52 protein-coding genes (1 of these 52 only partly in view) are annotated in these 57,141 nt (G+C 61.2%); 22 read left to right on the top strand and 30 right to left on the bottom strand.

Annotated elements, in window-relative coordinates; translation table 11 throughout:
- The 3 genes in view from egtB to B597_RS44225 are tightly spaced (at most 3 nt apart) and all read left to right on the top strand, a layout consistent with a single transcriptional unit that may run on beyond the window.
- Positions 1-45, top strand: the 3' end of a protein-coding gene (gene egtB, locus B597_RS44235; protein WP_003295705.1) for an ergothioneine biosynthesis protein EgtB. 1,251 nt of this gene lie to the left of the window's left edge; 45 of the gene's 1,296 nt are visible here — the last part of the coding sequence; its start codon lies off the left edge, out of view; it ends in the stop codon at positions 43-45.
- Positions 46-47: 2 nt separating this feature from the next.
- Positions 48-1,010, top strand: a complete 963-nt coding sequence (gene egtD / locus B597_RS44230; protein ID WP_003295707.1) for an L-histidine N(alpha)-methyltransferase — start codon at positions 48-50, stop codon at positions 1,008-1,010.
- Between the two features lie 3 nt (positions 1,011-1,013).
- Complete coding sequence (locus B597_RS44225) at positions 1,014-2,777, top strand: S8/S53 family peptidase (RefSeq protein ID WP_003295708.1); 1,764 nt, start codon at positions 1,014-1,016, stop codon at positions 2,775-2,777.
- Positions 2,778-2,781: 4 nt separating this feature from the next.
- Here the strand turns inward: B597_RS44225 and B597_RS44220 are convergent, their stop codons facing one another.
- Complete coding sequence (locus B597_RS44220; protein ID WP_003295709.1) at positions 2,782-3,255, bottom strand: MarR family winged helix-turn-helix transcriptional regulator; 474 nt, start codon at positions 3,253-3,255, stop codon at positions 2,782-2,784.
- Positions 3,256-3,414: 159 nt separating this feature from the next.
- Here B597_RS44220 and B597_RS44215 point away from each other — a divergent pair, with 159 nt between their 5' ends.
- The 5 genes from B597_RS44215 to B597_RS44195 all read left to right on the top strand — a co-directional run bounded on the left by B597_RS44215 (position 3,415) and on the right by B597_RS44195 (position 11,745).
- Positions 3,415-5,187, top strand: coding sequence for an N-acetylglutaminylglutamine amidotransferase (locus B597_RS44215; RefSeq protein ID WP_003295711.1), 1,773 nt, complete (start codon positions 3,415-3,417; stop codon positions 5,185-5,187).
- Positions 5,188-5,323: 136 nt separating this feature from the next.
- Positions 5,324-7,063 carry an N-acetylglutaminylglutamine synthetase gene (gene ngg, locus B597_RS44210; protein WP_003295712.1) on the top strand — a complete coding sequence of 580 codons (1,740 nt, stop codon included), beginning with the start codon at positions 5,324-5,326 and terminating at the stop codon, positions 7,061-7,063.
- 131 nt (positions 7,064-7,194) lie between these two features.
- Entirely contained in the window at positions 7,195-8,394 is a 1,200-nt protein-coding gene (locus tag B597_RS44205) for an osmoprotectant NAGGN system M42 family peptidase (protein ID WP_003295714.1), read from the top strand.
- A gap of 198 nt (positions 8,395-8,592) precedes the next feature.
- The gene (locus tag B597_RS44200; protein ID WP_024162500.1) at positions 8,593-11,337 is read left to right on the top strand and encodes a hybrid sensor histidine kinase/response regulator; all 2,745 of its coding nucleotides are present in this window, start codon (positions 8,593-8,595) and stop codon (positions 11,335-11,337) included.
- Between the two features lie 180 nt (positions 11,338-11,517).
- Positions 11,518-11,745: a YheU family protein gene (locus tag B597_RS44195; protein ID WP_003295716.1), complete on the top strand. Its 228-nt coding sequence runs from the start codon at positions 11,518-11,520 to the stop codon at positions 11,743-11,745.
- 15 nt (positions 11,746-11,760) lie between these two features.
- Here B597_RS44195 and B597_RS44190 read toward each other — a convergent pair whose 3' ends face one another.
- The 5 genes from B597_RS44190 to B597_RS44170 all read right to left on the bottom strand — a co-directional run bounded on the left by B597_RS44190 (position 11,761) and on the right by B597_RS44170 (position 16,647).
- Positions 11,761-12,189, bottom strand: coding sequence for a hypothetical protein (locus B597_RS44190; protein ID WP_003295717.1), 429 nt, complete (start codon positions 12,187-12,189; stop codon positions 11,761-11,763).
- A gap of 112 nt (positions 12,190-12,301) precedes the next feature.
- Positions 12,302-13,426 (bottom strand): MFS transporter, encoded by a 1,125-nt coding sequence (locus B597_RS44185; RefSeq protein WP_003295718.1) that lies wholly within the window; start codon positions 13,424-13,426, stop codon positions 12,302-12,304.
- Between the two features lie 154 nt (positions 13,427-13,580).
- A complete protein-coding gene (locus tag B597_RS44180) occupies positions 13,581-14,390 on the bottom strand; it encodes an SDR family oxidoreductase (RefSeq protein WP_003295719.1) in 810 nt (269 codons plus the stop codon).
- A gap of 260 nt (positions 14,391-14,650) precedes the next feature.
- Positions 14,651-16,333, bottom strand: coding sequence for a cation acetate symporter (locus B597_RS44175; protein ID WP_003295721.1), 1,683 nt, complete (start codon positions 16,331-16,333; stop codon positions 14,651-14,653).
- Complete coding sequence (locus tag B597_RS44170) at positions 16,333-16,647, bottom strand: DUF485 domain-containing protein (RefSeq protein ID WP_003295722.1); 315 nt, start codon at positions 16,645-16,647, stop codon at positions 16,333-16,335. Before B597_RS44170 ends, B597_RS44175 begins: the two co-directional genes overlap by 1 nt.
- A gap of 399 nt (positions 16,648-17,046) precedes the next feature.
- Between B597_RS44170 and B597_RS44165 the strand changes: the two genes are divergently transcribed.
- The 3 genes from B597_RS44165 to B597_RS44155 all read left to right on the top strand — a co-directional run bounded on the left by B597_RS44165 (position 17,047) and on the right by B597_RS44155 (position 20,045).
- Complete coding sequence (locus B597_RS44165) at positions 17,047-18,348, top strand: alpha/beta fold hydrolase (RefSeq protein ID WP_003295723.1); 1,302 nt, start codon at positions 17,047-17,049, stop codon at positions 18,346-18,348.
- Between the two features lie 4 nt (positions 18,349-18,352).
- Positions 18,353-19,108, top strand: coding sequence for an MlaA family lipoprotein (locus B597_RS44160; protein WP_003295724.1), 756 nt, complete (start codon positions 18,353-18,355; stop codon positions 19,106-19,108).
- Between the two features lie 94 nt (positions 19,109-19,202).
- Entirely contained in the window at positions 19,203-20,045 is an 843-nt protein-coding gene (locus tag B597_RS44155; protein ID WP_024162498.1) for a pirin family protein, read from the top strand.
- Between the two features lie 85 nt (positions 20,046-20,130).
- On the opposite strand, the gene B597_RS44150 is transcribed toward B597_RS44155, so the two are convergent.
- Positions 20,131-21,078, bottom strand: a complete 948-nt coding sequence (locus B597_RS44150; RefSeq protein WP_003295726.1) for a lipid A biosynthesis lauroyl acyltransferase — start codon at positions 21,076-21,078, stop codon at positions 20,131-20,133.
- A 157-nt stretch (positions 21,079-21,235) separates the two neighbouring features.
- Between B597_RS44150 and minC the strand changes: the two genes are divergently transcribed.
- The 5 genes from minC to B597_RS44125 all read left to right on the top strand — a co-directional run bounded on the left by minC (position 21,236) and on the right by B597_RS44125 (position 25,229).
- Positions 21,236-21,961 carry a septum site-determining protein MinC gene (minC, locus tag B597_RS44145; protein WP_024162497.1) on the top strand — a complete coding sequence of 242 codons (726 nt, stop codon included), beginning with the start codon at positions 21,236-21,238 and terminating at the stop codon, positions 21,959-21,961.
- A gap of 95 nt (positions 21,962-22,056) precedes the next feature.
- On the top strand, positions 22,057-22,872 hold the full coding sequence (gene minD / locus B597_RS44140; RefSeq protein ID WP_003295728.1) for a septum site-determining protein MinD: 816 nt from the start codon (positions 22,057-22,059) through the stop codon (positions 22,870-22,872).
- Positions 22,869-23,126 (top strand): cell division topological specificity factor MinE, encoded by a 258-nt coding sequence (minE, locus tag B597_RS44135; RefSeq protein WP_003295729.1) that lies wholly within the window; start codon positions 22,869-22,871, stop codon positions 23,124-23,126. The genes minD and minE overlap by 4 nt, the downstream gene beginning before the upstream one ends.
- 61 nt (positions 23,127-23,187) lie before the next feature.
- Positions 23,188-23,823 carry an RluA family pseudouridine synthase gene (locus tag B597_RS44130; protein ID WP_003295730.1) on the top strand — a complete coding sequence of 212 codons (636 nt, stop codon included), beginning with the start codon at positions 23,188-23,190 and terminating at the stop codon, positions 23,821-23,823.
- Positions 23,824-23,939: 116 nt separating this feature from the next.
- Complete coding sequence (locus B597_RS44125; RefSeq protein ID WP_024162496.1) at positions 23,940-25,229, top strand: M18 family aminopeptidase; 1,290 nt, start codon at positions 23,940-23,942, stop codon at positions 25,227-25,229.
- 392 nt (positions 25,230-25,621) lie between these two features.
- Here the strand turns inward: B597_RS44125 and B597_RS44120 are convergent, their stop codons facing one another.
- On the bottom strand, positions 25,622-26,584 hold the full coding sequence (locus tag B597_RS44120; RefSeq protein ID WP_003295734.1) for an NAD(P)H-quinone oxidoreductase: 963 nt from the start codon (positions 26,582-26,584) through the stop codon (positions 25,622-25,624).
- A gap of 174 nt (positions 26,585-26,758) precedes the next feature.
- Here B597_RS44120 and B597_RS44115 point away from each other — a divergent pair, with 174 nt between their 5' ends.
- Positions 26,759-28,843 carry a carboxy terminal-processing peptidase gene (locus B597_RS44115; RefSeq protein WP_003295735.1) on the top strand — a complete coding sequence of 695 codons (2,085 nt, stop codon included), beginning with the start codon at positions 26,759-26,761 and terminating at the stop codon, positions 28,841-28,843.
- A 95-nt stretch (positions 28,844-28,938) separates the two neighbouring features.
- Positions 28,939-30,732 (top strand): bifunctional diguanylate cyclase/phosphodiesterase, encoded by a 1,794-nt coding sequence (locus tag B597_RS44110; protein ID WP_003295736.1) that lies wholly within the window; start codon positions 28,939-28,941, stop codon positions 30,730-30,732.
- Here the strand turns inward: B597_RS44110 and B597_RS44105 are convergent.
- From B597_RS44105 to B597_RS44020, 18 genes are all read right to left on the bottom strand, one after another.
- Positions 30,699-31,166 carry an SEL1-like repeat protein gene (locus tag B597_RS44105; RefSeq protein ID WP_003295737.1) on the bottom strand — a complete coding sequence of 156 codons (468 nt, stop codon included), beginning with the start codon at positions 31,164-31,166 and terminating at the stop codon, positions 30,699-30,701. The genes B597_RS44110 and B597_RS44105 overlap by 34 nt on opposite strands.
- On the bottom strand, positions 31,166-31,546 hold the full coding sequence (locus B597_RS44100) for a hypothetical protein (RefSeq protein ID WP_003295738.1): 381 nt from the start codon (positions 31,544-31,546) through the stop codon (positions 31,166-31,168). Before B597_RS44100 ends, B597_RS44105 begins: the two co-directional genes overlap by 1 nt.
- Entirely contained in the window at positions 31,543-31,869 is a 327-nt protein-coding gene (locus tag B597_RS44095) for a helix-turn-helix domain-containing protein (RefSeq protein WP_003295739.1), read from the bottom strand. The genes B597_RS44100 and B597_RS44095 overlap by 4 nt, the downstream gene beginning before the upstream one ends.
- A 156-nt stretch (positions 31,870-32,025) precedes the next feature.
- Positions 32,026-32,475: a YkvA family protein gene (locus tag B597_RS44090; protein WP_003295740.1), complete on the bottom strand. Its 450-nt coding sequence runs from the start codon at positions 32,473-32,475 to the stop codon at positions 32,026-32,028.
- Between the two features lie 398 nt (positions 32,476-32,873).
- The gene (locus B597_RS44085; protein WP_003295741.1) at positions 32,874-33,185 is read right to left on the bottom strand and encodes a ComEA family DNA-binding protein; all 312 of its coding nucleotides are present in this window, start codon (positions 33,183-33,185) and stop codon (positions 32,874-32,876) included.
- 123 nt (positions 33,186-33,308) lie between these two features.
- Positions 33,309-34,583, bottom strand: a complete 1,275-nt coding sequence (gene flgL, locus B597_RS44080) for a flagellar hook-associated protein FlgL (RefSeq protein WP_003295742.1) — start codon at positions 34,581-34,583, stop codon at positions 33,309-33,311.
- 11 nt (positions 34,584-34,594) lie between these two features.
- Positions 34,595-36,631, bottom strand: coding sequence for a flagellar hook-associated protein FlgK (gene flgK, locus B597_RS44075; RefSeq protein WP_024162494.1), 2,037 nt, complete (start codon positions 36,629-36,631; stop codon positions 34,595-34,597).
- A gap of 3 nt (positions 36,632-36,634) precedes the next feature.
- Positions 36,635-37,807: a flagellar assembly peptidoglycan hydrolase FlgJ gene (flgJ, locus tag B597_RS44070; RefSeq protein WP_003295745.1), complete on the bottom strand. Its 1,173-nt coding sequence runs from the start codon at positions 37,805-37,807 to the stop codon at positions 36,635-36,637.
- Positions 37,808-37,817: 10 nt separating this feature from the next.
- The gene (locus B597_RS44065; RefSeq protein ID WP_003295746.1) at positions 37,818-38,918 is read right to left on the bottom strand and encodes a flagellar basal body P-ring protein FlgI; all 1,101 of its coding nucleotides are present in this window, start codon (positions 38,916-38,918) and stop codon (positions 37,818-37,820) included.
- Between the two features lie 14 nt (positions 38,919-38,932).
- Positions 38,933-39,628 (bottom strand): flagellar basal body L-ring protein FlgH, encoded by a 696-nt coding sequence (flgH, locus tag B597_RS44060; protein WP_003295748.1) that lies wholly within the window; start codon positions 39,626-39,628, stop codon positions 38,933-38,935.
- A gap of 84 nt (positions 39,629-39,712) precedes the next feature.
- Positions 39,713-40,498 carry a flagellar basal-body rod protein FlgG gene (gene flgG, locus B597_RS44055; protein ID WP_003295750.1) on the bottom strand — a complete coding sequence of 262 codons (786 nt, stop codon included), beginning with the start codon at positions 40,496-40,498 and terminating at the stop codon, positions 39,713-39,715.
- 35 nt (positions 40,499-40,533) lie between these two features.
- Positions 40,534-41,274, bottom strand: coding sequence for a flagellar basal-body rod protein FlgF (flgF, locus tag B597_RS44050; protein WP_003295751.1), 741 nt, complete (start codon positions 41,272-41,274; stop codon positions 40,534-40,536).
- Between the two features lie 198 nt (positions 41,275-41,472).
- Positions 41,473-43,143 (bottom strand): flagellar hook protein FlgE, encoded by a 1,671-nt coding sequence (locus B597_RS44045; RefSeq protein ID WP_003295753.1) that lies wholly within the window; start codon positions 43,141-43,143, stop codon positions 41,473-41,475.
- 30 nt (positions 43,144-43,173) lie between these two features.
- Positions 43,174-43,857 (bottom strand): flagellar hook assembly protein FlgD, encoded by a 684-nt coding sequence (gene flgD / locus B597_RS44040; protein ID WP_003295754.1) that lies wholly within the window; start codon positions 43,855-43,857, stop codon positions 43,174-43,176.
- Between the two features lie 18 nt (positions 43,858-43,875).
- Positions 43,876-44,319, bottom strand: a complete 444-nt coding sequence (gene flgC, locus B597_RS44035) for a flagellar basal body rod protein FlgC (protein WP_003295755.1) — start codon at positions 44,317-44,319, stop codon at positions 43,876-43,878.
- Between the two features lie 10 nt (positions 44,320-44,329).
- Positions 44,330-44,734 (bottom strand): flagellar basal body rod protein FlgB, encoded by a 405-nt coding sequence (gene flgB / locus B597_RS44030; protein WP_003295756.1) that lies wholly within the window; start codon positions 44,732-44,734, stop codon positions 44,330-44,332.
- 196 nt (positions 44,735-44,930) lie between these two features.
- Positions 44,931-45,800 carry a protein-glutamate O-methyltransferase CheR gene (cheR, locus tag B597_RS44025; protein WP_419184910.1) on the bottom strand — a complete coding sequence of 290 codons (870 nt, stop codon included), beginning with the start codon at positions 45,798-45,800 and terminating at the stop codon, positions 44,931-44,933.
- The gene (locus B597_RS44020) at positions 45,790-46,722 is read right to left on the bottom strand and encodes a chemotaxis protein CheV (protein ID WP_003295759.1); all 933 of its coding nucleotides are present in this window, start codon (positions 46,720-46,722) and stop codon (positions 45,790-45,792) included. The genes cheR and B597_RS44020 overlap by 11 nt, the downstream gene beginning before the upstream one ends.
- 87 nt (positions 46,723-46,809) lie before the next feature.
- Between B597_RS44020 and flgA the strand changes: the two genes are divergently transcribed.
- From flgA to B597_RS44000, 4 genes are all read left to right on the top strand, one after another.
- Positions 46,810-47,556: a flagellar basal body P-ring formation chaperone FlgA gene (flgA, locus tag B597_RS44015; protein ID WP_031323792.1), complete on the top strand. Its 747-nt coding sequence runs from the start codon at positions 46,810-46,812 to the stop codon at positions 47,554-47,556.
- Between the two features lie 111 nt (positions 47,557-47,667).
- On the top strand, positions 47,668-47,997 hold the full coding sequence (gene flgM, locus B597_RS44010) for a flagellar biosynthesis anti-sigma factor FlgM (RefSeq protein ID WP_003295762.1): 330 nt from the start codon (positions 47,668-47,670) through the stop codon (positions 47,995-47,997).
- Between the two features lie 40 nt (positions 47,998-48,037).
- Positions 48,038-48,508, top strand: a complete 471-nt coding sequence (locus tag B597_RS44005; protein WP_003295764.1) for a flagella synthesis protein FlgN — start codon at positions 48,038-48,040, stop codon at positions 48,506-48,508.
- A gap of 62 nt (positions 48,509-48,570) precedes the next feature.
- On the top strand, positions 48,571-49,317 hold the full coding sequence (locus B597_RS44000) for a flagellar brake protein (protein ID WP_024162492.1): 747 nt from the start codon (positions 48,571-48,573) through the stop codon (positions 49,315-49,317).
- A gap of 407 nt (positions 49,318-49,724) precedes the next feature.
- Here the strand turns inward: B597_RS44000 and B597_RS43995 are convergent, their stop codons facing one another.
- The 4 genes from B597_RS43995 to B597_RS43985 form a co-directional block, all read right to left on the bottom strand.
- On the bottom strand, positions 49,725-51,086 hold the full coding sequence (locus B597_RS43995) for a TolC family outer membrane protein (protein WP_043290075.1): 1,362 nt from the start codon (positions 51,084-51,086) through the stop codon (positions 49,725-49,727).
- 4 nt (positions 51,087-51,090) lie between these two features.
- Positions 51,091-52,413, bottom strand: a complete 1,323-nt coding sequence (locus tag B597_RS43990) for an HlyD family type I secretion periplasmic adaptor subunit (protein ID WP_024162490.1) — start codon at positions 52,411-52,413, stop codon at positions 51,091-51,093.
- A 13-nt stretch (positions 52,414-52,426) separates the two neighbouring features.
- Positions 52,427-54,133 carry a type I secretion system permease/ATPase gene (locus B597_RS0223825; RefSeq protein WP_031323788.1) on the bottom strand — a complete coding sequence of 569 codons (1,707 nt, stop codon included), beginning with the start codon at positions 54,131-54,133 and terminating at the stop codon, positions 52,427-52,429.
- A gap of 347 nt (positions 54,134-54,480) precedes the next feature.
- Positions 54,481-57,141: beta strand repeat-containing protein (locus tag B597_RS43985; RefSeq protein WP_226925012.1), on the bottom strand; the 2,661-nt coding region annotated here is incomplete at its 5' end.

Raw genomic sequence — 57,141 nt, 5'->3', positions numbered from 1 at the left:
ATGCGCTGGCAGTTCGCCGGGCTGCGCCTGGCCAGAGGACTTTGAACATGGCGCTGGCCATCCACTTCCACGATCAGCTGCAACGGCCGCACGACGCCTCGCTGCGCGACGAAACCCTGGCCGGGTTCGCCGCGCAGCCCAAGTGGGCATCACCGAAGTTCTTCTACGATCGCCGCGGCTCCGAGCTGTTCGAGCAGATCTGCCGGCAACCGGAGTACTACATCACCCGCACCGAGGAGCAGATCCTCGCCGATGCGGCCAACGACATCCTCGACATCGCCGGCCCCAACAGTGACCTGATCGAACTGGGCAGCGGCGCCAGCCGCAAGGTCCGCCTGCTGCTGGAGGCGCTGCACCCGGCCAGCTATCTGGGCATCGACATCTCCGAGGATTTCCTGCTCAGCAGCACCCAGCGCCTGGCCGCCGACTATCCCTGGCTGGAGGTACACGCCGCCTGTACCGACTTCTCCCATGGGCTGAACCTGCCGGACGACTTCGCCAGCGAGCATCCGCTGGTGTTCTTCCCCGGCTCCAGCATCGGCAACTTCACCCCTGTCGAAGCGACCGCCTTCCTGCGGCGCCTGCACGATGTGCTGCCGGCAGGCGGCGGCCTGCTGATCGGCGTCGATCTGGTCAAGGAGCGCGCCGTGCTGGAGGCGGCCTACAACGACCGTGCCCACGTCACCGCTGCGTTCAACCTGAACCTGCTGCAGCGCATCCGCAACGAACTGGACAGTGATATCGATCCGTCGCGCTTCGTCCACCAGGCCTTCTTCAACGCAGGCGAGTCGCGCATCGAGATGCACCTGGTCAGCCCCGCTGCCCAGGATGTGACCATCGAAGGCCAGTGTTTTCACTTCGCTGCCGGGGAAAGCCTGCATACGGAGAATTCCTACAAGTACACGCTCGAATCCTTCGCCAGACTGGCCGATGCCGCCGGCTTCGACTGCCGCGGCCAGTGGACCGATCGGCGCGAACTGTTCAGCGTGAACTACCTGCAGCGACGCTGAGCAATGAGCGCATATCGCTCCGCCGCACTGGCCGTCGGCCTGCTGGGCGCGCTCGCCAGCCTTCCCGCGGGCGCCGATCCGGGCATGCGGATCGTGCAATTGCAGCGCTGCGGCGATCTGTTCGCCGAAGCCAGATTGACCTGGTGTCTGCGCACCAGTGGCGTTCCCGAAAGCGACGTACAGCTGAAGCTGGCTGGCCAGTCGCTGGGCGCCGAACAGGTCCGCCGCGATGGCAACCATGTGCAGCTGAGCCTTGCGCCGGAGCAGGTCCGTAGCGGGCCGCTGTGGCTGGAGCATGCCGGCCAGCGCAGCAACCCGGTCTGGCTGTCGAGCGGACGCAGTCACGTGGTCGCCGCGAATGCCGACGAGGTGGCGCACAACATGGACGGGCTGACGACCTACGTCGACCTGGTCAGCCTGATCATCGAAGAGGATCACGACGGCCTGGCCAAGGCTAAGCGGCTGGCCGAGAAATACCGGGCGAAGCTGGTCGGCTCGATCGCCCCGCTCAATACCTACCAGCTCCGCCTGCCGGTGGACAACCTCACCGAACGCGATGCCATGGTGCTGCGCCTGGGCAGCGAGGAAGGTGTCGATGCGGTGGTGATCGAGGAATCAGCCGCCGAGAGCGCCGAGCAAGAACCCTACGAGCGGGAGCGGCCGCACAACCGTGAATGGGCCGCCAACCGCTTTCTCGACGCGGTGGACTACTACCGCGAGCGCAGTCCCGCCGTTCGTAGCACGGAGGACACGCAGCCACTGCGCATCGGCATCATCGAACGGTCAGTCGATTTCGATGCGCCACACTTCGCCGAATATCTGCGGCCCTGCGACCCAAACGAACGCCGCACCTGCCTCTACGCCCGCGATGCCGATAAACCGGACAACCATGGCAGCAGTGTCGCCGGGATCCTCACCGCGCATGCCGCCGACGCCCGCGACCAGGGTTTTCTCAGCGCACTGGATGGGACCGGCCCCGGCTTCGAGGTGATCGTCGAACGCAACTCGGATGCCGGCATCACCGCCAATGTCGCGGCCTCGGTGAACCTGGTCGAGGACGGTGCGCGAATACTGAACTGGAGCTGGGGCATTCACCGCATCGGCACACTGGATGTCGACGGCGAGCCGGTCGACTCGCTGCTGCGTTCGGGCATCGCCATGAGTGGCTACGAAGAGCTGCTCGAGGAATTCTTCCTCTGGCTGCGCCGCGAGCATCCGGACGTGCTGGTCATCAACTCCGCGGGCAACGGCTCGGCACGTTCCGGCCGCGACGACTATCGCCTGCCGTCCTCATTCATCACCGGACAACTGCTGGTGGTCGGTGGCCACGAGCGCGACGAGCGGCGCAAGGTCGCGGTGGATCATCCCGACTACGTGCGCAAGCGCAAGTCATCCAACGTCGATATGCGCGTGGATATCACCGCCGCCGCCTGCACCCGTGCCGCGACCCTTAACCCCGAGCGGCGGGGCGAGGTGCATTGCGGCACCTCCTACGCCACACCGCTGGTTGCCGGTGCAGTGGCTGCGATGCTCTCGATCAATCCTGAACTTGCGCCCGATCAGGTGCGCGAGCTATTGCGCCGCAGCGCCATGACCATCGGCCGGGATTCGGATTTCGAACCCGCCGAGGCGGACGATCTCACCGCGCCGATCCTGCCCTCGGAACGCGGCGATCGCCTGGACGACCGCGATGTCGGCCGCTCGGCGCGGCTGGACATGCGCAAGGCCCTGGAACTGACGGCGGAGAGCCTGCAGAACAGGCGCTGAAGATTCACTCCATGTCGCCACACAACTCGGCGGCGCGCAGCAGTGCGGCGGCCAGGCCGTGGCGCTCCCACTGCGGCAAGGCGGCGAAACGTGCCCGGAACTCCGGCGGAAGCAAGGCCGGCGCCTGTTGCAGCAGAGCCCGCCCGCTGTCGCTGAGCAACAGCCACTGCCGGCGCCGATCCTGATTGTCGCGCTGGCGCTGCAGCAGTCCGCGCTCCTCGAGTCGGTCGAGCTGTCCGGACAGCGTTGCGGCAGTAAGACTGACACGCCTGCTCAGATCGCTTGCCGTCAGTTGCCCTTCGCTGGCAAGGACTTGCAGTATCATCAGTTGCACCGGGCTCAGGCCGCCATAGCGAGCCAGGCGCTTGGCATGCACCTCGGCGTCCTGCTGCAATCTGCGCAACGCCTGGAACAGAGGCATTTCGAAGGCTGCAAGCGCGGCAATATTAATTTCATCTAGAACTGTTTCTTCGCTCATAAATGTTATTTCTGCGGACAATAAACTTTGACATCAAAGCATTTTTTTGTTTTGGTGTAAAAAGATGACTGACCGGCGGCGCGCTGCGCTTTCCGCAAGCTGAACTTCGACCGCGACGGGTCAGTCACACTCCCCAACGGCAAAACCGGTAAGGATCTTATGTGTGGCATAGCTGGAGAACTTCGTTTCGATAACCGCCCCGCCGACCTGGCTGCGGTTGAACGCATCACCCAACACCTGACTGCGCGCGGCCCCGACGCGTGCGGCTTCCACAGCCAGGGGCCGCTTGCCCTGGGCCATCGTCGCCTGAAGATCATGGACCTGTGCGAGGCCTCCGGCCAGCCGATGATCGACTCGGCCCTCGGCCTGTCGATGGTCTTCAACGGCGCCATCTACAACTACCCCGAACTGCGCGCAGAGCTGGAAGGACTGGGCTATCGCTTTTTTTCCGAAGGCGATACCGAGGTGCTGCTCAAGGGCTTCCACGCCTGGGGCGAAGCGCTGTTGCCGCGCCTGAACGGCATGTTCGCCTTCGCCATCTGGGAGCGCGACAGCCAGCAGCTGTTCATCGCCCGCGACCGCCTCGGCGTCAAGCCGCTGTATCTGTCGCGCACCGACCAGCGCCTGCGCTTCGCCTCGTCGCTGCCGGCCCTGCTCAAGGGTGGCGACATCGCCGGTGTGCTGAATCCGGTGGCGCTGAACCACTACATGAGCTTCCACGCCGTGGTGCCGGCACCTGACACCCTGATCGCCGGTATCGAGAAATTGCCGCCGGCCAGCTGGATGCGCGTCGATGCCAATGGCACGACCACCACCCAGCGCTGGTGGGAACTGGAATTCGGTGCCCGCGAGGACGAGCGCAACTACAGCTTCGAAGACTGGAAGCAGCGCACCCTGGACACCATGCGCGAGGCAGTGGCGATCCGTCAGCGCGCGGCGGTGGATGTCGGCGTACTGCTTTCCGGCGGGGTCGACTCCAGCCTGCTGGTCGGCCTGCTGCGCGAAGCAGGGGTTGCCGACAACCTGCTGACCTTCTCCATCGGCTTCGAAGATGCCGGCGGCGAGCGCGGTGACGAATTCAAGTACTCGGACCTGATCGCCAAGCACTACAACACACGCCACCACCAGCTGCGCATCCAGGAAAAGGAAATCCTCGAGCAGTTGCCGGCAGCCTTCCAGGCGATGAGCGAGCCGATGGTCAGCCATGACTGCATCGCCTTCTACCTGCTCTCGCGGGAAGTGGCCAAGCACTGCAAGGTGGTGCAGAGCGGCCAGGGTGCCGACGAGCTGTTCGCCGGCTATCACTGGTACCCGCTGGTGGATGGCGCCGAAGACCCGGTGGCGGCCTACCTTGCGGCATTCCGTGATCGCACCTACGAGGAATACGCCGAAACCATGCAGCAGCAGTGGGTCAAGGGCGATTTCTCCGGCGACTTCGTCCGCCAGCACTTCGCCCAGCCCGGCGCCGACGCCGCGGTGGACAAGGCGCTGCGCATCGACAGCACGGTGATGCTGGTCGATGACCCGGTCAAGCGCGTGGACAACATGACCATGGCCTGGGGCCTGGAGGCGCGCACGCCGTTCCTCGACTACCGCGTGGCCGAACTGTCGGCACGCATTCCGGCCAGGTTCAAGCTGCCCGACGGCGGCAAGTACGTCCTCAAGGAAGCCGCGCGCCAGGTGATCCCGGCCGAGGTGATCGACCGGCCCAAGGGCTACTTCCCGGTGCCGGGCCTCAAGCATCTGCAGGGTGCGACGCTGAACTGGGTGCGCGAGCTGCTGCTCGATCCCAGCCAGGAGCGTGGCCTCTACAATCCGCAGGCGCTGGAGAAGCTGCTCGCCGACCCGGATGGCCAGCTCACTCCGCTGCGCGGTTCAAAACTCTGGCAGTTGGCGGCGGTCAATCTATGGTTGAGCGAACAAGGCCTTTAAAGGTGGTCGATGCCGTCGCCCGACCACCAAGGCCCCGATAACCCGCTCACGAACGGCTGCAGTTGGCTCGCACCACGGGGGCGAAGGCCTCGCCCCGCCGCTCGCCGGTTCGTGACTTAGCATCAAGGAACGTACCATGCAGAAGTCTCAAGCCTACGGCCAACGCCTGTTGCGCGGGCAGGCTCCGACCTACCAGCGGTTGCAGGCACGCTTCGCGGAGGACGGCCAGGAGGAACCTAGCGGGCCGGTGATCCTGCACTGCGGTTGGGGCCGCATTCTGGTCGGCCATACCTATTCCGACCCTGCACAGCTGGCCGCCGAACTGCTCAACGAGCAGGCCGGCGAGCGCGACATCGCACTGTATGTCGCCGCTCCGCACCAGGTGCTGTCCTACGCGCCTCAACAGCTGTTCCTCGACCCCTCCGATACGCTGCGCATCTGGTTCAGCGACTACCGCGCCGCGCAGAAGCGCTTTCGCGGCTTCTGTGTGCGCCGCGCGCAGAACGAGGCGGACTGGCAGGCAATCAACGGCCTGTACCAGTCACGCGGGATGATGCCGGTCGATCCGGAGCGCTGCACGCCGCGTGAAAAAGGCGGCCCGGTGTACTGGCTGGCCGAGGACGAAACCTCCGGGCAGATCATCGGCAGCGTCATGGGCATCGATCACCATCGCGCCTTCAACGACCCGGAGAACGGCTCGAGCCTCTGGTGCCTGGCCGTCTCGCCCAGCTGCCCGCGGCCGGGGGTCGGCGAAGCCCTGGTTCGTCACCTGATCGAACACTACATGGGTCGCGGCCTGGCCTATCTGGACCTGTCGGTGCTGCACGACAACCAGCAGGCCAAGGCGCTGTACGCCAAGCTCGGCTTCCGCGACCTGCAGACCTTTACCGTCAAGCGCAAGAACAGCTTCAACCAGCCGCTGTTCCTCGGCCCGGGGCCGGAAGCGAAGCTCAATCCCTACGCCAGGATCATCGTCGACGAGGCCCGCCGGCGCGGCATCGAGATCGAAGTCAACGATGCCGAAGCCGGCCTCTTCACCCTGACCCAGGGTGGCCGCCGCGTGCGCTGTCGCGAATCGCTGTCGGACCTGACTTCGGCCGTGAGCATGACGCTCTGTCAGGACAAGCGCCTGACCCACCGTACGCTCTCTCATGCGGGCATCTGCCTGCCGGCCCAGCAACTGGCCGCCAGCCCCGGCGAAAACGCCGCTTTCCTGGCTGCACATGGCAGCGTCGTGGTCAAACCGGTCGATGGCGAACAGGGCATGGGCGTTGCCGTGGATTTGCGCGACGCCAGCGAGATGGAGGCGGCGATCCAGCGCGCCAGGCAGTATGACAGCCGCGTCCTGCTGGAGAGTTTCCATCCCGGCCTCGACCTGCGCATCGTGGTGATCGGCTTCGATGTGGTCGCCGCCGCGGTACGCCGCCCGGCGGAGGTCATCGGCGATGGTCGTACCAGCATCGGCGCGCTGATCGAGAAACAGAGCCGGCGGCGCCAGGCTGCGACCAGCGGCGAAAGCCACATTCCGCTGGACGATGAGACCCAGCGTTGTCTGCGCGACGCCGGGTTCGACTTCGACAGCGTGCTGCCCGAAGGCCAGCGCCTGGCTGTGCGCCGCACCGCCAACCTGCACACCGGCGGCACGCTGGAGGATGTCACCGCGCAATTGCACCCCGAACTGATCGAAGCCGCCGTGCGCGCCGCCCGCGCGCTGGATATCCCGGTCGTCGGTCTCGACCTGCTGGTGCCGGCACCGGACCAGCCGGAATACGTCTTCATCGAAGCCAACGAGCGCGTCGGCCTGGCCAACCACCAGCCGCAACCGACCGCGGAGCGCTTCATCGACCTGCTCTTCCCGCTCAGCACCGCTGGCTGAGCCGCCAGGCGGTCCGGCACAACGCGCCGGGCCGCGGCAGGTCGTTCACTGGCGACCGGCGGCAGCGCCTCCGGCCACGCCCGAAACCCACTCCACAAGGCGGACGCGAGCCGCCGTCCCAGGGAGCCCTCATGACCGCGAAACTACCCGAGCCGGACCTCAACTACATGCAGCGCGTGCTGCTGGAAATGCTGGCCATACCCAGCCCTACCGGCTTCACCGACACCATCGTGCGCTATGTCGCCGAACGGCTGACGGAGCTGGGAATCCCGTTCGAACTGACCCGTCGCGGCACCATCCGCGCGACGCTCAAGGGCCGTCGCTACAGTCCGGACCGGGCCGTCGCCGCGCACCTGGACACCATCGGCGCCATCGTGCGCGAGATCCAAGACTCCGGCCGCCTGGGCCTGGCCCCCGTCGGCTGCTGGTCGAGCCGTTTCGCCGAGGGCAGCCGGGTCAGCGTCTTCACCGATACCGGCGTGATCCGCGGCAGCGTCCTGCCGCTGCTCGCTTCGGGGCATGCCTTCAACACCGCAGTGGACGAAGCGCCAGTCAGCTGGGACCACGTCGAGCTGCGCCTGGACGCCTACACCTACAGCCGCAACGAGACCTGCGCACTGGGGGTGAACGTCGGCGATTTCGTGGCCTTCGACCCGATGCCCGAATTCACCGAAAGCGGTTACATCAGTGCCCGCCACCTCGATGACAAGGCCGGTGTCGCCGCACTGCTGGCGGCCCTCAAGGCCATCGTCGAAAGTGGCCGCGAGCCACCCATCGACGTGCATCCGCTGTTCACCATCACCGAGGAGACCGGCTCTGGCGCAGCGGGCGCCCTGCCCTGGGACGTCAGCGAATTCGTCGGCATCGACATCGCGCCGGCAGCCAAGGGCCAGGCGTCCAGCGAACATGCCGTGACGGTCGCGATGCAGGACTCCGGTGGTCCCTACGACTTTCATCTTTCGCGTCACCTGCTCAAGCTCGCCGACGAACATGAAATCCCGGTACGTCGCGACCTGTTCCGCTACTACCACAGCGACGCCCAGTCGGCGATCGAGGCCGGTCACGACATCCGTACGGCGCTGCTGGCCTTCGGCTGCGACGCTACCCATGGTTACGAGCGTACCCACATCGACAGTCTGGCGGCGATGAGCCGGCTGCTTTGTGGCTACATGCTGAGCCCGCCGGTATTCGCCAGTGATGCGCACCACACCCAGGACTCCCTAGAGCGCTTCAGCCATCAACTGGAACACGATGCGCAGATGGAGAACGACACCCGGGTACCTCCCGTGGACACCCTGGTCGGTCGTCAGCCCAACGATCGAGACGGCTGAGCCAAAGGCTTACGTGACAAGCCGCTTTCTTCCGGCAGGCAAGGCTTGCCGCTCGACGCGCAACTCGGCAAAGTTAGCCGGACAAGGACGTGCGGCACTCTGAAGGCGCCATGTAGAGCCCCTAGGAATCGGTACCGTCACACCGCTCTACCAATATGTGTTGCCTGCCCAAGCGGCTGCACCCCTTCGGATCAGACCATGATGGCGCGCTCATGCCTGGCTCTGCTGCTGTTTTGCCTGTCTGTACAGGCATGGGCGCTCACGCCTGTCGTTCTCGACTCGCCCGAAATTCGCCTGTCGCTCGGCGGCAGCATCGGCTACCTGGAAGATCCGAGCGGCGCGCTGCGTGCCGAGGACGTCCTGGCGCTGCCGGATGAGCGCTTCCGGGCAGTCAGGGGCGGGCATGTCAACAAGGGCAAGAACGCGTCCACCTGGTGGCTGAGCACGACACTGGAAAACCGACTGAGCCAGCCCCTCGGCGGCTTCATCGAAGTCAACTATCCGCTGCTCGACCATATCGAGCTGTTCCTTTTGTACCCCGACGGCAGCCTCAGCCAGCAGCTCACGGGGGATCGCCAGCCCTTCTCGGAACGGCCGGTGAAGGTCAGCGATTTCTGGTTTCCGGTGGAGTTGCCCCCCGGCGACACCCGGCTGCTGCTGCGCATCAACACCAGCAGTACACTCTATGTGCCGCTGTACTTCAGCACCTACACCGCCAGCGCCGCGCAGCAACAGGAGCTGAGCGGGCTGAATGGCGCCTTCTATGGCGTACTTTTCGCGATGTTCTGCTACAACCTGTTCCTGTTCGCCGCGCTGCGCGAGCCGGCGTACTTCTGGTATCTGGTCTACACCCTCAACGTCGGCCTGTTCGCCCTGTCCTTCGATGGTTTTCTGGTGAAGTGGCTGGCTGACGATAGCGGGCTGGTGGCACTGGCCATCTATGCGCTGATGTTCAGCCACTGCCTGATCTCGATTCAATTCAGCCGGCACTTCCTGCACACCCGCGAGCTGCTCCCGCGGCTCGATCTGATGCTGCGCTACGCCTTGCTGGTGGCACTCGGCAGCATGCTTTCGGGCCTGCTGCTGGATGTGCAGGCCTGGAGCATCCTGGCCAGCGTCACGGTGATCGCCACCTCGGCGGGCCTGTTGTTCAGCGGCGCCTTCGTCTGGCGCCGCGGCGTGCGCTACGGGGTCTACTACACCCTGGCCTGGGGCGTGCTGCTGGTCTCGTTCATCATGGTCACCGCCGGCTCCCTGGGCTTCGAGGTGTTCGGGCTGTACGGCGCAGCGGTGGTCAAGGCCAGCGTGACGTTCGAGCTGATCACCCTCTCCATCGGCCTGGCCGACCGAATCAACATGCTCAAGGAAGACGGCTACCGTTCCCGTGAGGCAGCCGAACGGGCCGCCAGAGAGAACGAAGCGAAGAGCCGTTTCCTGGCCAAGATGAGCCACGAGATCCGCACGCCACTCAACGGTGTGCTCGGCATGCTGCAATTGCTGCGCGAAACGCCGCTGGATCGCAGCCAGCAGTTCTACTTGGACACGATCTCCAGTTCCGGCAACTCGCTGATGGCGGTGATCAACGACATTCTCGACTATGCGCGGATCGGCTCCGGCAAGCTCAGCCTAGAGGACATCGACTTCGACCTGGAAATACTGATTTCCGAAACCATCAGGCTGTTCACCGCCCAGGCGCTGGAGAAGCAGCTGAGCCTGCATGTCGGCCTGGAGCGCGGTGTCCCGCGCCGCATTCGCGGCGACCCGACACGCCTCAAGCAAATCCTCATGAACCTGCTCAGCAACGCGCTGAAATTTACCGAACAGGGCCACGTGCTGCTGGAAGTGTCCTTCCGCCAGGGCCAGCAAGGCGACCCGCGCCTGGTGTTCTGCGTCAGCGACAGCGGTATCGGCATGCGCCCGGAAGTGCTCGCGCAGCTGTTCGAGTCCTTTTCACAGGGCGACTCCAGCACCACCCGGCGCTACGGCGGCAGCGGCCTCGGGCTGGCGATCAGCAAGGAGCTGGTGGAGATGATGAACGGCCATATCGAGGTGCAGAGCACTCCGGGCCGTGGCAGCCGCTTCTGCTTCGAGATCCCGCTACATGCCGCCCCCGACGTGGAAGACCCGCTTGTGCCGTTGCTTTCCGGACGTCCTGCACTGCTCGCCTCGCAGGATGCCCAGGGGCTCGAAGCCTTGAGCCATCTGCTGCGGCGCTGGGGCATGCGCACCGAGCGTTGTCAGGACCCGGAGCGACTGCCGGACTATCTGTGCGACTTCACCGCGCCGCCGTTGCTGGTCCTGCTGGCGCCTTGGCCCGGCAGCCCGACCGAGTGGCTGGCGAGTCTGCATGCGCAGCTGGAGCCCAAGCAGCGTGTGCTCATGCTCTACTCGGCGATTCACGAGCCGCCGCCACCTTCGCCGGGGATACGCCTGATCAGCCTCGCCCTGCCCCTGCAGAGCGCCCCGCTTCGTGAGGCCCTGCAGACGCTGTACGATCATGAGCCGTCGCCGACGAGCGACCTCGCCACGAAAGCAGGCGCGCAGCCGTACAGCGAACCCTGCATCCTGGTCGCCGAGGACAACCCGGTGAACCAGATGGTAGTAAGCGGGCTGCTCAGAAAGCGCGGCTATGCCGTGCAGCTCGCCGATAACGGCCGCCAGGCCGTTGACCTCTACCGTCGCGATCCGGCTGCCGTGCAACTGATCCTGATGGATTGCGAGATGCCTGAACTCGACGGCTTCGAGGCCAGCCGCCAGATACGCGAGCTGGAGGCGGAGCAGCAGCTGCAGGCGGTACCGATCATCGCGGTGACCGCCCATGTGCTGGCCGAACACCGCCAGCGGGGCCTCGACTCGGGAATGGATGAATTCATCGGCAAGCCACTGGAAAGCCGACAGCTGTATGCTTGCCTGGACGGCTACCTGCACGGCGGCGCGTCGTAATTCCGCCGAGGCCGTAATGCCGTTAAGGCCACAAGCTGGATGCAGGATCACATGTAGGAGCGGGCCATGCCCGCGATTCGCGCGCATGGCGCGCTCCTACGAAGTATTCTCTGTGCTTGCCTGAACGACATTGCACCTGGGCCGGCTTCGATGTAACCCCAACCATCCGAAAGACACGCCATGCTCATTCCCCACGACCAGCTCGAACCGGACACCCTGACCCGCCTCATCGAAGACTTCGTCACCCGCGACGGGACCGACAATGGCGATGAAACGCCCCTGCAGACCCGTGTCGAGCGCGTACGGCGGGCGCTGCACAAGGGCGAGGCGGTGATCGTTTTCGATGTCGACAGCCAGCAGTGCCAACTGGCGCTAAAGCGCGACGTACCAAGCGAATGGCTCGACTGACAGTGGCCGGCAGGCTCAGCCGAACAGGCCGCCCTCGCGCTCCCAGGCGCAGCGCATTCGCATGTCGCTCTGGCGCGGGTTGTGACTGCCCGCATCGGTTTCCCAGCGAAAGGTATGGGTGCCGTTGAGCTCGGTTTCCAGATGCACCACGGCGCTGGTCCAGTACAGCTGCTTGAGCAACGCCTCGAAGCGCTCGACCCAGAGCGTCCACTCGTATTCGATGGCGCGGTAGCTCGCGCCGAAATGGATCACCTGGGTCTGGTACAGGCCCAATTCCTCGTCACGGCAGCAGGAAAACATTTCACGACCGATGAACGGCCAGGCCTGACCCTGGGGCAACGCTTGCACAGCCGCCAGATTGCTCGCCCTGCGCTGGCGACACTGCTCCGGGTCGGAGGATGGCCAATCGCGGATGCAGCCATAAACGATGGATTCGGACTCCACGCAGAACTCCGGGCGCAGGGAAGACGACGACGGCGAGCTTTCTAGCACAGCACAGCGAGCGGGTCATCCGCGGCGTGGCAAGAGGTGACACGGGCCACAGCGCTCAACGGTTTCAGCTACCAGTGGGCCGCAACCGTAACGCCAGTAGCGCCATGCCTGCCGCCATGCCCGTCAGCACCAGGAACGGCACACGATAGTCGCCGGCCAGGTCGCGACCGAGCCCGGCCAGCACCGGAGTCAGGCAGGCCAGGCAGTAACCGGTGCAGAGCATCATCGCGGTCAGCCGGCTGACCGCCAGCGGTGTGCTCGCCTCGTACATCGGCAAGACCAGCGACAACGAAAACGTGCCGTTCAAGGCGACACCGAGCAGCATGCATACCAGCAATGGTTGCCAGCCCGGCCGCAGGGCGATCAGCGCCAGGCACAGCGTGGCCAGCACGCCGCAAGCGCTCATCAGCAGATGGCGCCTGCCCAGGCGCTGGGCAAGCCAGGGCATGGCGAACGCGCTCGGCAGGCCGATGAGCATGAAGCCGCTGAAGAAGGTATTGCTACGCAGCAGGCTGTAGCCGGCCTCGTGATAACGCGCCACCAACCAGGTGGCCAGGGCATAGAACAGCCCGGCCTGCAGCGCGAAATAAAAGCTGATCAGCCAGGCGCGCGGCTCCTTCCAGGGCAGGCCAGCACGACCGTCACTCGCGGCTTCCGGCTGATTCGGCAAACGCAACCAGATCACCAATGCCAGCACCGCTGGCAACGCCCAGATAGCCAAGCCTTGGGTCCACTGTTGATTCAGCAGCTCGGCGGCGGGCGCCGTCAACACTACTCCGAGGGTGCCGCCGATCGCCATGCTCAGCGAGTACCAGGCCGCGGTCTGGCCCATGCGCTCGAGAAAGTAGCGTTTGATGAAGCCCGACAGCAGCGGCCCCGCCACTGCGATCCCGGCACCGACCAGCCCTGCGGTAAGGATCAGCAGGAGCGGATTGTGGCCGAACAATCGCAACAGCAGCGCAACGCCGATCAACCCGAGGCAGAGCGCGATGCTGCGCTCCAGCCCGAAGCGCACCGCCAGGCGCGGTGCCAGCGGCGCCAGCAAGCCCATCAGCAGCACCGGCAGCGCGGTAGTCAGGCTGATAAGCCCGCGGGAGAGCGAAAGCTCGTCGGCGATACGTTCGATCAGCGGAGCAAAGGACGTGATGCCAGGACGCAGGTTGATCGCAGCCAGCACCAGCGCCAGCATCAGCAGTCCACGAGAGGGGAAATTCACAAGCAATCCATGGGGTTACGAAGCCGGACAGGCAACCCTACTCCCCACTCCGCCATCAGGCAACCAGAGGACTTGTTCAGGCCAGGCGGCAAACACGCCGCCGCCGACCAAACGCCACGAGCCGCGGCTACAACCCCTTGCTCTTGCTGCGCTTCTTCTCCGCCAGCGAGGCCATCTCGTCGTAGATGAGCTGCGGGTTCTGTTGCTTGACCTTCCAGGCCATGCGGCCCTCATCGTGCGGCAGGATCATGAACTCGCCCTTGGCGACCCGCTGGTGGATGTAGTCGGCGATGTCCGCCGCAGTAATCGGCGAGGCCTCCAGCAGCTTGCCGATCTGCGCCTTCATGTTCGGCGTCGGGCCACGATAGGAATCCAGCAGGTTGGTCTGGAAGAACGATGGGCAGACCACATGCACGCCGACTTCCGCCTCGCGCAACTCGACCAGCAGGCTTTCCGAAAGCGCTACCACGCCGGCCTTGGCGACGTTGTAGTTGCTCATGCCGGGCGCCTGCATCAGTGCCGCCATGGAGGCGATGTTGATGATCTTGCCCTTGCTCTGCTGCACCAGCGGCAGGAATGCCTTGCAGCCCTTGACCACGCCCATCAGGTTGATCGCGATCTGCCAGTCCCAGTCCTCCAGCGACAGTTCGTCGAAGAAGCCGCCGGACGCCACACCAGCGTTATTGACCACGATGTCGATACCGCCAAGCTTCTCGTCGCAGGCCTGGGCGAAGGCGACCAGCTGGCTGTAGTCGCGCACGTCGCAGCGCATGGTAAAGCCGTCCCCGCCGGCCTCGCGGACGAGTTTCAGGGTTTCGGCCAGTCCACTCTCGTTGACATCGGAGAGCGCCAACTGCCAGCCATCACGCGCCCAGCGCAACGCAATCTCGCGCCCGAGACCGGAACCAGCACCTGTGATCATCATGCGGTTGTGCATTGTTCTGCTGCCTTCTTTTGGTTCGGTAGTGGCAGCGAGTCTAGCGAATGCCCTGGCACGGGCCGGCATCCATCAGGGTGATGAATGGCAGCGTCAACCCGCGATGTATCGGCCGAGTGGTGAAGCTCAACAGGGATGACCGAACGTGTTGGGCTTCGTCGTTTCGCCCCCAAGGGTGCGCCCTACCCAACCGAAGGCTGTTTGCCTATGCATGAAAAGGGCAGCCCTCGGGCTGCCCTTTCGCATGCCGCCAGCGATCGTCAGTGAGCGACGGCGCCGGTGGCACCCAGGCCGGTCTGCGAGCGGACGAACTGGGCGAAGAAGCGCTCGCGCTCTTCACCCGCACGCTTGGACTTGTCGGTGACCGAGAAGAACCAGATGCCGGCGAAGGCAACAGCCATCGAGAACAGCGCCGGGTACTTGTAGGGGAAGATCGCCTCGGCATAGCCGAATACGTCGACCCATACGGTCGGGCTGATGATGGTCAGCAGCAGCGCGGTGAACAGCCCCAGCGAGCCGCCGAATAGTGCGCCACGGGTGCTCAGGCCCTTCCAGTACATGGAAAGGAACAGCACCGGGAAGTTGCAGCTGGCGGCGATGGAGAACGCCAGGCCGACCATGAATGCGATGTTCTGCTTCTCGAAGATGATGCCGAGCAGGATCGCCACGACACCCAGGGTCAGCGTGGTCAACTTGGTCACGCGCATCTCGTCTTCTTCCCGCGCCTTGCCCTGCTTGATGACGCAGGCGTACAGGTCATGGGAAACCGCCGACGCACCGGCCAGGGTCAGCCCCGCCACGACGGCGAGAATGGTGGCGAACGCAACTGCAGAGATGAAACCGAGGAACAGGTTGCCGCCGACTGCGCTGGCCAGGTGGATGGCGACCATGTTGGTGCCGCCGACCACGGCGCCGGTCACGTCCTTGAAGTCCGGGTTGGTGCTGACCAGCAGGATCGCGCCGAAGCCGATGATGAAGGTCAGGATGTAGAAGTAGCCGATGAAGCCGGTGGCGTAGAACACGCTCTTGCGCGCTTCCTTGGCGTCGGAGACGGTGAAGAAGCGCATCAGAATGTGCGGCAGGCCAGCGGTACCGAACATCAGCGCCAGGCCCAGCGAAATCGCCGAGATCGGGTCGGAAACCAGGCCGCCCGGGCTCATGATCTGCGCGCCCTTCTCGTGGATCTTCACCGCTTCGGCGAACAGGCTGCCAAAGTCGAAGCCGACGCTTTTCATCACCATGATGGCCATGAAGCTGGCACCGGAGAGCAGCAGCACCGCCTTGATGATCTGTACCCAGGTGGTCGCCAGCATGCCGCCGAACAGCACGTACATGACCATCAGCACACCGACCAGCACCACGGCCACGTAGTAGTCCAGGCCGAACAGCAGCTGGATCAGCTTGCCGGCACCGACCATCTGCGCGATCAGGTAGAAGGCCACCACGATCAGCGAACCGAAGGCCGAGAGCAGGCGGATCTGGGTCTGGCCCAGGCGGTAGGAGGCCACGTCGGAGAAGGTGAACTTGCCCAGGTTGCGCAGGCGCTCGGCCATCAGGAAGAGGATGATCGGCCAGCCGACGAGGAAGCCGATGGAGTAGATCAGGCCGTCGTAGCCGCTGGTGTAGACCAGGCCGTCGTAGCCGCTGGTGTAGACCAGCGCGGAAATGCCCAGGAAGGATGCCGCCGACATGAAGTCACCGGCGATCGCTAGGCCGTTCTGAAAGCCGGTGATGCTGCCGCCCGCGGTGTAGTAATCAGCCGTGGAGGTGTTGCGCTTGGCCGCCCACTTGGTGATGCCCATGGTGAAGACGATGAACACCACGAACATGATGATGGCGGTGTAGTTGGTGGCCTGTTTCTGGACTTCACCGGTGATGGCATCGGCGAGCAGTGCAGGCGAGACTGCCAACAGCATGGCAGTCATCAGGAGACGCAAGATCATTATTTCTGTGCCTCGTTGAGGATTTCCTGGTTGATGCGATCGAACTCACCATTGGCACGCTGCACATAGACACCGGTCAGGATGAAGGCCATGAAGATCACACCAACGCCCACCGGGATGCCCCAGGTGGTAACGGTATTGGCTGAAAGCGGAATGCCGAGAACCTGCGGTTCGAAGGCGATCAGCAGAATGAATGCCAGATAGGCGCCAAGCATGATGGCCGACAGCAACCAGGCGAATCGCCCGCGCTTGGCAACCAGCTCCTGGAATCGCGGATTGGCATGAATCTGCCGATAAATATTTTCGTTGTGCATTCGAATCGGTCTCCACGGTCACTACCCCCTGATGGGAGCAGGGCGGCTACTTTAGGCGCGACCGAACCGATTTCCACCCGACTTTGGTATGACTGCGGCTTCCCAAAAGGCCCGTCGTAGAGCCTTCAGGCCACTAAAAATCGAACCTTCCGCAGTTCTGGGGCGGCAATAGTGTGACGCTATGTCGCACCTCCTCATGATTGATCACGAACATTGTTCTGCCCTGGCGATCGCTGCGGCCCGCTTCGGTTGTCGCAGGGATCGAATTGCACGCGAAGCTGCCATAGTGATGTCGGCTTGCACTGTGCAGCCGATGCAGTTCTGATTGGAACAGGTAGCTCGGGATGCCCGTGACTGCCTCGCCACAGGCCACGCATGGCCTGTCAACGGAGACCCACCATGCAGTTGTTGTTGCGCCTGACCGCCCTGCTCGCCCTGCTCGCCCTGGTCGTTGCGCCGGTCCATGCCGCCGACCTGAGTGCCGAGGAATACGGCTACCCGCTGACCAATCCGTTCGAGGCCACTATTGCCAGTACACCGGTCGAGCTTCGTGCCGTGGTGCCGAGCGACGACGACATCGATCAGGCCGACTACGACCTGCGCCTGCGTCCCGAGCGAGAATTCACCCTGCCGGACAACTTCTGGCCGGTCAAAACCCTGCGTTACCGGCTCGCCCGCCAGGACGGCCCGGCCCCACTGATCTTCATCATTTCCGGTACTGGCGCACGCTACTCGGCCGGCAAGACCGAAGCCCTGAAGCGCCTGTTCTACGGTGCCGGCTACCATGTGGTGCAGCTGTCTTCGCCGACCAGCTACGACTTCATGTCCGCCGCCTCACGCTATGCGACACCAGGGATCAGCAGCGACGACGCCAAGGACCTGTATCGCGTCATGCAGGCCGTTCGCGCGCAGCACCACAAGCTGCCCGTCACGCAATTCCACCTCACCGGCTACAGCCTCGGCGCATTGCATGCGGCATTTGTCAGCCAACTGGACGAAACACGCCGCAGCTTCAACTTCGAGCGCGTCCTGCTGTTGAACCCTCCGGTCAATCTGTACACCTCGGTCCGCAACCTGGACAAACTGGTGCAGACCCGCGTCGAAGGCATCGACAACCACACCACCTTCTACGAGGTGATTCTGGAAAAGCTCACGCGCTATTACCGTCAGAAGGGTTATATCGACCTCGACGAGGCCGTGCTCTACGACTTCCAGCAATCGAACCTGAAGCTCAGCGACGAGCAGATGGCGATGCTCATCGGCTCGGTGTTCCGCTTTTCCGCCGCCGACATCACCTTCACCTCCGACCTGATCAACCGTCGCGGGCTGATCACGCCGCCCGAGTATCCGATCAACGAAGGCACCCGTCTGGAGCCTTTCTTCAAGCGCGCGCTGCTGTGCAGCTTCGACTGCTACATCACCGAACAGGTGATTCCGATGTGGCGCGCCCAGTACGACGGCGGCAGCCTGACCCAACTGATCCAGCAGGTCAGCCTGTACGCACTCGAGGACTATCTGCGCCAAAGCCCGAAGATCGCCGTCATGCACAACGCCGATGACCTTATCCTCGGCCCGGGCGACATCGGTTTCCTGCGCCGCACCTTCGGTGAGCGCCTGACCCTTTATCCGCGAGGCGGCCACTGTGGCAACCTCAGCTACCACGTCAACGCACGACACATCCTGGAGTTCTTCCGTGGCTAAACGCATGCTGCTGCCGTTGCTCCTGGCCAGTGGCATGGCCCTCGCCGAAACGCCGGCGGTCGATGAGGATGGTTTCACCCATCCGCTACGCAACCTGGAATTCAACCCGGGGCTCGATCAGCGCGAATTCGAGCGCGCCACCTTTCAGGCACTGGACGTGTACGACCCGTTCGAGTCGGTCAACCGACGCATCTACCACTTCAACTACCGTCTGGATCAGTGGGTCATGCTGCCGGTGGTGCGCGGCTACCGCTACGTCACGCCACAGCCTGTACGCAGCGGGGTGAGCAATTTCTTCAGCAACCTGGGCGAAGTGCCCACGCTGTTCAACAGCCTTGCCCAGCTCAAGGGCCAACGCGCCGCGAACGCCACGGCGCGCTTTCTGTTCAACAGCATCCTCGGCATTGGCGGTCTCTGGGACCCGGCAACCCGCATGGGCCTGCCGCGCCAGAGCGAGGATTTCGGTCAGACGCTCGGCTATTGGGGCATTCCCCGTGGACCCTACCTGATTCTCCCGGCACTGGGCCCGTCGAACCTGCGCGATGCGAGCGGACGCGCGGCCGACTTCGCCGTCGAGCGGCAAGTCGAGTTTCTGCAGTATTCCGAAACCACGGGGGGCGAGTTGAGCCTGACTGCGCTACGCGCCATCAATGCCCGCCACGTCACGAGCTTCCGCTACGGGCAACTCAATTCGCCTTTCGAATACGAGAAGGTGCGCTACGTCTACAGCCGTGCACGGGATCTGCTGGTGGATGAATAATCCAATCTACCGATCGGTTAGAGCGATATTACGCAACCATTGATCGAAGTCGGCTGCATATGCTTGGCGCATTCAAACCGAGAGGCATTCGATCATGTCCCAGCGTGAAATCCTTTCCATCACCAGCGGCCGTCCCACCTCCGATGGCGCCGGCGTCCGCCTGACCCGGGTATTCGGCGGTGCCGCCGCGGAGCGCTTCGATCCGTTCCTGATGCTCGACGAGTTCGGCTCGGACGATCCTGACGAGTACATCGCCGGCTTCCCGCCACACCCGCACCGCGGCTTCGAAACCATCACCTACATGCTCGAAGGGCGCATGCGCCACGAGGACCACATGGGTAACGTGGGGCTGCTGCAAAGTGGTGGGGTGCAGTGGATGACTGCGGCGCGCGGCGTCATCCACAGTGAAATGCCGGAACAGCAGGAAGGCGCCATGCGCGGCTTCCAGCTATGGCTGAACCTGCCCTCCCACGCCAAACTCGGCGATCCGAACTACCGCGATTTCGCCCCCGCCGAGACCCCGCAGCTGGATCTTCCGGGCGGCGTACAGGCCAAAGTCATCGCCGGGACGCTGAAGGCCGGCGACGTCGAGCAGCACGGAATCGTGCAGCGACCGGATACCGAACCCTACCTGTTCGATCTGCGACTGCCTGCCGGTAGCAGCCTCTCGCCACGAATCCCGGATGGTCACCGGCTGTTGCTTTACGTCTATGAAGGGGCGTTGCGGGTCAATGGGCAGCAGGTAGGCAAAGGCCAGCTGGCGCGCCTGTCCGAACATGGCGATGCACCGTTGCACAGCGAGCGCGGCGCACGAGTGATGCTGCTCGCGGGCAGGCCGCTGGGCGAGCCGATCGTGCAATACGGCCCGTTCGTGATGAACAGCCGCGAGGAAATCGAGCAGGCATTGCGCGATTTTCGCGAGGGAACCTTGGCTTGAGCCGGTGGCGTTCACCGGCAGGCTGGGCTTCGCCCCGCCAGAGAAACCGCGCTGCGCAATGGTGGGCTGAAGCCCACCCTACGACCTATACTGCCGGGCGCTTGCCGCCCTTCTGGTAAAGACCAGGCTCCCCTGCCGGCCTGGTCTTGAAGCGCCGATGCGCCCAGAGGTACTGCGCCGGCAACGCACTGACCGCATCCTCGATCCACTGGTTGATCCGCAGGCAATCCGCCTCCTCGCTTTCACCGGGAAAGCCCTGAAGCGGCGGATGAATCACCAGGCGATACCCCGAACCGTCGGCCAGACGCTCCTGAGTAAAGGGAACCACCAGCGCCCGGCCCAGCCGGGCGAACTTGGTGGTAGCGGTGACGGTCGCCGCCTGGATGCCGAACAACGGCACGAACAGACTCTGCTTGCGGCCATAATCCTGATCCGGGGCATACCAGATGGCGCGACCAGCGCGCAGCACCTTGAGCATCGCCCGTACATCCTCGCGCTCGATGGCGGTCGCATCGCGATTGTGCCGCTCGCGCCCGCGACGCTGAACGAAGTCGAACAGCGGATTCTTGTGCTCGCGATACATGCCGTCGATGGTGTGACGTTGGCCAAGCAGCGCGGCACCGATTTCCAGCGTAGTGAAATGCAGCGCCATCAGAATCACACCCTTGCCCGCTGCCTGGGCCTGCTGCAGGTGCTCGAGCCCCTCGATATGGGCAAGCCGCTGCAGGCGTGCCTGTGGCCACCACCAGCTCATCGCCATTTCGAAGAAGGCGATGCCGTTGGAGGCGAAGTTCTCGTGCAGCAGACGCTCGCGCTGCTCCAGACCGAGCTCGGGGAAGCACAACTCCAGGTTGCGCCGTGCGATGTAGCGCCGCGAACCGGCGAAGCGGAACATCAGCGCGCCAAGAGCACGCCCCAGTTTCAGCAAAAGTGGATAGGGCAACCGGACCAGCAACCAGAGCATGCCCAGCCCCAGCCAGAGCAGCCAGAAGCGCGGGTGCAGGAAGTACGCACGAAACTGAGGACGATCCATGAATAGCTCGACAACCGATGAAGCGACGCATTCTAGCGGCAAAAGCGCACCTTGACCGAGCTTCAGGGCACCAGTGATCGTTCCGTGGGACGTCAGCGGTTGCAGGCAACCGCGCGCCCCGCTATAAGTCCTCGCCATTTAATGCAGCAGACAGACCATGAGCCAAGCCGACCTCACCGATCAGTCCCCAGCCTTCCAGCTCAAGGGCAGCATGCTCGCCATTACCGTACTGGAACTGGCCAGCAACAACATCGAGCGTCTCGACGAGCAACTTGCGGCCAAGGTCGAGCAGGCACCGGACTTTTTCGACAACACCCCGCTGGTATTGGCACTGGACAAGCTGCCGGAGTCGGCGCATGCCATCGACATCCCGGCGCTGGTCGCCTTGTGTCGCAAGCACCGCCTGCGCACCCTGGCCTTGCGAGCGGCCGAACCGGCCCATCTGGAAGCAGCGGCGGTGCTCGACCTGCCCGTGCTGCCCCCTTCCGGCGCCCGTGAGCGTCAGCTCGACCTGGTCGCGAAGAAACCGGCAGCACCTGCCGAACCGGTATATCGACCGACCCGCGTCGTCAGCACCCCCATCCGTGGTGGTCAGCAGGTATATGCCCAGGGCGGCGACCTGATCGTTCTCGCTCCGGTCAGCCCCGGTGCGGAACTTCTCGCCGATGGCAACATCCATGTGTACGGCCCTCTTCGCGGTCGCGCCCTCGCAGGCATCAAGGGTGACACCGCAGCACGGATTTTCTGCCAGCAACTCACGGCAGAACTGGTTTCCATCGCCGGCCAGTACAAGGTCGCCGAGGACCTCAGACGCGATCCTCTCTGGGCTGAAGCGGTGCAGGTCAGCCTGTCCGGCGACGTGTTGAACATCACCCGCCTTTAACGGATACTGCCGCGAATTTTCAAGGACCAAACGGGCAATCTTGACGCCAAATACGGCGCAAGGACCCGATTTTTCAATTTTTAGGGTGAATCACCTTGGCCAAGATCATCGTAGTCACTTCCGGCAAGGGTGGCGTTGGTAAAACCACCACCAGCGCCGCTATCGGTACCGGCCTCGCCTTGCGCGGCCACAAGACTGTCATCGTCGATTTCGACGTCGGTCTGCGGAACCTCGACTTGATCATGGGCTGTGAGCGCCGGGTGGTTTACGACTTCGTCAACGTCATCAACGGCGATGCCACGCTGACTCAGTCCCTGATCAAGGACAAGCGTCTCGAGAACCTCTACGTCCTGGCCGCCAGCCAGACCCGTGACAAGGATGCGCTGACCCAGGAAGGCGTCGGCAAGGTCATCGACGAGCTGGCCAAGAACTTCGAGTACGTCATCTGCGACTCCCCTGCCGGTATCGAGAAGGGTGCGCACCTGGCGATGTATTTCGCCGACGAAGCCATCGTGGTGACCAACCCGGAAGTTTCCTCGGTACGCGACTCCGACCGCATGCTCGGCCTGCTGGCCAGCAAGTCGCGCCGCGCCGAAAGCGGCGAGGAGCCGATCAAGGAACACCTGCTGCTGACCCGCTACAACCCCGAGCGAGTTACCAAGGGCGAGATGCTCGGCGTCGAAGACGTCGAGGAGATTCTCTCCATTCGCCTGCTTGGCGTGATTCCCGAGTCGCAGGCCGTGCTCAAGGCTTCCAACCAGGGCATCCCGGTGATCCTTGATGATCAGAGCGACGCCGGCCAGGCTTACAGCGATGCCGTGGATCGCCTGCTCGGCAAGGAAGTCACGCACCGCTTCCTCGATGTGAAGAAGCCAGGCTTCCTGCAACGACTTTTCGGAGGCCGCGAATGAACCTCTTCGACTTCTTCCGTGAACGCAAGAAGAAGGAAACCCCAGCCGCGATCGCCAAGGAGCGCCTGCAGATCATCGTCGCCCATGAGCGCGGCCAGCGCAGCGAGCCGGACTATCTGCCGGCCCTGCAGAAGGAACTGGTCGAGGTGATTCGCAAGTACGTCAACATCGACAGCGATCAGGTCCATGTCGCCCTTGAGGATCAGGGCAGCTGCTCGATCCTCGAGCTGAACATCACCCTGCCGGATCGCTGAGCGACTCCAGTGCATGCAAACGGCGGCCCAAGGGTCGCCGTCTTCGTTTGTGGAAAAATGAATGCCTCTTAGCGCTATCGAGATCGTCCATCAGGACGCTGCCCTGTTGGTGATCAACAAGCCGACACTGCTGCTTTCCGTGCCAGGCCGTGCCGAAGACAACCGTGACTGCCTGGTGACGCGCCTGCAGGAAAACGGCTACCCCGAAGCGCGCATCGTGCATCGGCTGGACTGGGAAACGTCCGGACTCATCGTACTCGCCCGCGATGCCGATACGCACCGAGAGCTGTCCCGCCAGTTTCATGATCGTGAGACGGAGAAGGCCTACACCGCCTTGTGCTGGGGCCTGCCCGGGCAGGACAGTGGCAGCATCGACCTGCCATTGCGCTATGACCCACCGACCAAACCGCGTCATGTAGTCGATCACGCTTTGGGCAAGCATGCCCTGACCTTCTGGCGCGTGCTCGAACGCTGCGGCGACCATAGCCGTGTCGAACTGACGCCCATTACCGGTCGCTCCCACCAGTTGCGGGTGCATATGCTGTCGATCGGGCATCCACTGCTGGGCGACCGCCTGTATGCACACGAGCAAGCGCTGCAGGCCCATGAGCGCCTGTGCCTGCACGCGAGCATGCTGACCCTGACCCATCCGCAGACGGGCGAGCGCCTGCGCTTCGAGTGTCCGGCACCGTTCTAGCGCATCTGGCGCGCGCGAACGGCGTTCGGGCGCAACGGCAGCAGTCAGTCGACACCATGCTTATTCGCGCAAGGCGAATGCTATAGACTTCGTGACCTGGCAGTCCGGAGTCCGAAATGCGCAAAGCCCTCAACCAAGGCCTGATCGACTATCTGCAGGCATCCCCCACCCCTTTCCACGCAACCCAGAATCTGGCTCAGGCGCTGCAGGCCGCCGGTTACCGCGCGCTGGACGAGCGCGAGGTCTGGCATACCGAGGCCGGCGGACGCTATTACGTCACCCGCAACGACTCGGCCATCATCGCCTTTCAGCTGGGTAGCAAATCGCTCGTCGAAAGTGGCCTGCGGCTGGTCGGTGCCCATACCGATAGCCCCTGCCTGCGCGTCAAGCCGCAGCCTGAGCTACAGCGCCAGGGCTTCTGGCAGCTGGGCGTGGAAGTGTATGGCGGCGCCCTGCTCGCCCCGTGGTTCGACCGCGACCTCTCGCTGGCCGGCCGGGTCACCTACAGCCGCGATGGCCGCATCGAGAGCCAGCTCATCGACTTCAAGTTGCCGATCGCGACGATTCCGAACCTTGCGATCCACCTCAATCGGGAAGCCAATCAGGGCTGGGCGATCAATGCCCAGAACGAGCTGCCGCCAATCCTCGCCCAGATCGCCAGCCAGGAAAGTCCGGACTTCCGCGCACTGCTCGCCGATCAGCTCGGCCGTGAGCATGGACTGGCCGCCGACGTGGTGCTGGACTTCGAACTGAGCTTCTACGACACCCAGAGTGCCGCACTGATCGGGCTGCATGGTGATTTCATCGCCGGGGCACGCCTCGACAACCTGCTTTCCTGCTTCGCCGGACTGCAGGCGCTGTTGAAGGCCGAACCCGAGCACACCTGTGTCCTGGTCTGCACCGATCATGAAGAAGTGGGCTCTACCTCGATGTGCGGGGCCGACGGCCCTTTCCTCGAGCAGGTATTGCGTCGCCTGCTTCCGGAAGAGGATGCTTTCCAGCGCGCGATCAACCGTTCGCTGCTGATTTCCGCCGACAACGCCCATGCGGTGCACCCGAACTATGCGGACAAGCATGACGGCAACCACGGGCCGAAGCTCAACGCCGGACCGGTGATCAAGGTCAACAACAACCAGCGCTACGCCACCAGCAGCGAAACAGCAGGCTTCTTCCGTCATCTGTGCCTGGAAAACGAAGTCCCCGTGCAGAGCTTCGTCACCCGCAGCGACATGGGCTGCGGCTCGACCATCGGCCCCATCACGGCCAGCCAGCTCGGCGTTCGCACCGTCGACATCGGCCTGCCCACCTTCGCCATGCACTCGATTCGAGAGCTTGCAGGGAGTCAGGACCTGGCACACCTGGTCAAGGTACTGACAGCCTTCTATTCGAGCGCCGAGTTGCCCTGAAAAAGGCCCAGGGTAGTCCTCCCACAAAGGCTACCAGCCACAATCAGCCGCCCATGGGAGGCGCGCCCCCGCGGCGATTGCAGGCTGAAGGCCTGCCCTCCATCCCCAAAGCGTCGCCCCGAGGTCGCCCCCCACAAATCAGCACAGCCACACCAACCCCGTGGGAGGCGCGCCCCCGCGGCGATGCAGGCCGAAGGCCGGCCCTCCAACCTCGAAAAGCATCGCCCGAGGTCAGGCCTCCCACAAATCAGCACAGCCACACCAACCCAGTGGGAGGCGCGCCCCCGCGGCGATTTGGACCCAAACCGACCCGAAACTCAGCCTTGGGCCTGGGATCACCAAAGCCCAACAGCAGGGCTCGCGTCGCTCGGGACCAGTCCAGCGGCGCCTGTTTATTCCAGGCTGTCGTCGATGACCAGAGCCACCTTGCCGGACACCGTGTTGCTCGCCAGCGCGTCAAATGCTGCCTCCACGTCAGCGATAGCGAACGTTCGCTCCAGGCGCGGGGATAGCCTGCCCTGACTGAACAGCGGCCATATTTTCTCTTCCATTTCCGCCAGCAGCCCGGCCTTGTAGTCGGCATCACGGCTACGCAGGGTAGAACCGATCAGCTGGATGCGCTTGGCAAGCAGCCCGCCCAGATCCATTTCGGCCTTGCGTCCACCCATCAAGCCAATCATGACCCAGCGCCCATCCATCGCCAGCAGTTGCAGATTCAGGGCCGCGTACTTGGCACCCACCGGGTCCAGGATCATGTCGAAGGGGCCGAAATCGCGTAGCGCTTCGAGCGAGTCGCCACGTAATACGCCGCCCTGCGCGCCGAGCGACTCGCAATAGGCGAGCCGCTCGGACGAGCCCACGCTGACCCAACAGGGATTGCCGAAGGCCTTGCACAACTGGATCGCCGCCGAACCGACACCACTGGCGCCGGCATGAAGCAGCACCTTGTCGCCAGTGAGCAGGGCGCCCAGTCGGTAGAGATTGAGCCAGGCCGTGGCATACACCTCGGGGATCACGGCGGCTTCATGCAGCGACATGCCTGCGGGCACTGGCAGCGCATGACGAGCATCGACCACCACTTCTTCGGCCATGCCGCCGCCGGCCAGCAGCGTGCACACACGATCACCTACCTTCCAGCGGCTGCGCCCGTTGACCTCGGCGATCACGCCCGCGCATTCGAGCCCGAGGATGTCGGTTACGCCCGCTGGCGGCGGATAATGCCCGGCACGTTGCAGCAGATCCGCCCGGTTCAGGCCGGCGGCGGCCACACGGATGCGAACTTCGCCCTCGCCACACGCCGGAGCCGGTCGTTCAGCCCACTCCAGATGCCCCTCGATACCTTGCAATGCCTTCATGCTGCCTCCATAGTGGTTCCTATCTTTGCCCACCCAACTGATCGCTCGCTGGCCTTGGTCGACCGCTTGTACCATCGGGCTCGTGCTTTCCACCGCCGGACGGAAAACCGAACCGGCGCCTACTCTAGATGGCCTAATATGCGTTATTCCCTAGCCCCACGTCGCCCCCAAGCCATGAAACGTACGCTGACCTGCACCGTTCTAGCTGTCTTTTTCGGCCTTCAAGCTTCACTGGCACTGGCAAAAGCCGTCAGCACGCCGGAGAGCTGGGACTACCTGCAACCCGATCGTGATCAGGTGATCGCCAGCCTGAATGTCGTTGAACTGCTCAAGCGCCATCATTACAACAAGCCCCCCCTGAACGATGCGCGTTCGGCGAAGATCTTCGACAGCTATATCCAGATGCTCGATCCGTCGCGCAGCTACTTCCTCGCCTCCGACCTCGATGAGTTCGGTAAATGGCGCAATCAGTTCGACGATTTCCTCAAGGGCGGCAATCTCGAACCGGGGTTCAATATCTACAAGCGCCACCTCGAGCGCCTGCAGAACCGCCTGGACTATGCACTGAGCCTGCTCGACAAAGGCGTCGACAATTTCGATTTCTCGGTCGACGAAGAACTGCTGGTCGACCGCGAGAAGGCTGCCTGGGCCAAGGACAGCGCGGAGCTGGACGACCTCTGGCGCAAACGCGTGAAGGATGAAGTGCTGCGCCTGAAGATCGCCGGCAAGGAACCCGCGGCGATCGAAGAGCTGCTGACCAAGCGCTACAAGAGCCAGCTCGCGCGCCTGAACCAGACCCGCGGCGAAGACGTGTTCCAGGCCTATATCAATGCCTTCGCCCAGTCCTACGACCCGCATACCCAGTACCTGTCACCGGACAATGCGGAGAACTTCGACATCAACATGAGCCTGTCGCTGGAGGGTATCGGCGCGGTGCTGCAGAGCGACAACGAGCACGTCAAGATCGTGCGTCTGGTACCAGCCGGCCCGGCGGAGAAGAGCAAGCAGCTCGCCCCGGCAGACAAGATCATCGGTGTCGCCCAGGCCAACGACGAGATGGTCGACGTGATCGGCTGGCGTCTGGATGAAGTGGTCAAGCTGATTCGCGGCCCAAAGGGCTCGGTAGTGCGCCTGGAGGTCATTCCCGCCAGCAATGCGCCGAACGACCAGAACAGCAAGGTCGTGGCCATCACCCGCGAAGCGGTGAAACTCGAAGAGCAGGCCGCGAAAAAATCGGTATTGAAACTCGAACACCAGGGCCAGAGCTTCAAGCTCGGGGTGATCGAGATCCCGGCGTTCTATCTCGATTTCAAAGCGCTACGCGCCGGTGACCAGAACTACAAAAGCACGACTCGCGACGTGAAGAAGCTGCTTTCGGAACTGGAGGAGGAGAAAGTCGACGGCGTCGTCATCGACTTGCGCAACAACGGCGGCGGCTCGCTGCAGGAAGCCACCGAGCTGACCGGACTGTTCATCGATCAGGGTCCGACGGTGCTGGTGCGCAACAGCGACGGTCGGGTCGACGTGCTCGCCGACGAGCAGACCGGCGCCCTCTACAAAGGCCCGCTTGCGGTATTGGTGAATCGCCTGTCGGCATCGGCCTCGGAAATCTTCGCCGGCGCCATGCAGGATTATCACCGTGCCTTGATCCTCGGCGGCCAGACCTTCGGCAAGGGCACCGTGCAGACCATCCAGCCGCTCAACCATGGCGAGCTGAAGCTCACCCTGGCCAAGTTCTACCGGGTGTCCGGCCAGAGCACTCAACATCAGGGTGTAATTCCGGATATCGCCTACCCGGCCGATGTCGATACCAAGGAGATCGGCGAGAGCGCGCTGCCTGAGGCCCTGCCCTGGGACAGCATCCGGGCAGCAATAAACCCGGAGATGAACCCGTTCAAACCGTTCCTTGCCGAGCTCAAGGCCCGCCATGAGGCAAGAACCGGCGAGAATCCTGACTTCGTCTTCACCCGCGATCGCCTGGCACTCGCCCAGGAGCTGATGCACGAAACGACCGTCAGCCTCAACGAGGAGAAACGTCGCGCGCAACAGGCGGATATCGAGAAGCGTCAACTGGCCCTGGAAAACGCACTGCGCCTGGCCAAGGGCGAAGAGCCGCTGGCGAAGCTGAAGAAGGAAGACGAAACAACGCCACACAACGACATGGACAAGCCAAAACCGGAAGACGATGCCTACCTTTCCGAGACCGGGCGAATCCTGCTGGACTACCTGGGCCTGAGCTCAGCCATGGCCAAGCACTGAAGGCTGCAGGGCGAAGCTGTCATCAAACTGACATGACACTGGCGTGAAATGAAAGGGCCACTATCGTGGCCCTCATTTTTTACCCAGAGAACGCCATGACAGTCACCGAGCAGTTGAGCACACTGGGACATATCCTTGCTCACGGGGACATCACCACCCTCTTCCAGCCAATCGTTTCGCTCTCCGAGCGGCGCATTCTCGGCTACGAGGCGCTTAGCCGCGGCCCTTCCAATGGCCCGTTGCACTCTCCGATCAATCTGCTCGCCACCGCGCGCCATGCCGGGCGTCTCAACGAGCTGGAAATGACCTGTCGCGAGACGGCATGCCGACGGTACAGCCAGGGAGGACTGCAAGGAAAACTCTTTCTCAATGCGTCACCAGAAACCCTGCTCGAGGCGAGCCACAAGCCCGGCCGTACACTGGAGCTGCTGCATACCTACGGAATAGAAGCCGACAAGGTGGTCATCGAACTGACCGAGCAGGCACCGGCAGACGATCTCGAATTGCTGGACAAGGCGCTCCATCACTATCGTTCGATGGGTTTCAGCATCGCCCTGGACGATCTCGGTGCCGGGTATTCGAGCCTGCGCCTGTGGTCGCAGCTGCGACCGGACTACGTGAAGATCGACCGTTATTTCATCGATGGCATCCATCTCGATCCGGTGAAACGCGAATTCGTCGAATCGATTCTGAAGATCGCCCGTACTTCGCGCGCCCAGGTCATTGCCGAAGGTATCGAGCTTCGCGAGGAGTTGGCGGTGTTGGCAGGAATGGGCATCGATCTGGTTCAGGGGTACCTGCTCGGTCGCCCCCAGGAACTGCCGGTACAAGACATCGAAGAGGTCCTGCCGTCGGCAGAGACGCAGCACACCGGTTTCAGCGAAGACACCAGTGATCTTTCCGCCCTGCTCGTGCGCCAGCCCGCCATGCTGGCGGAACGGCCGGTCGCAGAGCTGCTCGAGGCCTTTCGACTGCAACCTAACCTGAACTCGATAGCGATTCTGGACGCCGACTCATGGCCGGTTGGCATCGTGCACCGCAACCTCATCTCGGACGCCTTGCTCAAGCCGTTCGCAACCGATCTGCTGGCACGCAAGCCAATCAGCCGGCTGATGAGCAGCGATTTCCTTGCGGTCGAACTCGGGCAGTCCCTGCAGCAGGTCAGCCGCCTGCTGACCAGCCGGGCTCGTCAGCGCATCGAGGAGGACTTCGTCATCACCCAGTCAGGCCGCTATCTCGGCCTGGGTCGAGTGATCGACGTACTGAGGCTGATAACCGAACTGAAGGTACAGCAGGCACGACACGCCAATCCGCTGACCCTGCTACCAGGCAACGTTCCCATACAGCAATGCCTGACCCGCCTGCTGCTGCAGCGCCGCCAGGCATTGGTCTGCTACGTGGATATCGATAACTTCAAGCCCTTCAATGACCATTATGGCTATGCGAAAGGCGACGAGGTACTGCTCTGCCTGGCTCAGTGCCTAAACGAGCGGATAGACCCCCGGCTGGATTTCGTCGGCCATATCGGCGGTGACGACTTCATGCTGGTGCTCACCAGCGACGACTGGGAACGCCGAATCGAGCAGTTACAACATGACTTCCAGTGCCGTAGCGCGGCGTTCTATCAGCGCGAACACATCGCGGCGGGCTACTTCGCCGCGGCAAATCGTGAGGGACAGGAGCAACGGTATGCGCTGCCCACGCTGTCGATCGGTATCGTCATGGTAAGGCCCGAACACACCGATCACCTGGATGCCGGCAGGCTCGCGGCGTTGGCCTCGGAAGCCAAGCGCTACGCAAAGAAGATCAGCGGGCCGAGCTTTCACCTCATCGATACGGCCATACAACTAGACGGTCACAACCCCAACTGCATCGCCTTGGCTCTGTAGCGGTCAGCCTCCTGCGGGTTGGCCACCAAGCCATGACCTCCGATACGGTAGAGCTGCTCGAGCCTTACGGCCGCCAGAGGATGCCCCGCCGCAGCTGCCTGCATCCACCAGCGCGCCGCCTCGTTGCCATCGGGTCCGTGAGTCGCATCTTCGCTCAGGCTGATCACACCCATCTGGTAGGCAGCCTTCAGGTCACCAGCCGTAGCGGCCAGGCGCAGCAGCCGAGCCCCTTCCTGCCTGGCCCCATATCCCTGCCCTCGAAAATAAAGGATATGACCATAAAAGCTTTGCGCGCCCACATCTCCCAGCGCCGCCATGCGCGCAAACTGTCCTTCCATCCAGCGCCAGAGTTTGGGTTGCTGAACCGCATGGCGCGACATCATCGCTTTGCGGGCAGCGAAATAACCAAGCTTGGCGCGCAACTTCCACAGCATCAGAGCACCTCCGGATAATCGAATTCGAATACCCGCGCCACCTCTCCGGCGTGCCAGGAGGCAGCAGCAGAGCCATCAGCAGGGCCGCTGAAACGCCCTAGACGCGCAGCACATTCGAAGAAACCGATTCGGGGAAGGCGGCTGGCGCCCTGGCTGATGACCAGCGCGCTGCGTAACGGACGTTCCGAACGGGCATCAAGCGCGGCCAGATGCTCCAGAGCAGCGGTAAGGGTCTGCATCGCTGGCGTAGGCAGCTGAAGTCGCTCGACCAATGCCCGATAGGTCACCAGATGACGTTGACGACGCGCATCACCCAGCTCGTCCAGCAGCGCCTGCCAGTGCTGCCGGCTGATGGACACGGTCGCAGCCTGCCGACTCAAGCGTCACCCTCCCAACCCGCAATCTCCAGCGATCTGGCCAGCGCTCGACGGATCGCGCCATCCGGCTCACGCTCTCCAGCCTCGATCAGCCCGAGATAGGCCGGACTGATCCCGACCGCCCGCGCGAGCTGCTCCAGGCTCATCCCTTTGGCCTCCCGCAGCGCGCCCAACTGGTCCAGCGAGGGCACCTGTTGACTACTCGGGGACTGATCGGTATCGGCTGGCGTTGGCGCACCGACCGCATTCAGAAGCGCCTGATACTCCTCCCACGGCAGTACGGCATATTCCGGTGAGCCGTCACGCATGATGACCTGCACATTCATCCGTTTTCCCTCAGGCTTGATCGATCAGAGGCGGAATCTTAACAGCCCGCACGGCTCGTTGATGCTATCAGGCAGTCGTATGCGAGGATGAATCGAGATGGGCGCCGCATTTGTCCGTCCGTCATCGACCAGCAAGCCGCCGCTCGTCGTGGCCATTCAGCGTGAGATGTCGTCGACCCTGAGTTCGGACAGATCCGGCAACCGCTGCAGGTCGGCCTGATGCTCGGGAGTCTGCGCCTGCTGCCAGGTCCTGAAGGCGTCCATCTCGCCCGACCACTTGCGCATCACCCAACCCAGTACCGCGAGATCATCGACGAAGCCAAGACCCGGTAACCAGTCGGGAATGGCATCGAGAGGTGAGAGGAAGTAAAGCAGGCCCGCGACCACCGCTACCAGGGCCTGGGGGCTTACCGCGCGATATTGACCGCGCCACCAGGCGACACAAAGCGCCTGAAACAGGCTCAGGTCTTCACGCAGACCTCTGACCAATCCTCGTTTCGAAGACGACTTTCGAGCCACGGCCAATAACAGCGCGGGAATCCTGCCGGCACGGATCAATCGCTGAGCGAATGGTAGATAACGCATGAAACTCCAGGGAGCTTTCATATGATTCCTCTCTAGCCTGCGCCATCCCTGACGTCGGGAGGGTTATCCACCGAAGCTATGGATAACCTTGTGAACAGTTTATGGATGGTTGCCGCAAATGCCCTAGCTACGGGGGCGTTCGACAAATCGGCGCTTTTTTACACAACCTTTCAAGTCATTGAAAATCAATGACTTAGCAAAGGCTAGAGTGATACCTGTATATGCGAACAAAGAGACTGCGACAGTCTATTCCGAATGTGCATAACCGGAGATTGTCAACGGCTTTACAAGCACTTCGACTGATGGTCGCACAAGGCGTTCGTAACGGACGATACCGGCTATCGCAGCCAAAGGCGGACGCTCACGAACAGCCAACGGTCGAGGGTCGACCCTTGCGGCCGAACCCTCGTATTGCCTCCTTACTGAAGGCTGAGTTGGCTGCGGATCTTTTCAAGGGTCGCGGAACCTATGCCGTTTACCTCGAGAAGCTCGTCAACCGAACTGAATGGGCCATGTTCGTCGCGGTACTCGACGATTGCCCTGGCCTTGGTGGCGCCAATCCCTTTCAGTTCCCGGGTCAGCGTCTCAGCGTCGGCGCTGTTCAGGTTGACGGTCGCCTGAGCCACCATCGCTGGCGCCTGGGCAGGATCGGATTGAGTAGCGGCGTAACCGCTGAACGAGACACTGGAAAGAACGGCGAAGGCCGCAGCAGCCAGAAAAGCTTTGCTCATATGCATATCCCTATGGACTCAGAAGTGACTATGGCGGGACTTCCTGCTCCGCACCGACCAATCTAGCCACCTGACGCGCGATGTCAAAACGAAGCCGCGTTTATGCGAACCTCGTCAACCTGTTCAACGCATCGCGTTGAACAGGTTCAGCCCGCTGATCTTGACATAACTTTGCTGCGCCGCCTCCAGAATCACCGTCTGGAAAGACAACCGGGACAGCGCCTCGGCATAGTCCAGCTCACGCAGTTCGGCCTGAACGGACTTGTTCACCAGGGCCACGTCTTCGTTATCCGTCTGGGTCGTTTCGATGACGTTCAGGCGCGCACCGATGTTTCCGCGCGCTGCATCGACACTGATCATGCCATACTCGAGGTTGGTCAGGCTCACGGCCACGGCATCGCGAATATCGGTGTTGCTGGAGGACGGGTCTTCCAGCGTCATGCGTAGATTGGCGATGGTGTCGAGGATTCCCTGCTTCTGGACCGTAGCGTCCAGCGTGATTTCTACCGACTCTCCCCCGGTTGGCACTCCGTCGAACTTGATCATCACGCCGCGAAACACGAGCTCATCGGCAGAATCCTCATCACTGTCAACCGCCCCCGAAGCGAGCACTTGCCCAGGCGTGGCATAAGGATCAGAGAGGTCCGCAGGCGGATCATTCAAATCATAAACGACATATTCAGTTGCAGAAGTGAAATGCACGCCAACCCCTGCTACCGGGAAGGAGGGGTTGCCGGCAATGGCCACCTCGTCCTGTACCAGGGGGGCAGAGATGCTCAGCGTCGAACCTGGCAAGGCCAACGAGCTGTCGATGTCGCTCTGGTACCGTCCCGCATTGATGACGTTTTCGAATACCGCCTTGCCGTTGTCGCTTATGGCTATGTTCAGCGAACTGGCGACCTGCACATTCCGCTGGCCCTCATCACCTTGGTAGGAATAGCTGCCGTTGCCATCGCGCACGAAGGGTTGCGTCTTGCCCTGAAAACCCGAAAACAGATATTCACCGCGAGCGTTTCGCGTGTTCAACAATGACAGCAGCTCGTCCTCGCGCTCGGTCAACTCGGCAGCTATGGACTTGCGGTCGTCCGCACTCAGGGCACCATTGCCCGCCTGCGTAGCCAGTTCGCGAACGCGTTGCAAAACGGTATTCACCGAATTGAGCGTGACCTCCTCCTGCGTGAGGCTGTTCTTCGCCGCCGTCAGGTTGGCGTTGTACTGGCTCAGCACATTCTGCTGTTGTTCCAACTGCAGCAACCGCACCGACGCAACCGGGTCGTCCGCTGGCGTGAGGATGCGGTTGCCGGTACTGATCTGCTCCTGGGTACGGGTCGCATTGGCGTAGTTGCGCTGCAATCCGGCGACGCCGTTATTGAACGCTTGCAGGGTGGAAATGCGCATATGGCGACCTATTACCTGAAGGAGCTGATCAATGTATCGAACAAGGAGCGGGCAACTTGAATGATCTGGGCCGAAGCGTTGTAGTACTGCTCGAACTTGATCAGGTTGGCCGCCTCTTCATCCAGATTGACGGCCGATAGCGAGTCGCGGTTGTCGGTGGCCTGCTTGAGAACCGCACCGGTTGCTTCACTGTCCATCCGCGCCTGCGCCGTCAGCGTTCCGACGCGCTCGACCAACTCGCCATAGCCATCGGTGAAGCTGAAACCCGAGCCGTTAACGGTACTGTCCACACCCACCGTCTGCTTCGTCTGCAAGTCCACCAGCTTCAGGGCGTTACGGTTGTCGGAGACACCGCTCTGATTGAACGCAATATCGAATTGGTCGTTGTTCTTGGGCGTACCGCTGAGAGAGAACTCGAACTGATAGTCGGCATCCCCGATGACCAGGGAATTACTCTGCCCAGGCGTGATGGTAACGCTCGAAACGAACGTCACGGTTGGCGGCGTCGTAGCGTTGTCCACTTGACGAAAACCGGCGGTACCGCCGCTGATCGAAAGGGTATCCGGCTCGGTGAAGGTCAGTGTCGCTCCGGTGCTGCCGAACATGTCCTGCAGCGCCGTGATGCTGATGGGTGAAGGCGCCGAAACCATGTCCGGCTGAGTCATTACACCGGTACCGGCGTTCTGCAACTCGCTTTCGGCACGTACCGGGGCGGCGAAGGCCAGTTGATCCGCCTGATCCAGCACTGCCGCGATATCGGTCGCACCACGCCGGGTCGGCTGCAGGCTGAACTTGTCGCCTGCGGCTGGTGCGGGGCTTCCGAGCACGACCTGAAACCCCTGACCGACGCCATTTCTGTCAGCAATCGATAGCGTACCGGCCGGGCTTTCCGTTACGGCCATCAACTGGTTGTCGCTCAAGCGGCGGACCTTGTAGCTGCTACCGTCGTATTCCATCAGGTAGTCGCTGGTCGTGAGCTGACCCGTATCGGTAACGTTCAGCATCGGCTGGGCGCTACTGTTACCCACGAACGCGTTGACGCGCAGCTTCGCCAGCGCTTCGGTGTTGTAGTCACCGAACAGTGCCGAACCAACCTGCCCCTTGAGATCCAGTCCCTCACCGAGCTGCGTGTTGACCTGGTCGCTGACGGCCAGTGCCAGCCGGCCCAACGAATTCATGGTCGAATCCAGCACTTCCTCGCGATAGCGGATCAGACCGCCCAGTTCGCCGCCGGTGATCTGCGAGGTGATGCCCTGCCGCGAGCCGCCACTGACGAACTGTACTTCGTGCCGATTGGGATCGCCCTGCCCCGGCACCACCTCAAGGCGCGACACGCTGCTGCCAACCACCAGTGGCTGGCCGCTACCGATGAAGATATTGAAACTGCTGTCGTCCTGCGGAACCACGGTCACGCCAATGTAAGTGGAAAGCTGACGCACAGCCTCGTCGCGGGCATCGAGCAAATCGTTCGGCTGCTTGCCATTGGCGGAAGCGACGGCGATTGCCTCGTTCAGGCTACCGATGCTGCCGGCCAGCCGGTTGACCTGATCGGTGACCGCAGACATCTGCTTGTTGGTGAAGTCGTTCTGCTCGGACAAGCGGTCATAGACGGTATTGAAACGCCTCGCCAGGCCTTCTGCCTCGGCCAATACCAACTGACGGGCGGGGATGTTCGCCGGATCCTCCGCCGCCGTCTGCAATGCCGAGAAGAAGCTCTGCAGCGAGGGGGTAATGCCGGTGGTGCTCCCGGCCAGCAGTGAATCGAGCTGATCGATCTGGCTCTTGTAGGCCGCTACATCGCTGTTCAACGAGGTGCTGCTGCGCAGCTGGCTGGTGAGAAAGTCGCTGTAGGAGCGACGCACATCGACCAGCGTGGTCCCCGAGCCGATGTAGCCGGCGCCGCTGAATTGCGGCGAGCGGGTCGCCTGGGAAGCATCCTGGCGACTGTAGCCAGGGGTGTTGACGTTGCTGATATTGTGGCCGGTGATAGACAGCTGGGTCTTGCTGGCGGCCAGGCCGGACAGGCCAATGCTCATTAGGTCAGCCATGATTTAGCCTCTGGTCCGCATGGCGGGCGCCGAATTCGCGTCGGCGACGGTCTGGTAGGTCTGCATCTTGCGGGCGATCTGCGTGATCTTGCGTGCGTACTGCGGGTCGGTGGCGTAGCCGGCTTTCTGCAATTCCTTGACGAATCGCTCCGAGTCGCCGGTGTTGCTCGCCACCTGAATGGCGGTTCGATAGCGGTCGTTGTTCTCCAGCAGGCTGACGAAATCGTCGAAGCTCTGCTCGAAGGAATCATAGGCACGAAAGCCCGCCTTCTCGCGGGTTGCCTTGCCGTTGACGTACTCGGTGGTCATTACGGTGGCAGACGCACCTTTCCAGCCGTTCGCCTTGATGCCGAACAGGTTGTGGCTGTTGCTGCCATCCTGCTGGCGGATCATCGATTTGCCCCAGCCGGTTTCCAGAGCAGCCTGCGCGACGAGGAAGCGTGGCTCGATTCCCAGGCGCTCCGCAGCTTTCTCGGCCATCGGCAGCATGGTGGCGATGAATTCTTCGGACGAATTGAAGCGGGTCTTGCTAGGCGCATTCGACGCGCTTTTCTCTACGCCGTTGACGATCAGAGGCGCCTCTGTCGGTGGCACGAACGCGGTCGCGGGTTTCCAGTCGAGATCGACCAGCGGCTGCCCCGCCTCGGCGGTCGTGGCCGGAGCGGTCGCCGAAACGTTTGCCAACTGACGCTCGAAGGCCCTTCCCGGCAGCGCCAGCCGGCGCTGATTGAGCAGCCGGGAATCATCACGTCCGGACTCGATGGCGGCAGCCGGCTTGCTCGGCCAGGCGGTTCCATCGGTCTGCACCACCTGGGCGAAAGGATTGTTGCGTGTAGCCGTCTCGGTCTGTTTGCTCAGCTGGCGCACCAGTACGTCGGCCAGCCCGATACCGCCGCCCTCTTTCGAGAGACTGACCGAGAGCTGCTGATCGTACATTTCCTGGTACTGCTTGCTCGCCTGGCTATGCAATGGGTTGTCCTTGGCCAGTACCTCTGTGGCAGCGCGCATCGACTTGAGCATCTCGTTGAGGAACAGCGACTCGAATTCCTGCGCGACCTTGCGCACGTTCTCCTCGCCATCCCGGTCCTTGCCGACCTTGAACTGGCTAAGGCGATTGAGGTCGGCGTAGCTGCCACTGTCGAGGCTGCGTCCGCCGCTGCCGAGTCGATTTTCCATAGCGCTACCCTTAGATCACGATGAGGTCGGCTTGCAAAGCACCGGCCTGCTTCAACGCTTCGAGAATGGCCATCAGGTCGCTGGGTGCAGCACCTACCTGATTCACCGCCCGAACGATTTCATCCAGCGTGGTGCCCGGACCGAACTTGAACATCGGCTTGGCCTCCTGCTCGGCGTTTACCCTCGAATTGGGCACGACCGCCGTCTGCCCGCCGGAAAATGCTTCCGGCTGGCTGACCTGAGGGTCCTCGCTGATGGTCACGGTCAGGCTGCCATGGGTAACCGCCGCGGGCTGAACTCGCACGTTCTGGCCGATCACGATGGTGCCGGTGCGCGAGTTGATGATGACTTTGGCGACGGCCTGGCCGACCTCCACCTCAAGGTTCTCGAGGATCGACAGGTAATCGACGCGCTGGCTCGGGTCCAGTGGCGCAGTCACGCTGATCGAGCCGCCGTCGAGTGCCTGGGCGACGCCTGGGCCGAGCAGATCGTTGATCTGGTCGACGATATTCTTCGCGGTGGTGAAGTCCGGGCGATTGAGGTTCAGGGTCAGGGTATTGCCCTGGTTGAATCCGCTTGGCACCGGACGCTCCACCGTCGCCCCACCGGGAATCCGACCCGCCGACGGCGAGTTGACGGTGATCCGCGAGCCATCGGCACCACCGGCATCGAAGCCGCCGACCACCAGGTTGCCCTGGGCGATGGCGTAGACGTTGCCGTCGATCCCCTTCAACGGCGCCATCAGCAGGCTGCCGCCACGCAGGCTCTTGGCGTTACCGATGGACGACACTGTGATGTCGATGGTCTGCCCCGGTTTGGCGAACGGCGGCAGCTCGGCATGGATCGAGACCGCGGCGACGTTCTTCAACTGGATATTGCCGCCAGACGGCACCTTTATGCCGAACTGAGCCAACATGTTGTTGAAGGTCTGCACGGTGAAAGGTGTCTGAGTGGTCTGATCACCACTGCCGTTCAGCCCGACGACCAGGCCATAGCCGATCAACTGGTTGCTTCGCACGCCATTGATCGTGGCGACGTCCTTCAGACGCTCGGCCTGCGCGCCAGCACAAAGCGTGAGCAGGCCCGCCAACAGCAGCAGCTTTTTCCACATGGCATCAGCTCCGGTCAGAAGGGCCACATCGGGCTCATGAAGAATCGGTCGAGCCAGCCAGGCTGGCTCGCATCGGCAAAGGCACCGGTACCCGAATAGGTGATGCGGGCATCGGCAATGCGGGTAGAAGGCACGGTGTTATCGGTCGCGATATCGTCCGCACGGACCAGCCCCGCGATGCGCACCAGTTCATCGCCGGTATTGAGCGTCATCCATTTCTCGCCGCGTACAGCCAGGATGCCGTTGGGCAGCACTTCGGAGACAGTCACCGTGATCGAGCCAGACAGGCTGTTGCTCTGCCCCGCCTGGCCGGAGCCGGAAGTATCTCGCGACGCCTCGTATTCGGCGCCCAGGCTCATCGAGTTGCCCGTCAGCGGATTGGCCATGGAAACACCCCCACCGAACAACGACCCAAGACCGATGTTAGCGCTGCTGTCCTTCGATAGCTGGGACGTCGCGTTCTTGCTGGCCTGGGTACGCTCGTTGAGGGTAATGGTGATGATATCGCCGACCCGGTAGGCCTTGCGATCACCATAGAGGAAGGTTTCGAAACCCGACTGGTAGATTGCACCGTTGTTCTGCGCCGCCGGTAGCGGCGTGCGCGGCAGCACCGGAGCGTAGTACGGATCGTCCGGTTTCGGCGCTGGGGCGACACAGCCAGCCAACGCCAGGGCGGACGACAGCGAAGCAGCAATCAGCAAACGGCTCATAAACACCTCAAGCCATGACAGGCCATCGAAACTACTGCGAGCAGCACGAGGCGTGCGTGCCCGTATACCACGGCGAACGCGCGATCAGAGTTGCTGCGTGACGAACGACAACATCTGGTCGGCAGTGGAAATAACCTTGGAGTTCATCTCGTAGGCGCGCTGGGTGGTGATCATGTTCACCAGTTCCTCGACGACGCTGACGTTGGAATTTTCCAGGGTGTTCTGCAGTACCGTACCCAGGCCATTCAGCCCCGGCGTGCTGACCTGCGGCGCACCACTGGCCGCGGTTTCCAGGAACAGGTTGCTGCCCATCGCCTGAAGGCCGGCCGGATTGATGAAATCCGCAGTCTGGATGTTGCCGATTATCTGCGGCTGGGCATTGCCGACAGTCGTCACCGACACGGTGCCATCCTCGCCTACGGTAAAGCTCTGTGTCTCCGGCGGCACCACGATGGCAGGCTCCAGGGCATAGCCACTGGCGGTTACCAGCTGGCCATCGGAGCTCAGGTGAAAACCACCGTCGCGAGTGTAGGAAACCGTTCCGTCGGGTAGCAGTACCTGGAAGAAGCCACGACCATTGATGGCCATGTCCAGCGGCTGTTCGGTCGTCTGCAGGCTGCCGGTGGTGAAGATCTTCTGCGTGCCGGTAACCCGCACACCGGTACCCAACTGCAGCCCGGAGGGCAGCTCACTGTCCTGGCTGGATTGCCCGCCCGGCTGCCGGCGAATCTGATAGAGCAGGTCCTGGAACTCGGCCCGATCCTTCTTGAAGCCAGTGGTGGACACGTTGGCCAGGTTGTTGGAAATGGTGGTCAGGTTCATGTCCTGGGCGGACAGACCGGTCTTGCTGACCCAAAGTGCTGGAAGCATGAGCTATCTCCTCGTGCGCCGCTGGCGCCACGCTATTAGCTGAGTTGCAGTACGCGCGCCATGGCAGCCGCATCGTCTTCGGCGGTGCGCATCATCTTTACGTGCAGTTCGAACTGGCGAGACAGCGCCAGAATGGAGGTCATCTCGGCCACCGCGTTGACATTGCTCGCCTCAAGGAATCCCGAAACCACTCGAACATTGGCATCCGCCTCGATGGGCTGGCCGTCCTTCAGTCGAATGAGGCCATCAGTGCCCTTCTCCAGCTGCTGAGGATCCGGGTTGACCAGCTTGATCCGGTCCACGGTGACCACGATGTTGGGGTCTTCGCCCAAGGCTCGGATGCTGATGGTGCCGTCCTGACCGATGTCCACCTTTTCCTCTGGCGGAATAGCAATCGGCCCGCCGTTGCCGAGGACTGGCATACCCTCAGCGGTACGCAGCATGCCCAGCACGTCAATATTCAGGCTACCGGTTCGCACATACGCCTCACTGCCGTCCGGCGCTTGCACTGCAATCCACCCCTCGCCCTCGACGGCAATGTCCAGATCTCGCCCGGTTTCCTGCAAGGTCCCTGGCGTGAAGTCCGTGCCTGGGCGCTCCGACATGGCATAGACGCGAGCCGGATGGCTGTCGCCGAAGACCTGCATCGAGCGCGCCTGCTCGAAATCCCGACGAAATCCGGTTGTTGAAATGTTCGCTAGGTTGTTGGCGTGAGCCTGCTGGGCCCGCGCGTTCTGGCTGGCACCCGTCATGGCCACGTAGAGCATCTTGTCCATCGACATCTCCGAGACGCGAGTTTGACACTTGCGATTCTGTTACGAAGGAAAAATGCAAGCTGCGTGCCACGGCACGGTGAAATACTCAAGCAACTGATTTATATAGAGATCACGAAAAAAAAGAAGGCCCTTTCGGGCCTTCCTCCATACCGGCGGCGGAATACTGCCGTCAGCGGCAATGCTCCATTGCCGCCACTGTTACCTCAGATTAATGATGGTCTGAGTAACTGCGCTTTCGGTTTCGATGGTCTTGGCATTGGCCTGATAGTTGCGCTGGGCGACGATCAGGTTGACCAATTGGTCTGACAGCTCGACGTTCGAATCTTCAAGCGCCCCAGCTACCAGAGCCCCGAGCGCGCCCGCACCTGGCGTACCAACCACCGGCTCGCCGGACTCCACCGATTGCACCCATTGCGACTTGCCCACCGGAGTCAGGCCCTGGACGCTGGCGAAGTTGGCGAGAACGATCTGTCCCTGCACCTTGGATTGTCCGTTGGTGTAGCGAGCGAAGATCACGCCTGTTTCATCGATTTCCAGACCTGCCAGCTCGCCAGTCGTGTAGCCATCCTGGGCAACGCTGTTGACGGCGAAGGCGCTGGCGTACTGCGAAGACTTGGAGAAGTCGAGGACGATTCCGTCAGGATTGGCCAGGGCGCCGTTGGCCGACCAGGTCGCGGGGGTACCGCCGTCGGAGATAGCCGGAATCCAGCCATCGCTTGGCTGCGCCCCAGTAGCCGAGTTCAGCGTCACCCGAAGATCCGACGAGACACTGAAAAGCGCAGAGTCCCCGTTATCGATATCGGTCAGTGCACCGGAAGAATCAAACGTCAGCCCCATTACATAAGGCTCAGCCGGCTCCTGAGCAGGGTCTGCCGGATTGCGACCATCGATCAACACCTTCATATCCCAAGTATTGGCGCCAGTCTTGACGAAATACTGCGTCATGACGTGCGCGTTACCCTGGGAGTCGTAGATATTCAGCGAGGTCGAACTGTTATAGGTCGTCGGATCAGCCGGATTGAATGTCGCGTTTGCTGTGCTGAGCGCTAGAAGTTTTACAGTCTCAGTCTCCGAAGCAGCCTTGGCAACTTCAACAGCCGCAAATTCCGCAGCTGCTATAGCACCGGCGAGCTTTTGCCCAACCTCCTCGACGGTAGATGAGGTGATATCTCCCATATGGTCAATGATGGCTTGGTCATACGGGGTTAATGAAGGGGAAGCGGCAAGAGCGTCTATATACGCTTGTCCTCGAGCTGCATCGGTAGCTCCCACTGGAAGCAGGGATACTAGCGCCGATTCGGTAGTGAAATTGTCGCGATATACCTTGTCGATCACACCATCATACGATGCCTGCCATGTCGCCGGCGATTTCTGCGTCGAGTTCAAGTTGAACGCCGTCGTTATCTCGCTGGTAGCCCTGGGCGCCTGCTTGGTCACCTCCACCCGCAGACCACCAACCATTCCGCTCTGCACGTTACCGTTGCCATCCACCGGAAAACCCTGCAGCTTGTAGCCGAAGTTATCGACCAGAAAGCCTTGGCTATCGGTGCCAAAATAGCCGGCACGGGTATAGCTGACCGCCCCGTTGTTGCTGACCTGGAAGAACCCGTTGCCGTTGATCGCCAGATCGAGCGCATTCTGGGTGTAGTTGATATTGCCCTGATTAAACTGCTGGGAGATATTCGACATCAGCACCCCGCCGCCCTGGGGATTCTTGCCGGTGCCAAGCACCGAAGCCGCGTAGAGATCGGAAAATTCCGCCCGTGACTGCTTGAAGCCCACGGTGCCAGCATTGGCGATATTGTTGCCGGTAACGTTGAGATCCTTGCTCGCGGCACGCAGGCCGCTAAGACCGATATTGAAGGACATGGAATTGCTCCTTTGCCGAGAGTGCGGCGGTTATTGTCCGATGACCTGGACCTGGGAAAGCCCGATGCTGCCGATGCCGGCGAGGTTGAGCATCAACTCCCCGCCATTCTGCCCAAGGGTGACGCTGTCGACATTGGCCGGCAGAAGGGTATACAGCCCCTTGGTTTCGCCCTCATAAGTGGCCTGAGCCTCGAAGCGATAGGTTCCAGGCGGCACGATATTGCCGCTGGCATCCTTGCCGTCCCACATGAAGGAGACGCTGCCGGCCTCCTGCTGCCCCATATTGATCCGGTTGACCACAGCCCCGGCATCGTCATAGACGTTGACGAAGACGTTGCTGCTGCTGACGGGCAGCACCAGGCTGGCCTTGAAGGTTTCACTGGTATCCACCACCGCCTTGTCCGTGGGCACTATCACCTTGCGCCCGACCAGCGACGATGCCTGCAGCGCCTGGGAAGACTGATAGCCCGAGAGGATGGTTTCCATGCTGGAATTGAGCTTCTCGACACCTTCGACCGTGCTGAATTGCGCTAGCTGGCCGATGAACTCGCCATTTTCCTGGGGCTCCAGCGGATTCTGGTTGTTCATCTGCGCAACCAGTAACTCGAGGAATTCGTTCTTGCCAAGGTCGTTACCCTTGACCTCGCGATCATCGCCGAACTGGTACTGCTCGAGTATCGAACTGGTGCCGCCGACGCCACTTGTAGTGCTCATGAATCAGGCTCCGTGAGATTACTGACCCAGCGTCAGCACTTTCTGCAGCATGGTCTTGGCGGTATTCATCAACTCGGCATTGGTCTGGAATGCGCGACTGGCGGAAATCATGTCGGCCATTTCCTCCACCACGTTGACGTTCGGGTAGTAGACATAGCCGCTTTCGTCGGCAGCCGGATGATTGGGCTCATAACGCGCCTGCAGCTCGCCCTGATCCTCGACCACGCCCAACACCTGAACCCCTGCGCCGGCCTGATCCTGCTCGGCGAACAACGACTGCTCTGGCTGGCCATCGGCCTGCTGAAACACGGTGGCGAACACCGGGTGTCGAGCACGGTAGGTCTGATCCACGCTGGAAGACACGGTTTCCGCGTTCGCGATGTTGCTGGAAATGGTATTCAGGCGTGTGCTCTGAGCACTCATTCCACTGCCGGCAATGTTGAAGACGCTGCTAAGAGACATGGGGCACTCCTTATTCGCCGCGCAGGGCACTGATCAGCCCTTTGAATTTGCTATTGAGCAGGGTGAAGCTCGCCTGAAAGTCCACGGCGTTCTTCGCATAGTTGGCTTGTTCGACCTGCAGATCGACGGTGTTCTGATCCAGCGAGGGGAGTGCCGGCGTGCGAAAACGCAACGAGGCATCGGCAATTTCCAGTCCTTCGGCGGCAATATGCTTGTCGCTGGTTCGGGTTACGCCGAAACCGCCTTGAGTTTGGGCCGCCTGCTCTGCAAGCACACTGCCGAAATCGAGATCACGCGCCTTGTAGTTGGGCGTATCTGCGTTCGCAATGTTGTTGGCCAGGACCTCGGCACGTTGTGAGCGGAAGCCGAGCGCCTTCTCATGGATGCCCAATGCCTTGTCGAAACTGATGCTCATGATCTGGCCCTCTGCCGGATACAGTCTGCTTGCGCATACCCCAGCAAAGCCCATGCCATAGCCGGCAAAGCGTTGATTTATAAGGATTGAAGAAACAGGAGTCGCCCCAGGGGCGTCAAAAGCGGCAAGCCTTTACCGCCCTTTTGCCGCAAACGACGATCGTGCATGACGGTTTTCTGCCGCCAGCACGAATCGATCACTTGGCCTTGTAGATGATGCCCGGACTGCACTGCACCATCTGATACAACTCGGGAAGACCATTGAGTGCCTCCGAGGCACCCAGAAACAGATAACCACCGGGGCGCAACGTCGCGTGAATACGCCTGAGAATGTCTTTCTTCACATCGGCGGAAAAGTAGATCAGCACATTGCGACAAAAGACGATGTCGAACTTGCCCAGCACCGCATAGCTATCGAGCAGGTTCTGAACACGAAACTCAACCCGCGAACGAATCGCCGGCTTCACCGCCCAGCGGCCCGCTGCCCTAGCCTCGAAATACCGCTGCAAGCGCTCACTGGAGAGACCGCGCGCAATCGCCAGACTGTCGTATTCGGCCGCCTTGCAGGCGGTGAGCATGGCACCCGACAGTTCGGTCGCAACGATCTGAACCGCGGTCTTGGGCTGGCTTGGATTAGCGCGCTCATACTCGTCGACAGTCATGGAGAGCGAGTAAGGCTCCTGCCCAGACGAGCACGCCGCAGACCAGATACGCAAACGCTGGCCAGACGCTCCCTTCAGCATCTCCGGCAGCACGCGACTTCTGAGCACTTCGAACGGATACGTATCACGAAACCATAGCGTCTCGTTGGTCGTCATCGCATCGACCACCAACTCGCGCAGGCCGCTGCGCGGCTGCGCCTGAATCTTCCTGACCAGATCACCAAGCGTCTTGATGCCCTGCTGCTCCATCAGCTTGTTCAGGCGACTGGACACCAGATATTGCTTGTTGCTACCCAACAGAATGCCGCACGTCTTTTCAAGGAACACCCGGAACTGCTCGAAATCCAGATCGACTGACACCAATAAAGCCTCACCATCATGAGAGGACCTAGCCTCAGTTTGCATCCGCCTGCCTGATTCGATCAGCCACACGAGCCGCAAGATCGTCAGGCTGGAACTTGGCAAGGAAATCATCCGCCCCCGCCCGTTTCACCATGTTCTGGTTGAACACACCGGAAAGGGAAGTATGCAGGAGTATATGCATGGCATGCATGCGTGGATCGTGGCGCACCTCAGTTGTCAGGGTATAGCCATCCATTTCCGGCATTTCAATATCGGAAATCATCATCAAGAACTCTTCGGCCGGATTCTTGCCTTCATCCGCCATTCGCTTCAGGTAGTTGAGCGCCTCGCGTCCATCATTCAGCTTGACGACCTCGATGCCCAGATTCTCGAGGCAACGCGTGATCTGCTTGCGGGCCACCGATGAGTCATCAACGACCAACACCCGACACGCAAGCGCCTTAGCCCGGGTATCGTCATCCACTACGCTCGGCGATACCTCTTCCGACGTCGGCGCCACCTCGGCCAGCACCTTTTCTACATCGATGATCTCTACCAACTTGTTATCGATATGCGTGACGGCGGTCAGATAGTGATCGCGCCCCGCCCCCCTGGGCGGCGGCAGAATGGCTTCCCAGTTCAGGTTGACGATCCGCTCGACCGAGTGAACCAGAAATCCCAGCGTCCGGTTGTTGTATTCGGTGATCACCGCAAACGAATTCTGCACGTCCATCAACGCGGACTTGCCCGTAGCAAGCGACAGATCAAGGATCGGCAGCGTCTGACCGCGAATGCTTGCCACCCCGCGCACTACCCTCCCGCACTTGGGCATGATGGTCAGCCGGGGACACTGCAGCACCTCCCGCACCTTGAATACGTTGATTCCATACAGCTGCTCGCCCTCGAGGCGAAACAACAGTAACTCAAGGCGATTCTGACCCACCAACTGGGTACGCTGGTTAACCGAATCCAATACACCGGCCATGCCAGTCTTCCTCTCTGCTTGCAGTTTTCGGGGCATGCGGCGATGACGCGGCACGCCCCTTGCTATGGTTGGGATATGAACGTCCATATGACCATTTTCCGGCGCGGTGGCCAGAGACTGCGAAGAAGCACAGCGATATTCACTGCGCTCTGCACGATGGGCCAATTTGCCCATGCGTCAACCATGTCACATCCTGAACAGCTTATCGACGTGACCGAGCAGTTTCTTGAGCAGGTGGTAACCGACTATTTGAGCCGCAGCGATATCGACGCACGTCATGAAATAGTCGTCAGCCGCCTGGACCCCCGGTTACGCCTGCATCAGTGCGACCAACCGCTGGCGACTCGCTTAGGTAGCACGAACGGCGCACCGATAGGGCGAGTGACAGTAAGGGTTAGCTGCCAAGGCAGCAATCCGTGGTCAGTGTTCGTACCGGCACAGGTCCGACTCTACCGCGAAGTCATCGTCGCCAGCCGGTCACTTCTGCGCAACACGGTGCTGCGCGAAAGTGACGTGAGCACTGCCGAGCGGGATGTCTCCAGCCTCAATCAAGGCTATGTAACGCGACTGGATGAAGTATTGGGCAACAAGCTGACCCGCCCGGTACAGCCCGACCAGGTGATCGCTCCCAACCAAATGGAGCTGGCCAAGGCGGTGCGCAAGGGCGATCACGTAGTCATCACCGCCAGATCCGGAACCATCAGCGTACGCATGCCCGGTGAAGCGATGGCCGATGGCGTTCCAGGCAAACAGATTCCAGTGAAGAACCGACGCTCCGGCCGCACCGTCAAGGCCCGAGTGATCGGCCCCGGACAGGTTGAAGTCGCAATGTAGAGCACGCAGGCGATTGCTTTTTCCCGTGTGCCGTTGGGAAAAAACCGCTAAAGTTTCGCCCATTGTTGCCGAACACATGGCAAGCGTCCTGATTCCTTTGAGGTTTGCATCATGGTCATCGACTTCAATCGCCCCAATAGCCCGCTGAGTGCGCCCCCTACCGGGCGTAGCAGCGTGCAAAGCAACGAGCGCGCAGAAAGCCCTCGACAGGAGGCTACCGGCGAAGCTTCCAAAACAGCCGTCAACGCTTCTAGCAGCGACACGGTACAGCTGAGCCCTGAAGCACAGCGCCTGCAACAGGCCGCCGACAAGCTGAACGAGCAGCCTGCCGTTGACCAGGAGCGCGTGGCCAAGCTACGACAGGCAGTCGCTGACGGCTCCTATCAGGTTGATAGCGCGCGCGTTGCAGCCAAGCTGCTGGCGTTCGAAACACAGCGCTGAGCCTGGACCAGACATCTACGCGAGTCCGCCAGAACCCAACATGCATGACACTACCCTGCTTGAGCAACTGGCCGAAGATATCGGCATAACCGGTCAACTCCTTGAGCTTATCGACTTGGAGTTTACAGCTCTGAGCGACCGCAATCTGGTTGACCTGGAAGCCATCCTGACGAAAAAGCAACCGTTGCTTGCCCTGCTCGGCCAGCATGGTGCTCAACGCAGCCAATGGCTTGTCGACCAACAGCTGAGCCCCGATCTGGCAGGACTAGAGGCTGCGGCAAGCCGAGCCGAACAAGGCGATAGCATTCTTGAGCAGGCCCGACTGCTGGAAGCGGAGCTTGATCGCTGCCGCACTGCAAATGAGCGAAACGGGCGTCTGATTCGGGCAAACCAGAGCACTTTGGGCGGCATGCTGAAAATTCTGCAAGGGAAGGATGACACTCCGGGTCTTTACGACAACCGGGGAGGTGCTGCCCGCAGCAACCAGCAGCGGCCTTTGAGCCAAGCCTGAACGAACAACCGCCATGAGGACGCTTACTATGGTGACAATAATGCGCCGGAGATCACCGGACCGTGTCTAGCTTGTTCCTGGAGCAGGAAGGCCCTCAGCCGCCCAAGGTACTGACCTCACCGCTTGAAATATACGCCAACCTGCGCCCTCTTCTTGATAATAACGTTCCGCTTACCGTCCGTTTCCATGAGCGCAATCAGCGCTACCAGAGCTTTCTGGTACAAATGAACCGTGAAACCGGCTGGATTGCGCTGGATGAAATAATTCCCAACGATGGAGAAAGACTGCTACTGCAGGGCGAGCCGATTCACATCGACGGTTTTTACGAAGGCGCCCGGATATCCTGGACGAACGATCAGCCAGCTCACCTGAGCGAGATAGACGGCGCACGCTGCTATTGGATTCCAGCGCCCGCAGAGCTGACCCATCACCAGCGGCGCAATGCCTACCGTGCGCAACTCAAGGAAACCGCCGTAGCCGCCCAACTGGGAAGCGCGTCAAACCGAAAATCGCTGGAAGGCAAATTGCTCGACATATCGGCTACCGGCTGCAAGCTGAGCGTCAAGGGCGACTACCAGGGCAGCCTGCAAACAGGGCAGGTCTACGAACTCGTCGCCAAGCTACCGATAGGGCTGATCCAGACAGAAGTCGAGCTGCGCCACCTGCTGTTCGACGAAAAGCTGGACATAACGATGTGCGGCCTTAAATTCCATCGCCTCGCTGGTCAGACACAGCGACAAATCGAGCGTCTCGTCTATCAACTGCAGCGCGACGCGCGTCGTGAGAATGCCGAACCCCCGTTCGGCTAGAAGTGCACAGGAAAGAGAAAATTACTTTTCAAAGAATTGATCCGCCGCCGCCCCCATTTCTGATTTGACTGGTGTCGCACCCTAAAGCACAGACACTCTGGCTTGCGATTGGATGATGGAGAGGCGCTGGCGTCAAATAGCGCCATGTCACACACAACGACACAGCCCTTCCCAAGCGCCCCCGCGATCCGGTAAACATGCATCTTAATCTAGAACTCGGGACGCAATTCTACTTCGCTGATCACCCCGGATAGCACTCCGACAATCTCACACTGCTGTCGATGGTGCCCACAAGCGCTAAGGCGAAGAACCCTAATAACACAGAACACGACTGACATCGCGCCTGAAACGACGCCAGAAGTAGAACAGCCTTTAGCCGATCCACTCCTTCGATTAGATGCTTAAATTCATCCGCCTGATTCAGTAGTCGCCAGGGGTAATGCATCCAGCAGCCACTCATTGACCGTGCGCACATCATTACGCACCAGTGAGCCGCTCCAGCGCCTCAATAGCAACGAACTCAAGATGAAATCATACTGTGACTGCAGCATTGCTCGGCGCGCCGCATACTCCTCCTTGATGCTATTCAAAACGTCTACCGCATTCATCACGCCATAACCAAAAGCGTGCTCGGCAGCTTCACGAGCTTTTGTCGAAGACTTCATGGCCTTGCGCGCAGCAGCAATCTTGCTCACTCCCGCCTGCGCATCGTAGAAGGCCGAGCGTGTTTCCCGCACCACCTGACGCTTTGCCTGCTCAAGCTCTTGCTCGGCCACGATCAAGTCGGAAGCGCTAGCCGAAACACGCGCACGGGTCGAGCCGCCACTGTATAGAGGTACTTGAACACCCAAGCTGACGACATAGGTATCCGTGATTTGCGCCTGGCTGTTTTCGTAACCGATGTCGCTACGCTGGCCACTCAGACTCAAACTGACCTTTGGCCTGTACCCGCCGGAAGCCTGTTGCATAGCGGCCTGTGCAGCAGCTACAGCACGGCTGCGCGCCTCTATAATCGGATTTTCAGAAATCGCCTGCCGTACCCAGTACTCACGATCATGCTCGGGGGGCAAAAAAACGGCCTGCTGGTCAACACGCTTCAGACGCCCGACAATCTCACGGCCAACGATTTCCGACAACGCCTCACGCCCCACCTCAACTGCGTTGCGCGCTTCTATTTCACCGGCTTTTAACGAATCTACACGTGCCGAAATTTCTAGCACATCGGTGATCGTTGCCAGCTGACGTTTGTATAGTGAGTCAACGCGCGCCAAGCTGCGCTCCGTAGCACGCAATTCAGCGGACAGCAGCGCCAGCTCATCTTCAGCAGCCAGGGCAGTGAAGTAACGCTCGATTAGATCGAGCGTCGCCTCCTCTTGAGTAACGGCAAATTCCGCCTGTTGCTGCACGGCCAACTCACTATAGCGCCGGTAGTTGTTCCAAGCTTGCGAGTCGTAGATGACCTGGCTCAAAGTGAGCGCGTAGCGCTCACCGTTATAGGCCTGCCGAGTCATGTCGTTTTCCTGCGCGGTTCGATTGAGCGTACTGCTTGCGCTCAACTGCGGAAGCAATTGACCGAATGCCTCCCGCTTACGCCATTTACCGCCTTCGAGTAGCGCGCGCCCGGCGAGCACCCGCGGGTCTTGCAGCTCAGCCTCCTGAAACAACTGCCACAAATCGACCACCCGCTCCTCATCCTGTACCACGGCAAATGCTGCAGGTGCAAAAGGCACGCTCGCTAGCAGCATCACACCACATAAAAGATACCGCATAACGTCAGTCCTCAATCAGCGAGCGAGCAAATGCGTTGGTTGCTGGCTGAACCAAGTATTCAAACAGCGTCCGTTCACCCGTATTGATCAATACTTCCGCCGGCATGCCGGGCACGAGAACCAAGTCTTTCAGCTGCTTCCGGCCATTCTCAGTAAGCTCCACCCGCCCGAGGTAATAGGGAATGCCAGATTGCTCATTGACCAATCTATCGGCCGAAATCCTCGTTAAAACACCTTCGATAACAGGCGTAGTAGCGCTTTTGAACGCACTGAAGCGAATATCGGCAAGCTTGCCCACACCCACTCGATCGATATCCATCGGCGAGATTTCCACGTCAATAACCAGATCTTCGCTTGCAGGCACAAGGTCCAGCAAAGGAGTTCCTGGACTGACCACGCCGCCCACCGTGTGAACCTGCATCCCCAGAACCATGCCAGACTCTGGCGCGCGTATCTTGATGCGCTGCGCCCGGTCATTCGCCGCAGCCATCCGCTCGTTCAAATCGAAAATCGTTGTTTGCACCTCCGCGAGCTGCGTGACGACTTCGGAAATAAAATCTTTGTTCAACTGCATGATTTGCAGGTCAGTCTCTCCAATCTGCAAACGGGAGCGAGCGATCGACGAGTGAAGATCAGCGATCTCCGAGCGCAGCCGGACCGCGTTGCGCTGCTGCTCACGCAAGCGCTGCTTGTCGACGAAGCCTTCCTGCAAAAGGGCAGTAAGATCGGATACTTCTTCTTCGTAAAAAGCCGCTTCCTGCACCTTTCCTTCTATAACAGCTTGAAAGCCTCTGATCTGTTCATTCAACTGCACCACACGCTTCTGCAGGACACTGATCTCACCCAATCGTGCGGCGCGCCTGGCATTGAATATCTGCAACTCGCTCTGACGTGCTTCATGGACTCGCCGATCGGTATCAGGCGCGCCAAAATCAACATCTTCATCATCGCTGCGCTCCGCCATAAGCCGGGCTTCCAGCGCCTGGGCCGCTATCAGTTGGCTGCGGATTACCTCCAGCTCGGCAAACACCTGAGTACCATCCAACTCGACCAACACATCGCCCGCCCGGACCTGATCGCCGTCGTGAACATGTAGAGCACTGACGATACCTCCCTCCAAGTGTTGCACTGTCTTTCGATAGCTCTTGACGGTTACCACTCCAGGTGCAAGAGCTGCACTATCAAGCGGCGCCAAGGCCGCCCATGAGCCAAACAGCCCGAATGTGACAAACAAGACTGCATATCCAATGCGCCTGACCGGCAGGTCATTAGTGTTTACGGGTAGCGAAGGCGAGGAGCCTGCAGCGGAAGAATTACTCACGTCCATTAATCCTCAAGGGTTACGCCTGGGCGGCTGCCACGGACTGCTGGGCCTTGCTCAATTCGGCAAGCACCCTGCCCCGCGGCCCGAACAGCACCAGGGCGCCGTCACGCAGCACCAACAGTTTGTCCAAGGCATTGAGCACACTGGTGCGATGAGTAATCACGAACAGCGTACAGCCCGCCTGCTTGAGCCGGACGATAGCCTCCGATAGTGCCCGCTCACCTACGTCGTCCAGATTGGAATTGGGCTCATCCAGCACAATCAAGCGCGGCCGCCGATACACAGCGCGCGCCAAACCGATGCGCTGACGCTGCCCGCCGGATAACCCACCGCCAGATGCGCCGATTACCGTGTCGTAACCGTGCGGCAGATTGAGGATCAGCTCATGCACACCAGCGAGGCGAGCAGCCTCAACCACAGCTAACGGATCCACCTGACCGAAGCGGGCAATGTTCTCGTTGATCGAGCCTTCAAACAGCTCGACATCCTGCGGCAGATACCCTACATGCGGACCCAGCTCTTCACGCTTCCAGGCAAAGACATCGGCACCGTCCAGGCGTACCTTGCCCTGTGCGGCTGGCCAGATACCCAACAAGGCCCGTGCCAGAGTTGATTTACCGGATGCGCTCGGGCCGATAATGCCCACGGCGTCACCGGCCGCCACGTGAAAACTCAACCCAGTCAGTACCGGCTTTTGTGCACCCGGTGGCACCACCACAAGGTTTTCTGCAATTACCTCACCGACTGGCGCCGGTAACGACATGCGCTCAGGCTCTGCTGCAACCTGCTCCAGCAACTCATTGAGCCGCGCGTACTGGCCGCGTGCGGCAGAAAAGCCCTTCCAAGCACCAATCATCTGATCAATCGGCGCCAACGCCCGGCCGAGCAGGATCGAACCGGCGATCATCAACCCAGGAGTAATCTCCTGCTCGATGGCCAGGTAGGCGCCCACGCCCAGAATCAGCGACTGCACCAACAGACGAAAGGTTTTGGAAAATGCAGCAATACTGCCACCGCGATCACTCGCCACCCCCTGCAGGGCCAACACCTGGTCGTTCAGCCCCTGCCAGCGCTCACGCAACATGCCCAGCATGCCCATGGACTCCACCACTTCGGCATTGCGCAGGTTCTTCTGGGTAAAGGCCGTAGCGGCCAGGTTCTGCTTGTTGGCTTCCAGCAACGCCGCATTGGTGAGCCGCTCGTTGAGGTAAGCCAGGGCCACCAGCACCAGCGCACAACCCACTGCAAACCAGCCAAACCACGGGTGAAAGAGAAACATCACGGCCAGATAGATGGGCAGCCAGGGCGCATCGAAAAACGCGAACAGCCCATTGCCGGTAATGAACTGACGCAGGCCGGTCAGGTCACTCAGTGGCTGAGCCGAAGCCTGCATACCGCCGGAAGCAAGTGCCTGTTTGAAGCTGGCATCGTACAAACGAGGCCCGAGAATCAAATCGAGCCGAGAACTCAGCCGCACCATAATGCGCGAGCGCACCCACTCCAATATGCCCATGGTCACAAGCAGGAGAATGAGAATAAGCGTCAGCATCAGCAGTGTCGAATGGCTGCCTGTAGCAACGACCCGATCGTATACCTGCAGCATATAGAACGCGGGCACCAGCATCAGGAAGTTGATGAACAGACTGAAGAAACCTACGGAGAAAAAACCACCCTTACACACCAGCAAGGCGGCTCTTAGATCAGACATGGACGGGGAATTCATACGTAAGGCTCAAATGCTGATAGCAAAACAGCTCAGGATGATATCACGTCAATATCGGAATATTGCCATCGCCCTGATGCTTACACTGCTTTATGAGTGACATGCTTCCAGCAGTTGTTCCGACCGCAACTATGGCTGTCGCTCAGCAGGCAGCAGAGCACACAACTGACGTTCGATGTCGTGCAGCTGACCTGACACTAATCTATCGAGCCGACCGAAACGTAGCCGCGCCGACCACAACCCCCCACTTTTAAGAAAATAAAAAACCCGCCTTTGGTAAAAGGCGGGTGCAAGTGGTTCAGGTCATCTGCTGATGACCTGAACCTGCGCAATGAGCGCGTTCTCGATCAGGCGATCGTTAAGTTGGATAGCGTTGTAGCATCCGTTACACCAACCAGTTCAACGACGAGGGTCAGCTCGCCATTAGCTGTATCGACAGTCCCAGAACCTAGGTCATCCCAGAAGTAAATCCGGGTATCAGCCCCGTTGTCCAACGCAAAAAACATCTTCTGCATGGATACGCTACCAGTTACGTTCTGGTTGATCGCATTCACGATATCAGATGCCCCCCATGAAACTGCGTCGGCATCGATCAGGGCGAATTGCTGTTCAGAGGCCAGAGTTATTGCGCCACTTTCCGCGCTGACAACGTTAGCCTGCCCCGTGGTCTGATTCGACAAACCGAAGCCGGTCGCACTGAACTGCAAGGTATCTGAAGCACTGGTGTAACCACCTGCAACAAGCACATCGTATTGGGTTGCACTGAAATCAGCACCAGATCGGCCACCAACTTCTGCCAGCGAATTGAAGATCACCGAATCAGTGCCGCTACCGGTGTTGATAAAGTCAACCCCCACGCCACCGTCGATGGTGTCATTACCGGCAAGACCGAAAATGGTGTTGTTGCCCGAGTCGCCGCTAAGAACATCGTTGCCGGAAGTACCAAGAAGCACGAAGTCACTATCGTCCACCAGTCCAGCCATGCCCAGTAACTTGATAGTGGTCGTGGCATTGTCGTTGCCGGTTAGAGTGACGACTGCGGTAGTGCCGATGCTCGAGATGGAATAGCTGCTCGGCAAGGCGCCCTGGAAGGCGATCTTGTCCTGGCCATCCTTGAAGCCAACGATGATGTCAGTGCCCTGGCTGCCCACTGCGTCATAGACAAACAGATCTTGAGCGCCATCGTCTGCGGAGTTATCGCCACCGTAGATCACATCGTTACCGGCACCGCCTTTGATGATGTCGGCACCGCTACCACCGTAAATGGTGTCGTTGCCCGCACCGCCGTGCAGCGTGTCGTTACCGGCCAGGCCGCGCAGCACATCAGCAAAGTCACTGCCGATCAACAAATCACCACCAGCAATCGAGCTGCCCACCAGAGTGGCGCCTGACGAATTGTTGGCTGTCGCGGTTTTGAGCAGGCTGCCATCGGCAAACTGGATGGAAGTCCCGTCCAGATTGCCGCTATAGCCGCCAAGCAGCAGAGAACCGCCGTTGCCGCCAGTGATGGTTGTTCCTGCACCATCGACCAAAACGCTGGTCGAGGCTGCAGAGACTCCAGCGATGGTGATTACCGTAGCCGGGTCGTAGCTAGCTATCGTCACTTGCTCACCGGTGTCGAAGTCCACAGACCCAGGTACGACATCAGGGGTGGCAACCGGAATCTCGATGTACTGGGCATCCCCTGTCACACCATTCTCGCCACCGTCCACCACCTCAACGTAAAGGCCTGCGTCCACGCCGGAGCCGTCAGCAGAGAACTTCATGCCGTTTAGCGCCGCATTGATCTGCGCTGCGGTACCCGAAATGCGCAGCCCCAGCTCGCCGGCATTTTCGCTGCCTTCGCTGATAGTGACACCTGAGGCGTCGCTCAGATCGAGCGTGCCGCCAATAGCCGTCAGGCTTAGCGTCAGTTGCTCGTTTGCATCCGCATCGGATACGAGGAGCGAGCCGTTGAACACCACATCACCGCTGGCGGCACTGATACTTGGAGTACCGATTACGGTGATTTCCGGCGCATCGTTGGTGCCAGTGAGGGTGATGGTCGCGGTTTGTGCCACGCTGCCACCCTTGCCATCGCTGATCGTGTAGGCAACCAACACGTTGAGCGTCTCGCCGTAGGCCAGGGCGTTGAACGCTGCATTCGATGGGTCCACCGTCAGTGTCGAGCCAGCCAGACTGAAGCCCGTCGGCGCGACACCACTGGCAACGCCATCGCCCACCGTGTAAGTCACACTGCCAATACTCAGAACGTCAGCGGTATCTACATCGTGGGCACCACTCAGCAGATCGATGGTGTACGCCGCATCGCCCTCGTCTCGGCTACTGGTAATCGCACCACTTACCGTCGGCTGATCGTTGGTGCCGTTGATAGTGATGGTTGCGGTTTTAGTTGGGCTGGCAATGCCGTCGGTGACCGCATAGTTAACGACGATTACCAAGCTCTGGCCTTGGGCCAGGTAGTTGAAGGCGGAGTCGCTTGGATTGATGCTCAACACGCCGTTCGGCGCCAGGCTCAAACCGGCTGGAATGTCGGTGCCAGCGTTGTCTGTTGGAACCCCTCCAACCGTGTAGGTGGCATTGCTGACGCTGAGGATATCCCCGCTGTCGGCATCGCTCGTTCCAAGCAGCAGGTTAAGGGTGTAAATGCCATTGCCTTCCGTGTCGGAAGAGATCAGCGCTGCACCAACCACAGGCACATCGTTGGTGCCGTTGATGGTCACCTCGATCACTTGCTCAGTACCATCGGCAGCCTTGACCGTGAATTGCTCAACCTTGGTCGCGTTAGCACCCAGAGATTGCACGGCACTGTTGGCCACAGTGTAGCTCCATGCGCCGACAGCATCGATGCTCAGGCTGCCGAGGGTGGTGCCCACCGCAACGCCAGCGCCGACCTGGAAGGCATTATTGGTGCCATCGACATCCGTGCTGGTCAGGGTGCCGGTCGCTGTCAGGGTCGGTGCGCTGGTGTCTTCAGTCACAGCTCCCGTTGTAGTACCAGCAATCTC

Source organism: Stutzerimonas stutzeri KOS6 (assembly GCF_000307775.2).
GTDB classification, from domain to species: domain Bacteria; phylum Pseudomonadota; class Gammaproteobacteria; order Pseudomonadales; family Pseudomonadaceae; genus Stutzerimonas; species Stutzerimonas stutzeri_B.
Note: the sequence above shows the minus strand (reverse complement) of the source record. Positions and strands in the feature narration are given on the sequence as shown.

What these genes read in the sequence shown, in the direction of transcription:
- egtD (WP_003295707.1), top strand. Translation starts at nt 48, where the DNA reads ATGGCGCTGGCCATCCACTTCCACGATCAGCTGCAACGGCCGCACGAC.
- B597_RS44120 (WP_003295734.1), bottom strand. Translation starts at nt 26,584, where the DNA reads ATGAAGGCATTGCAAGGTATCGAGGGGCATCTGGAGTGGGCTGAACGA.
- flgC (WP_003295755.1), bottom strand. Translation starts at nt 44,319, where the DNA reads ATGTCTCTTAGCAGCGTCTTCAACATTGCCGGCAGTGGAATGAGTGCT.
- B597_RS44045 (WP_003295753.1), bottom strand. Translation starts at nt 43,143, where the DNA reads ATGTCCTTCAATATCGGTCTTAGCGGCCTGCGTGCCGCGAGCAAGGAT.
- B597_RS44115 (WP_003295735.1), top strand. Translation starts at nt 26,759, where the DNA reads ATGAAACGTACGCTGACCTGCACCGTTCTAGCTGTCTTTTTCGGCCTT.
- B597_RS43995 (WP_043290075.1), bottom strand. Translation starts at nt 51,086, where the DNA reads ATGCGGTATCTTTTATGTGGTGTGATGCTGCTAGCGAGCGTGCCTTTT.
- cheR (WP_419184910.1), bottom strand. Translation starts at nt 45,800, where the DNA reads ATGCAAACTGAGGCTAGGTCCTCTCATGATGGTGAGGCTTTATTGGTG.
- flgH (WP_003295748.1), bottom strand. Translation starts at nt 39,628, where the DNA reads ATGAGCCGTTTGCTGATTGCTGCTTCGCTGTCGTCCGCCCTGGCGTTG.
- B597_RS44160 (WP_003295724.1), top strand. Translation starts at nt 18,353, where the DNA reads ATGCTGCTGCCGTTGCTCCTGGCCAGTGGCATGGCCCTCGCCGAAACG.
- B597_RS43990 (WP_024162490.1), bottom strand. Translation starts at nt 52,413, where the DNA reads ATGGACGTGAGTAATTCTTCCGCTGCAGGCTCCTCGCCTTCGCTACCC.
- B597_RS44005 (WP_003295764.1), top strand. Translation starts at nt 48,038, where the DNA reads ATGCATGACACTACCCTGCTTGAGCAACTGGCCGAAGATATCGGCATA.
- B597_RS44095 (WP_003295739.1), bottom strand. Translation starts at nt 31,869, where the DNA reads ATGAATGTGCAGGTCATCATGCGTGACGGCTCACCGGAATATGCCGTA.
- B597_RS44165 (WP_003295723.1), top strand. Translation starts at nt 17,047, where the DNA reads ATGCAGTTGTTGTTGCGCCTGACCGCCCTGCTCGCCCTGCTCGCCCTG.
- flgF (WP_003295751.1), bottom strand. Translation starts at nt 41,274, where the DNA reads ATGGACAAGATGCTCTACGTGGCCATGACGGGTGCCAGCCAGAACGCG.
- B597_RS44110 (WP_003295736.1), top strand. Translation starts at nt 28,939, where the DNA reads ATGACAGTCACCGAGCAGTTGAGCACACTGGGACATATCCTTGCTCAC.
- B597_RS44085 (WP_003295741.1), bottom strand. Translation starts at nt 33,185, where the DNA reads ATGAGCAAAGCTTTTCTGGCTGCTGCGGCCTTCGCCGTTCTTTCCAGT.
- B597_RS0223825 (WP_031323788.1), bottom strand. Translation starts at nt 54,133, where the DNA reads ATGAATTCCCCGTCCATGTCTGATCTAAGAGCCGCCTTGCTGGTGTGT.
- B597_RS44215 (WP_003295711.1), top strand. Translation starts at nt 3,415, where the DNA reads ATGTGTGGCATAGCTGGAGAACTTCGTTTCGATAACCGCCCCGCCGAC.
- B597_RS44065 (WP_003295746.1), bottom strand. Translation starts at nt 38,918, where the DNA reads ATGTGGAAAAAGCTGCTGCTGTTGGCGGGCCTGCTCACGCTTTGTGCT.
- B597_RS44180 (WP_003295719.1), bottom strand. Translation starts at nt 14,390, where the DNA reads ATGCACAACCGCATGATGATCACAGGTGCTGGTTCCGGTCTCGGGCGC.
- ngg (WP_003295712.1), top strand. Translation starts at nt 5,324, where the DNA reads ATGCAGAAGTCTCAAGCCTACGGCCAACGCCTGTTGCGCGGGCAGGCT.
- B597_RS44090 (WP_003295740.1), bottom strand. Translation starts at nt 32,475, where the DNA reads ATGAAAGCTCCCTGGAGTTTCATGCGTTATCTACCATTCGCTCAGCGA.
- B597_RS44220 (WP_003295709.1), bottom strand. Translation starts at nt 3,255, where the DNA reads ATGAGCGAAGAAACAGTTCTAGATGAAATTAATATTGCCGCGCTTGCA.
- minE (WP_003295729.1), top strand. Translation starts at nt 22,869, where the DNA reads ATGAACCTCTTCGACTTCTTCCGTGAACGCAAGAAGAAGGAAACCCCA.
- flgG (WP_003295750.1), bottom strand. Translation starts at nt 40,498, where the DNA reads ATGCTTCCAGCACTTTGGGTCAGCAAGACCGGTCTGTCCGCCCAGGAC.
- minC (WP_024162497.1), top strand. Translation starts at nt 21,236, where the DNA reads ATGAGCCAAGCCGACCTCACCGATCAGTCCCCAGCCTTCCAGCTCAAG.
- B597_RS44205 (WP_003295714.1), top strand. Translation starts at nt 7,195, where the DNA reads ATGACCGCGAAACTACCCGAGCCGGACCTCAACTACATGCAGCGCGTG.
- B597_RS44170 (WP_003295722.1), bottom strand. Translation starts at nt 16,647, where the DNA reads ATGCACAACGAAAATATTTATCGGCAGATTCATGCCAATCCGCGATTC.
- B597_RS44125 (WP_024162496.1), top strand. Translation starts at nt 23,940, where the DNA reads ATGCGCAAAGCCCTCAACCAAGGCCTGATCGACTATCTGCAGGCATCC.
- flgL (WP_003295742.1), bottom strand. Translation starts at nt 34,583, where the DNA reads ATGCGCATTTCCACCCTGCAAGCGTTCAATAACGGCGTCGCCGGATTG.
- B597_RS44105 (WP_003295737.1), bottom strand. Translation starts at nt 31,166, where the DNA reads ATGCTGTGGAAGTTGCGCGCCAAGCTTGGTTATTTCGCTGCCCGCAAA.
- flgD (WP_003295754.1), bottom strand. Translation starts at nt 43,857, where the DNA reads ATGAGCACTACAAGTGGCGTCGGCGGCACCAGTTCGATACTCGAGCAG.
- B597_RS44130 (WP_003295730.1), top strand. Translation starts at nt 23,188, where the DNA reads ATGCCTCTTAGCGCTATCGAGATCGTCCATCAGGACGCTGCCCTGTTG.
- flgB (WP_003295756.1), bottom strand. Translation starts at nt 44,734, where the DNA reads ATGAGCATCAGTTTCGACAAGGCATTGGGCATCCATGAGAAGGCGCTC.
- B597_RS44185 (WP_003295718.1), bottom strand. Translation starts at nt 13,426, where the DNA reads ATGCTGGCGCTGGTGCTGGCTGCGATCAACCTGCGTCCTGGCATCACG.
- B597_RS44150 (WP_003295726.1), bottom strand. Translation starts at nt 21,078, where the DNA reads ATGGATCGTCCTCAGTTTCGTGCGTACTTCCTGCACCCGCGCTTCTGG.
- B597_RS44020 (WP_003295759.1), bottom strand. Translation starts at nt 46,722, where the DNA reads ATGGCCGGTGTATTGGATTCGGTTAACCAGCGTACCCAGTTGGTGGGT.
- B597_RS44195 (WP_003295716.1), top strand. Translation starts at nt 11,518, where the DNA reads ATGCTCATTCCCCACGACCAGCTCGAACCGGACACCCTGACCCGCCTC.
- flgM (WP_003295762.1), top strand. Translation starts at nt 47,668, where the DNA reads ATGGTCATCGACTTCAATCGCCCCAATAGCCCGCTGAGTGCGCCCCCT.
- B597_RS44200 (WP_024162500.1), top strand. Translation starts at nt 8,593, where the DNA reads ATGATGGCGCGCTCATGCCTGGCTCTGCTGCTGTTTTGCCTGTCTGTA.
- flgK (WP_024162494.1), bottom strand. Translation starts at nt 36,631, where the DNA reads ATGGCTGACCTAATGAGCATTGGCCTGTCCGGCCTGGCCGCCAGCAAG.
- B597_RS44175 (WP_003295721.1), bottom strand. Translation starts at nt 16,333, where the DNA reads ATGATCTTGCGTCTCCTGATGACTGCCATGCTGTTGGCAGTCTCGCCT.
- flgA (WP_031323792.1), top strand. Translation starts at nt 46,810, where the DNA reads ATGACCATTTTCCGGCGCGGTGGCCAGAGACTGCGAAGAAGCACAGCG.
- flgJ (WP_003295745.1), bottom strand. Translation starts at nt 37,807, where the DNA reads ATGGAAAATCGACTCGGCAGCGGCGGACGCAGCCTCGACAGTGGCAGC.
- B597_RS44225 (WP_003295708.1), top strand. Translation starts at nt 1,014, where the DNA reads ATGAGCGCATATCGCTCCGCCGCACTGGCCGTCGGCCTGCTGGGCGCG.
- B597_RS44155 (WP_024162498.1), top strand. Translation starts at nt 19,203, where the DNA reads ATGTCCCAGCGTGAAATCCTTTCCATCACCAGCGGCCGTCCCACCTCC.